The sequence below is a fragment of the Pseudomonas sp. 5.2 genome, from assembly GCF_059025405.1.
Genome location: NZ_JBYBHH010000027.1, coordinates 1 through 48,546 on the forward strand (window position 1 = coordinate 1; position 48,546 = coordinate 48,546).

Below are 48,546 nucleotides of genomic sequence, written 5' to 3' on the forward strand. Positions count from 1 at the left end.
GCCACTGGCCTCTTCGCAGCGCAAGGCTGCTCCTACCCGAATCGTGCAGGGCGCGAGTGGTGTGGACTACAGTGACGGACAGCTCCCTTTGCCGAGGTGTCCGTCATGCGTCGATCGCTGTGCCTGCTGTCCCTGTGCCTGGCCCTGCCGCTGCAAGCCCAGGAGAAGGTCGTCAACCTCTACAGCTGGGCCGACTATGTCGCCCCGCAAACCCTCCAGCGCTTCGAGCGCGAAACGGGCTACAAGGTACGCTACGACACCTTTGACACCACCGAGGTGCTGGAGACCAAGCTGCTGACCGGTGGCAGCGGCTATGACGTGGTGGTGCCGTCATCCACCGTGCTGGCCCGGGCGCTCAAGGCCAAGGCCCTGCAGCCGCTCGATGCCCAGGCCATGCCCGGCTATGCCAACCTCGACAAGGACTTGCTGGCCAAACTGGCCGAGGCCGACCCCGGCAACCGCTACGCGGTGCCTTACACCTGGGGCACGCTGGGCCTGGGGGTGAATGTCGAGGCCGTGCGCCAGCGCCTGGGCGATGTGCCGCTGGACAGCCTCGACCTGTTGTTCAAACCGGAGTACGCCAGCCGCCTGAAGGATTGCGGCATCGCCATGCCCGACTCGCCGCAGGAAGTGATCGGCCTGACCTTGAACTACCTGGGCAAGGACCCTTACAGCCAGAACAAGGCCGACTTGGACGCCGCGCAGGCACTGCTGAACCAGCTGCAGCCCTCTGTGCGCTATGTTGCCAACGGCCGGCAGATCAGCGACCTGGCCAATGGCAGCGTGTGCCTGGCGCTCACCTACAACGGTGATGCGGCGATGGCCGCCGACCAGGCACGCCGTGCTGGCAAACCGTTCGAGCTGATCTACCGCATCCCCCAGGAAGGCACCTTGGTCTGGCAGGACAACCTGGTCATCCCCAAGGACGCGCCACACCCCGAGGCAGCCCGCGCGTTCATCGCCTTCATGCTCAAGCCGGACTCGATCGCCGCGCTGACCAACACGCTGTTCTTCGCCAATGCCAACCAAGCGGCCACCCCCTTGGTCGACGCTGCCGTGCGCAACGACCCGGACATCTACCCGCCAGCCCAGGTGCGTCAACGGTTGTACGCCGACCGCAGCATGGCGCTGTCCGACTTGCGCCAGCGTAACCGCCTGTGGATGGCCTTCCGCAGCGGCCAATGAGCCCGGCGGGGCTGCGCTGCAGCCCCTTGGGGTCCATACTGAAACATCAGGAATTATCTCCAGCCGCTTTCACACTTTTGCCGCGAACCCCTCGCGCCTTAGGCTATCCAACGCACAAGGCGCGGCATTTCGTACAGGAGGTGAAGCATGAACCTAGCACTGCCAATCCTGGCCATTGGCCTGGCGTTGTGCCTGCCCGCGCGCGCAGCGCCGGTTGCGCCCTTGCAACTCGCGGCCAGCAACAACAACCCCTACAACAGCCCGATCCAGCGCGCCAACCCCAATAGCCGCCAGGGCAGCATGCCGGCCACACCGCCCGTGCGTGGCCCGTCCACCGACCCCTACCAGCGCACGCCCTCGCTGGACAACCGCGGCATTGGCAACGGCGACAACCTGCGCCGCCAACAGCAAGCGCCTAATCTGGAACCCACCCGGCCGCCGCGCGATAACCCACGCGCGCCGTAAGCCCCGTCGAAAGGAATTCTGCATGACCCGAGCTACCTGGCTGACCACCTTGACCGCTGCCGCGCTGCTGCCCCTGTTGGCGCACGCGGCTTCCGAGCAGCAGTTCCCCAGCGAAGAAGGGCCAGTGACCGTCAGCACCGTCGCCGATGGCCTGCGCAACCCTTGGGCATTGGCTTTCTTGCCGGGCGGCAAGGACATGCTGGTGACCGAGCGCCCCGGCAACCTGCGGGTAGTCAACGCAGAAGGTAAGGTCGGCCCGCCCATCAGTGGCGTGCCTCAGGTCTGGGCCGAAGGGCAGGGCGGGTTGCTGGACGTGGTGTTGTCGCCGGAGTTCGGCAAGGACCGCACCGTTTACCTGTCCTATGCCGAAGCGGGCAATGATGGCAAGGCAGGGACGGCGGTCGGCCGCGGTCAGCTGTCCGAAGACCGCGCACGGCTAGAAAACTTCACCGTGATCTTCCGCCAGCAGCCCAAGCTCTCGGTAGGCAACCATTTCGGTTCGCGGCTGGTGTTCGACCGAGACGGTTACCTGTTCATTGCCCTGGGCGAGAACAACCAACGGCCGACTGCCCAAGACCTCGACAAGCTGCAAGGCAAGGTCGTGCGGATCTTGCCTGACGGCGAAGTGCCCAAAGACAACCCCTTCGTCGGCAAAGACAACGTGCGCTCCGAGATCTGGTCGTTCGGCCATCGCAATCAGCAGGGCGCAGCACTCAACCCTTGGACTGGCAAGCTCTGGACCCACGAACACGGCCCGCGGGGCGGCGACGAGATCAACATTCCCCAGCCCGGCAAGAACTACGGCTGGCCGGTTGCCACCCACGGCATCAATTACTCGCTGCTGCCGATCCCGGAGGCCAAGGGCAAGCACGTCGATGGCATGGTCGACCCGCACCATGTCTGGGAAAAGTCACCTGGCATCAGCGGCATGGCGTTCTACGACAGCCCGACGTTCAAAGCGTGGGACCACAACCTGTTCATTGGGGCGCTGGCTACTCAGCAATTGATCCGTCTGCAGCTCGAGGGCGACAAGGTGGTGCACGAAGAGCGTTTGCTGGGGGACCTCAAGGCGCGTATCCGTGATGTGCGGGTAGGCCCGGATGGGTATCTGTACGTGTTGACCGATGACAAGGACGGGGCACTGTTGAAAGTGGGGTTGGGCGAGGGCTGAAGCGCTGGCTTCTGCCATGCACGGTTCGTGTAGGAGCAGCCTTGCGCTGCGAAGAGGCCGGTGGTGACACTTTAGATAGTTGTGGCCTGCACTGGCCTCTTCGCAGCACAAGGCTGCTCCTACACAGGAGCGGGGCTGGCTTGCTGACGATGGGGCCAGTACCGATAATGCGGCATGACCGCCCAACCGCAGACCCTCTACCAACAAGCCCTGACCGACCACGGCTATGTCCATGACCCCGCCCAGGCCCACGCAGTCGATGCGTTGCAGGCCTGTTTCGAGGCGATCGAACAGGGCCGCCTGACCCAGGGTGTCTACCTCTGGGGCCCTGTCGGCCGGGGCAAGACCTGGCTGATGGACCAGTTTCACCGTTGCCTGCAACACCCCAGCCGGCGCCAGCACTTTCACCATTTCATGGCCTGGGTGCACCAGCGGTTGTTCCAGCTCAACGGCACCGCCGACCCGCTGCTGGCCCTGGCCCGTGAACTGGCCCGGGAGATTCGCGTACTGTGCTTCGACGAGTTGTTCGTCAATGACATCGGTGACGCGATTATCCTCGGCCGCCTGTTCCAGGTGTTGTTCGACCAGGGCGTGGTGATTGTCGCCACCTCTAACCAACCGCCCGACCAACTCTACCGCGATGGCTTTAACCGTGACCGCTTCCTGCCCGCGATTGCCGCCATTGAACGGCACATGCGGGTGTTGTCGGTGGCCGGGGAGCAGGACCATCGCCTGCATCCGGGCGCTGTGCGGCAACGTTACTGGGTCACTGAGGCCGGTGAGCGCGGCGTGCTGGGTGAAGTGTTCCGCCAACTCAGCCCGGCTGACCCCGGCAGCGAGCAGCCGCTGGCCATTGGCTCAAGGCAGATAAACGTCATCCGGCGCAGCGAGCAGGCCATCTGGTGCCGCTTCACCGACCTCTGCGAGCAGCCCTTGGCGGCGATGGAGTTCATGGCCCTGTGCGACCGTTTCCCGTCGATTCTGCTGGAAGGCGTGCCAGCGTTAGGTGGCGAGCAACGGGCCGGGCGGATTGCCCGCGGTACCGAGGATGGTGCGGCGCGGGTCGCGGCAGGGGACCGGGAGCTGCCGGCGCTGTCGCCCAAGGACGATGCGGTGCGCCGGTTCATTGCCCTGGTCGACGAATGCTACGACCGCCGGGTGGCGTTGTACCTGGAGGCGCAGGTGCCGCTTGACGCGCTTTATACCCAAGGGTACCTGGCGTTTCCGTATCAACGCACCTTGAGCCGCTTACGCGAGATGCAGTTGCAACGCTTCGGCTAGGCCCCTGTGGGAGCGGGCTTGCCCGCGAAGCAAGCGACGCGATGGATGGCACGGGCTGCGCCCGTGTTCGCGGGCAAGCCCGCACAGTGATCGCGCATAAGTTTAGATTTTGCCGAAGGCAGTTGCGCCCACTCAGTAGGTTGGGGGCCAGCCCCTCAGCGCCCCAACCACTCGATGAGCGTCCGGTTGAACCGCACCGGCTCTTCGATCTGCGGCGCGTGGCCCATACCCTCGAACGTCACCAGTTCACCCTGGGGGATCAGCTTGGCCACCTGTGGCCCCAGCACCTGGTATTTGCCCAAGCGTGCCTTGACCTCTGGCGGCGCGATGTCGCTGCCGATGGCCGTGGTGTCCTGGTCACCGATCAGCAACAGGGTCGGCATCTTCAGGTCCTTGAACTCGTGGTACACCGGCTGGGTGAAAATCATGTCGTAGATCAACGCCGAGTTCCACGCCACTGCTTCATGCCCCGGCCCTTGGTTGAGGCCCACCAGCATCTGTACCCAGCGCTCATACTCCGGCTTCCAGCGCCCGGCGTAATAGGTCTTGCGCTCATACTCACGCACCCCTGCGGCATCGAGCTTGAGCTCCCGTGCATACCACTGGTCCACCGTACGGTAGGGGACGCCCAGGGCCTTCCAGTCTTCCAGGCCAATCGGGTTGACCATCGCCAGGCGTTCGACTTGCTGCGGGTACATCAGCGCATAGCGGGTCGCGAGCATGCCGCCGGTGGAGTGGCCAAGCACAATGGCCTGCTTGACGCCCAGCTGGTCGAGCAAGGCGTGGGTGTTGTCCGCCAATTGCTGGAAGCTGTACTGGTAATACGCAGGTTTGTTTGAGGTGCAGAAGCCGACCTGGTCGGGGGCGATGACCCGGTAGCCGGCTTTGCTCAGGGCATTGATGGTGGTTTCCCAGGTCGCGGCGCAGAAGTTCTTGCCGTGCATCAGCACCACGCTGTGGCCATTGGCCTGGCCTTGGGCGGGTACGTCCATGTAGCCCATCTGCAGGGCTTGGCCCTGGGAGCTGAAGTCGAAATGCTTGAGCGGGTGAGGGTAGCTGAACCCTTCGAGTTGTTTGCCGTAGGTGGGCGACTCGGCAGCAAGGGCCGGGCCGCCGACAAGGCAGGCAAGGGCCAGGGCGGTTGCGCGCAGCATGGGGGCACTCCGTGTAGGGCCATGTAGGAATAGGCGACTGTATCAGTCAGTTGACCGCCTGAAGCGGCAAAGGTGTTACCAGGCGTGAAACCAGCCCAGGGTGATCATCGCCACCACGGCGTAACGGCCGGCCTTGGCCAGGGTCACCAGCAGCATAAAGCGCCAGAAGGGCTCACGCATGATCCCCGCGATCAGGGTCAGCGGGTCGCCGATCACTGGCATCCAGCTGAGCAGCAGCGACCACTGCCCCCAGCGCTGGTAGCGGTGTTGCGCGCGTTCGAGCTGGCGGGCGCTGAACGGGAACCACCGCTTGTCACGCAGGTGCTCGATGGCCCGGCCCAATACCCAGTTGACCACTGAACCGAGCACATTGCCCAAGGTGGCCACCAGCAACAAGGTCGGCCAAGCGTCGGGCTGGCGCAGCAGCAAACCAACCAGCACGGCCTCCGATTGCAGCGGCAGCAGGGTGGCGGCGCCGAAGGCGCTGAGGAACAGCGCCCACTCGCTGAGCATCAGTAGTTGGCGACCACGGTGTCCTGGCCATCCTGGGTCACACCGATGACCTGGTAGGCGTCTTTGTGGTCACCCATTTCCATCCCCGGCGAGCCCATGGGCATGCCGGGGACGGCCAGGCCCTTGAGGTCGTTGCGTTTGGCCAGCAGGCGGACCTGTTCGGCCGGCACATGGCCTTCGACGAACTTGCCGTCGATCACCCCGGTATGGCACGACGCCAGGCGCGGTGCCACGCCCAGGCGTTGCTTGACTGCGCTCATGTTCGGTTCGACGTGGTCGTTGACGGTGAAGCCGTTGTCGCGCAGGTGGCTGATCCAGGCCTTGCAGCAGCCGCAGTTGGGGTCGCGGTAGACATCGATGGCCTCGGCGGCCTGGGCCAGGCCAGTGATAGCCAGCAGCCCGAGGGTCAGCAGGTGTTTGTGCAGCATGGTGAAACACTCCTTTAGAAACGCAGGCGGATACCGGCCACCAGGCGGGTCTGGCCGGTGTCTTCGCCGTCTTCGCGGGCCTGGTCGGCGCGGTTGCCGTGCAAGCGATTGAAACTGACCCCGACGTACGGCGCGAAACCACGGCTGATTTCATAGCGCAGGCGCAGGCCGATTTCGCTGTCGGCCAGCCCCGTGGCTTGCTCGCGGCGCGCATCGTCGCGGCCAAAAACATTGGCTTCCAGGGTGGGTTCGAGTACCCAGCGGTTGGTCAGCAGCATAGCGTAAGCGGCTTCCAGGCGCAGCGCGGTCTGTTGCCGCTCGCCGACGTAGGCAGTGGCCTCCAGCTCAACGCCATACAGCGGCGTGCCCTGGATACCGAAGGCTCCCCAGGCCTGCCCGCTGGCGGGCTTGAAGTCTTGGCGCAGGCCGCCGACCAGTTCCCACCAAGGGCTGATGGCGTGGCCCCAGAGCGCCTGCAGTTCGGCCTTATGGGTCTTACCCTGCTCGCGTTCGCCCTCGCTGCGCAGCCACAGGCGGTCGATGTCGCCGCCGACCCAGGCGCCGGCGTTCCAGTTCAACGCGCCGCTGCTGTCGAAGTGCTGGTATTCAAGCTGGTCGACGATCACCGCCCCGTTCAGTGCCCGGTCATGCACCTGGTGCCCTGGCAGCGGCGGGAAGGCTGCGCGACGGTCGGCGTCACTGAGCACCGGCAGCGGCGTACGCGGCTGTTGCGCAGGCGGCGTTGCGTGGTTCATCTGGCTGTGGTCCATGGGCATGGCGCCGTGGCCCATGTGCTGCAGGCCGGCGGCCATGGCGCGTTCACTGGCGAGCAGCGCCACCAGGGCCACACCGGTGACGATGCGACGGTTATTGAGCTCATTCATCGACGCGTACCTCGCGGAACATGCCGGTCTCCATGTGGTAGAGCAAATGGCAGTGGTAGGCCCAGCGGCCGAGGGCGTCGGCAGTGACTCGGTAGCTGCGACGGCTGCCAGGCGGGATGTCGACGGTGTGCTTGCGCACCATAAAGCGCCCCTGTTCGTCTTCCAGGTCGCTCCACATGCCATGCAGGTGGATGGGGTGGGTCATCATGGTGTCGTTGACCAAGGTGATGCGCACCCGCTCGCCATAGGCCAGGCGCAACGGTGCGGCATCGCTGAACTTGACCCCGTCGAACGACCAGGCAAAGCGCTCCATGTGGCCGGTCAGGTGCAGCTCGATGTCGCGTGAGGGTTCGCGGCCATCCGGGTCGGGGTAAGGGCTGCGCAGGTCGGCGTAGGTCAGCACGCGCCTGCCGTTGCTGCGCAGGCCGATGCCTGGGTCGGCGAGGTTGGGCCGTGGGGCCATGGTTTGCATGTCTACCAGTGGGTTGCCGGTTTCGCTGGGTGGGTGTTGCTGCAGGGCGGCCATGCTGGAATGGTCCATGCCGGCCATGTTGCTGTGGTCCATGCCTGCCATGGCGCCGTGGCCCATGTCGGCCATGCTCAGTACGGGGCGCGGGTCGGGTTGCGGCACGGGTGCCTGCAGGCCGTTGGCGCGGGCCAGGGTGCCGCGCGCGTAGCCACTGCGGTCCATGCTCTGGGCATACAGCGTGTAGGCGGGCAGGTCGCCGACGGTCACCAGCACGTCGTAGGTTTCGGCCACGGCGATGCGCAGTTCGTCCACGCTCACGGGTGTCACCGGCAGGCCGTCGGCGGCGATCACGGTCAGTGTCAGGCCGGGGATGCGGAAGTCGAAATAGGTCATGGCCGAGGCGTTGATCAGCCGCAGGCGCACGGTTTCGCCCGGCTGAAACAAGCAGGTGAAGTTGCCATCCGGTGGTTGGCCATTGAGCAAGTAGGTGTAGGTGGCTGCGCTGACATCGGCCAGGTCCGTGGGGCTCATGCGCATGCGGGCCCAGCTCATGCGCTCGGCGACGGTGGTGCTCCAGCCATGGTCGGCCACGTCAGCGATGAAATCGCCGAGCGTGCGTTTGTGGTAGTTGAAGGCGTCGGACTGTTTTTTCAGGGTCGCCAACAGCTGTTCAGGGGGCTGGTCCGACCAGTCGCTGAACAGCAGCACATGGTCACGCTGGTACTGATGCGCCTCGGGTTCGCGGGGTTCGATAACGATCGCCCCATACACCCCGGCCTGCTCCTGCAACCCGGAATGGCTGTGGTACCAGTAGGTGCCGCTTTGGCGCAGGGTGAAGTGGTAGAGGTAGTCGCCGCCCGGCTCGATACCGGCAAAGCTCAGGCCTGGCACACCGTCCATGTTGGCCGGCAGGAGGATGCCATGCCAATGGATCGAGGTGCTCTGGTCGAGCCGGTTACGCACGCGCAGGCTGACGGTGTCACCTTCGCGCCAGCGCAGCAGCGGGCCGGGCAGGCTGTCGTTGACGGTCAGGGCGGTGCGTGGGCGGCCGGTGATGTTGACTGCGGTCTGGCCGACCAACAGCTCGAAGTGCTGACCGGCCAGGTCGCGGCCATTGGCGGCCTGGGCCAGCGGCCGCCACAGCCCCAGGCCCGCCAGCGTAGTGGCGGCGCCCAGGCCTTTGACGAAGGTACGGCGGGAGGGGTTGCGCAACATGGCGTGGCCTCATGCGAGAGAGCCTTGATGTTGGCCGTTGCTGGCTGTCAGCCAGCTGAGCTGCGCATTACAGCGTTGTCAGGCGGCGGCCTCGTCGTGGCGCAGGTCACGCATCAGCAGGCCGTACTCCAGCGGGACCTGCTCCGGAATCGGCAGGTACACCACATGGCCGTCACCCGGAGCTACCTCGATGGCCTGCTGCTGGCGGTCGCACAGGCGGTGCAGGTCGAAATGGTAGTTGCCGCGCGGGGTCATCAGCTCCAGGTGGTCGCCCACGGCGAAGCGGTTCTTGACCTTGACCTCAGCCAGGCCGTCCACACGCGCGCCGGTCAGTTCGCCGACGAACTGCTGGCGGTCAGACACCGAGTTGCCACGCTGGTAGTTCTGGTACTCATCGTGCACATGCCGGCGCAGGAAGCCTTCGGTGTAGCCGCGCTGCGCCAGGGATTCGAGGTTGCCCATCAGGGCGCGGTCGAAAGGCCGGCCTGCCACGGCGTCGTCGATGGCCTGGCGGTAGGACTGCACCGCGCGGGCGCAGTAGAAGTGCGACTTGGTGCGGCCTTCGATTTTCAGCGAGTGCACGCCCATGCTGGCCAGGCGTTCGACGTGCTGGATGGCGCGCAGGTCCTTGGCGTTCATGATGTAGGTGCCGTGTTCGTCCTCGAACGCCGGCATCGCTTCGTCCGGGCGGTTGCTTTCCTGCAGCAGGAAGACCTGATCGGTAGGGGCACCGAGCCCCAGGGTCGGTTGCACTTCGCGCACGATGTCGCCGGTGGCATCCTCGCTGGCCGGCGTGGCGTCGTATTTCCAGCGGCAGGCATTGGTGCAGGTGCCTTGGTTGGCGTCGCGCTTGTTGAGGTAACCCGAGAGCAGGCAGCGGCCGGAGTAGGCCATGCACAGGGCACCGTGGACGAACACTTCCAGTTCCATGTCCGGCACGTGTTGGCGGATGTCTTCGATTTCTTCAAGCGACAGCTCCCGCGACAGGATCACCCGGCTCAGCCCCAACTGCTGCCAGAACTGCACGCTGGCCCAGTTGACGGTGTTGGCCTGCACCGACAAATGCACCGGCATCTGTGGGTAGTGCTGGCGCACCAGCATGATCAGGCCGGGGTCGGACATGATCAGCGCATCCGGCGCCATCGCGATCACCGGTGCGAGGTCCTTGAGGAAGGTTTTCAACTTGGCATTGTGCGGGGCGATGTTGATCACCACGTAGAAACGCTTGCCCAGTGCATGAGCTTCCTGGATGCCCAGCGCCAGGTTGGCGTGGTCGAATTCGTTGTTGCGCACCCGCAGGCTGTAGCGTGGTTGGCCGGCATAGACGGCGTCGGCGCCATAGGCGAAGGCGTAGCGCATTGTCTTGAGGGTGCCAGCGGGGGCCAGCAGTTCGGGCTTGGCGGGAAGGGTCATGTGCGCACCGGGGCAAAAGGCCTGAATGCTATGGCTTGGCGGTTTTGCTGGCATTGACCTGAATCAACGGCGCGACGGCACTTTTACCCTTACGCCGCGCACTAACGTTCAGGACACTTGAGGATCCTTCATGAACGAAACCGCTTTGCAGAACAGAGCCTTGGCCGTGCTACTGGCACTGGTGACCATCGCCTTCGTGTGGATCTTGCTGCCTTACTACGGGGCCATCTTCTGGGCGGTGATTCTTGGCATCCTGTTCGCGCCGCTGCAGCGCAGCCTGCTGATACGGTTTGGCAGACGGCGCAACCTTGCCGCCGCCACGACGCTGTTGATTTGCCTGGTGGTGGCTGTATTGCCTGTGATCATCACCAGTGCCTTGTTGGTGCAAGAGGGGGCGACGTTGTACCAGCGCATCGAGAGCGGGCAATTGGACATTGCCGGCTACGTCGAGCATGGCATGAACATGCTGCCGGGGTTTGTGCAGCACGGCCTGGACAGCTTGGGCATCGGCAACCTGGAAGGGCTGCGCGAGAAGATCACCAAATGGGCCACCCAAGGCAGCCAGGCGTTGGCCAGCCAGGCCTACAGCTTTGGGCAGGGCACATTCGAGTTTCTGGTGAGCTTCGGCATCATGGTGTACCTGCTGTTCTTTTTCCTGCGCGAGGGCGCGGAAGTCGCGCGCCGCGTGCGGCTTGCGGTGCCGCTGCCCGAACACCAGAAGCGCCGCTTGCAGCTGAAGTTCAACCGCGTGGTGCGGGCAACGGTCAAGGGCAACGTGTTGGTTGCCATTACCCAGGGCGCGCTTGGCGGCTTCATATTCTGGGTGCTGGATATCCCCAGTGCGTTGGTGTGGGCGGTGATGATGGCGTTTCTGTCGCTGCTGCCAGCGGTGGGGGCGGGGATCGTGTGGGCGCCGGTGGCGGCGTATTTCCTGTTGAGCGGGGCGATTCTGCCGGGGGTGATCCTCACGGCGTTCGGGGTGCTGGTGATCGGCCTGGTGGACAACGTGCTGCGCCCGATTCTGGTGGGCAAGGACACGCGCATGCCGGATTACCTGATTCTGGTGTCCACATTGGGTGGGTTGGCGGTGTTCGGGCTCAACGGGTTTGTGATCGGGCCATTGATCGCCGCATTGTTCGTGTCGAGCTGGGCCATTTTTGTCGCCACCAAGCCGCAGGTGCAGTTGCCGCAGTAGGCTCAATACCTTGGCCGCATGCGAACGGTGTAGGAGCAGCCTTGTGCTGCGAAGAGGCCAGTGACCACACCCTCGATCTTCGCTGTGGTCACTGGCCTCTTCGCAGCACAAGGCTGCTCCTACCCGGTCAGGATGCCTGCGGCATCTCGCCCTTGGCCAGGCGCCGGTTGATGTCGGCAATCACTTCGGGCAGCTCATTGATGGTGTCGATCAGGTAGTGCGGGCGGGAGCTGGCGAACAGCGCGTGAATGCGCGTGCGCTCGCGCTCCAGTTTCTCGGCACTCAATGCCCGGTAGCCTTCCCAGGTCAGCCCCAGGGCGTTGCCGGAGCACACCAGTGCCACCGTCCACATGCCTGCACGGCGGCCTTCGAGGATGCCCGGTACGGTGTCATCGACCTTCACGCAGGCGGCCACGTCATCGATGCCCAGGGCAATCACGTTGGCCAGGGCCTGGGCCGGCCAGGGGCGGCCGTTCGGGGTTTCGTCGGTGGCCACCACATGGTCGGCGACATAGCCGTTTTGGGCGGCCAACTCCACCACTTTATCCATCACCACCTTCGGGTAGCCCGAGCACGAGCCAATCTTCAGGCCGTCCTGGCGCAGGCCGGTGAGGGTGTCCAGGGCGCCCGGGATAAGCGCCGAGTGCACGGCGATCTTCTCGATCTGCAGCGGCATGAAGCGGTTGTAGATGGCCGTGACGTCATCGTCGGTGGGCGTGCGGCCGAACACCTTGCGGTAGCGTTCGGCGATTTCCGGCACGTTGCACAGGGTGCGGATGTGGTCCCACTTGCCCATGCCCATCGGGCCTCGGGCTTCTTCGATGGACACCTGGACGTCGAACTCGGCGAAGGCTTCGACGAAGATCTGGGTGGGGGCGAACGAGCCGAAATCGACCACGGTGCCGGCCCAGTCGAGGATGGCGGCTTGCAGTTGGGTAGGGTTGCTGTAGTTCATGTGCGCTATTTCCTGAATTGGGGTGGGCAAAGGGTCAAATGTCCAGCACTTCCATTTCCCGCAGCACCTCGGCCACGGCGTTGACCGCAGCCTGCATGCCCTCCGGCCCGACCACGCCGATGCAGCCGACGCGGAAGGTCTCGACCTGGGTCAGCTTGCCGGGGTAGAGGATGAAGCCCTTGGCCTTGACCCGCTCGTAGAAGTCGTTGAACTGGTAGCGGGCATCGTTTGGGGCATGGAAGGTGACGATGATCGGCGCCTGGATCTCGGCCGGTAGGAAGCTGCGCAGGCCGAGGGCGGCCATGCCGTCGAGCAGGGTTTTGCAGTTGTCGGCGTAGCGCTGGTGGCGCGCAGGCAGGCCCCCTTCTTCGTTGTACTGCTGCAGCGCTTCATGCAGCGCCGCGACCACGTGGGTGGGCGGGGTGAAGCGCCACTGGCCGGTCTTGGCCATGTAGGCGTGCTGGTCATGCAGGTCCATGGCCAGCGAGTGGGCGTTGCCTTCGGCAGCGGCCAGGGCGGTTTTTTCGGCGAAGACGAAGCCCATCCCCGGCACGCCTTCCAGGCACTTGCCCGAGGCGGCGATCAGTGCGTCGAAGGGGACCTCGCGGGCATCGATCGGCAGCGCGCCGAACGAGCTCATGGCGTCGATGATCAGGCGCTTGCCGTGGCGTTTGATCACCTGGGCGATCTCGGCCAGCGGGTTGAGGATACCGGTGCTGGTTTCGCAGTGGATCAACGCCACGTGGGTGATGGCTGGGTCGGCGCCCAGCAGGCGGTCGACATCGGCGGCGGTGGTCGGTTGGTCTTCGGCGGTTTCGAAGGTGCTGTAGGTGCGGCCCAGCACCTTGCAGATTTTCGCCAGGCGTTGGCCATAGGCGCCGTTGATCAGCACCAGCACCTTGCCATTGCGGGGTACCAAGGTGCCGATGGCGGCTTCCACGGCGAAGGTGCCGCTGCCTTGCAGGGGGACGCAGTGGTGGCTGACGCTGCCGTCGATGATCGCCAGCAGTTGCTCGCAGACGCTGGCGGTGAGTTGGTTGAAGGCGTTGTCCCAGGAGCCCCAGTCCACCAGCATGGCTTGGCGGGTGCGCAGCGACGTGGTCAGGGGGCCGGGGGTCAGCAGGATGGGTGCGTTGCTCATTCCGTGGTTCCTCACAAGCGGCGGGTGGTCAGCCGAAAAATCTGGCGCTGAAACTACGGGGGCTAGGTTGCAATTGGCTAAGCTATCAATCAAATTGTTTGTTGTTATGCCAGCCATAAGTCAGGCCGATAAACATGAACCTGTTCCAGCTCCGCGCTTTCGATGCCGTCGCCCGTGAGGGCAGCTTCACCCGTGCCGCCGCGCGGCTGTTCATCAGCCAGCCGGCCGTGACTGGGCACGTCAAGGCGCTGGAGGAGCACTACCAGATCACCCTGCTCAGGCGCACGGCGCGGCGGGTGGAGCTGACCGAGGAGGGCACGCGGCTGGCGGCCATCACCCGGGCCATGTTCGGCCTGGCCGAAGAAGCCCAGGCGATGCTCGAAGCCAACCGACAGTTGCTGACGGGGCGCCTGGAGGTGGCGGCGGACGGCCCGCACCGCGTGATGCCGATGCTCGCCCAGTTGCGCGAGCGCTACCCGGGCATCACCGTCAACCTGCGCTTGGGCAATGCCCAGGAAACCTTGGCCGCGCTGTTGTCCGAGCACGCCGATGTCGCGGTGCTGACCGAAATCGAACCGCGCAAGGGTCTGTACCTGCAAAGCCTGTGCGAGTCGCGGCTGTGTGCGCTGCTACCGGCGGGCCATGCGTGGGCGAGCGGCGAGGGCGACTTGCCGTTGACCGCGCTGAATCAGCAGATCATGGTGCTGCGCGAGCCCAGTTCGACCACCCGCCGTACGTTCGACAAGGCCTGTGCCGCTGCCGGGGTGCAGCCCCGTGTGCTGCTGGAGCTCGACAGCCGTGAAGCGGTGACCGAGGCAGTGGCGTCGGAACTGGGGGTTGGCGTGGTGTCGTCGACCGAGGTGGCCCACGACCCGCGCGTGGTGGCGCGGCCGCTGGCGGGAGACGGCCTGGTTAACCAGCACATGATCGGCTGCCTGGAGCGGCGCCGCGAACTGCGGTTGATCCAGGCGTTTCTGGGTTTGGCGGCCAACCTGTGAGGCAACGCTGGCGTTTTTCCTGCCCCGGCCTAAGATGGCCGGCATAGACCCACCTGGATGGCCGATGAGCGATAAAGACACCATCTCCATGCAACTGGTGCGTGAAGCCCTGTTGCAAACCTGCCCGGCCGGGCAGCCCGATGTCAGCGTGCTGCAGCGTGCCGGCATCGACCCGGCGCAGCTCGAGTTGCCCCAGGCACGCGTCTCTGCCGATGCCTATGCGCGGCTGTGGCGGCTGCTGGCGCGTCGCTGCAACGACGAGTTTTTTGCCATGGACCCGCGCGGGCTGCCGGTGGGCAGCCTGGCCTTTCTGACGCGTGCGGCCATGGCGCAGCCTACTCTCGGGGCTGGCCTAGAAATTGCCATGGGCTTTCTGTCGTTGATGCTCGAAGACCTGCAGCCAAGCGTGGTGCGCCAGCAAAGCCTGGCCGAAATCGTCATCAACGAGCCGCGTGAGCAACCGCGCCGGGCCTTTACCTATTTCACCTTCTGGATGATCGTGCACGGCGTCGCTTGTTGGCTGGCGGGGCGACGCATTCCGATCCTGGCCATCGACCTGCGCTGCGCCGAGCCGCCGTTCTGTGACGATTACCGGGTGATGTTCTCGGAAAACCTGCAGTTTGAACGCCCGCGCTCGCGCATCATCATTGCGGCCGACTGCCTGGACCTGCCGCTCAAGCGCACGCCGCAGGAATTGCAGCGTTTTCTGGCCGAGGCGCCGGGCAACATCCTGGTCAAGTACCGCGACCCGGCCAGCCTGGCCCGGCGCATCCGTGGCCAACTGCTGGCTCTTGACCCGGCGCAGTGGCCGGATGCCGAAAGCCTTGCGCACGGCTTGTGCCTGTCTGGCGCGACCCTGCGGCGGCGCTTGGCCGACGAGGGCCAGACTTATCAGCGGCTCAAAGACAGCGCCCGCCGTGAGCTGGCCATCGCCTGGCTGGCGCAAACGGAGCCGGCCCTGGGCGAAATCGCTGAGCGGCTGGGGTTTGCCGACAGCAGTTCGTTCTACAAGGCTTTTCGCAAGTGGTTTGGTTGCAATCCGGGGCACTACCGGGCGCTGATCCAGGCAGAAGGCCTTGGCGAAGCGCGAGGCGATTGAAGCGTTTCCAGCTTATGGGTAGGGCATGCAGGCACAAGCATGTACGGCCCATCGCCTACCACTGGAACCGCCATGCCCACGCCAACTGCCACTCAGCAATCGCCTGCCGTGCAAGCGAAGCTGTCGACTGCAACGGATGACTTCATCAAGGGCCAGCTACCCGACTGGCTAAAGCGCGCCACGCGGGCGCAGATCAATGCGCTACGCAGCCGTTTCAGTGAGCACAAGAACAGCCAAGATCAACTGCATGAGGCAATAGGTGGCTTGCCTGCGCTGCGGCAATTTGCCGAAACACATTTTCAAACGTTGCTGCCGGACAACGTGCCCCACGACGTGCGCTTGGCTGATCTGTCCTGGATCAAAGTGGTCAACGTAGCCCAGCCGAATTTGAATAGGTTTGTCTACCCCCGCAAGTACACCTACGAACCTGCTCTGGCCCGCCTGATGCAGGGCCTGCAAGCCAGTGCTGATGTTGTACTGAGCAAGGGCCTGGGTTTTGAAGGGAGCACTTCCCTGCTGCTGGAAGCCGATGATGCGTTTCTCGAACGCTATCGACAACTGGACGTAGGCAGGCGCTACCAGGATGAACTAGACCAGGTCTACAACCCACAGAACCTGAACTTGCTTGGCGCAGATAAACGCAGCGGCTTCAGTCTGGCCACTGAGCTTGCGGCGCTCAAAGGGCACCTTAGCCCGTGGGAGCATGCCGCCCTGCGCGAGATTGCGGCGTTTTCCCCGAATACCTATGGGCAGCCCAAACCTCACAGTGTCAGCACGCTCGAGATGCTCGGGCAGACACTTTCCAATACTTTGTTAATAGAGCTGCGTACACCCGCCAACGTCAGCCAGAGCGTGCTGCTGTACCTGCCTGGCGATTCGCATTACGCCTTGCGCCGCTATGGCTCGATGACCGAGATGCAGCAGAAGCTTGCCGTCGAGTTGCAGCAAGCGGGCTTTCGACAGGCGTTGGCGCAGCAAGTGAGCCTGAAGCAGCGTCCTGGGTTTATGCAGACCCTCAGCTTGCGCTTGCAGGACACGCAGCCGGACCTGTCGCTGACACGGGGTGAAATGGTCGAGGACGCCTTCCTTACGCTAGCCCGGCTGCAAGTGCTACAAGCGAAAGCCGATGCCCGGTTGCTGCTCGTGCCTACTGCCGACGTCGACGAGGCTGCAGCCGAACACAGCCTGCAGATGTGGAAGACGCTGGGTGTCGGCGTGGTCAACCTGGCCGGGCTGTTCGTGCCAGCAGTGGGCGCGTTGCTGTTGGGGCAACTGGTGGTACAGACCTTGTCCGAGGTGTTCGAGGGCGTCAGGGATTGGTCGCGGGGCCATCAGCATGAGGCGCTGCAGCATTTTCTCAGCGTCGCCGAGGTGGTGGCGCTCACCGGCGCCACGGTCGCCGGGGTGGCGGTGGTGCGCAGTGTGTTCGTCGACAAGCTCGAACCCGTCGCGCTGGGCACGCAGCAGGTGCGGCTCTGGAACAACGACTTGGCCCCATATGAAACAACCCCTGAAGACCGAAGCCTGCAGCCTGATGGCCTGTATGGCGCGGGCAAGCGCCGCTGGATGCGGTTGCAGGCCCGTTATTACGAAGTGCATCGCCCTGTGGCCAACGGTTCTTGGTGCTTGCGCCATCCGCTGGACGACAGTGCTTATGGGCCGGCGCTGGTGCATAACGGCGAGCGCGGCTGGCGCTTGCAGCTCGACCAGCCACTGGCGTGGGACGACAGCGCCCGCATGCTCGATTGCCTGTGGCCACAGGATTCGCCCGTCGACAGGGAGAGGGCCGAGCAGATCCTGAAGGTGGCCGGTATCGACCAGGATGAGCTGCGCGGTGTGCTGGTGGAGAACCGTCCGGCACCCATCACCCTCGCCGATACACTGCGCCGTTTTGCTGCGGACGCACGTATCGAGGCCTTCGCTCGCCATTTGAACAACGAAACGCGTCTGCCCCGTGATGAAGAGTTGCTGACCTGGCTAAGCGCGCAGCGTGAAGTGGCAGGCCCCCAAGCCGGCCTGCGCGACAGGCTGCTGCAACAGCTGCCGGCCATGCGTTGGCGTGCGTTCGAACATTTGGCCTATGCCCCGCGCTCTGCCGCATCGGTGGCCGGCCTGGTGTTGCGCGAGTTCCCAGGCTTGCCGAAGGGTTACATTCCTGAGGTATTGAAAGACTGCAGTGCAGTCGAATATGCCATTGCCCGTCGCGAGCAGCGCTTACCACTGCCACTGGCCAGCAAAGCGCGAGCGCTGCTGCGCGCCGCACGCCTGACCCGGGCCATCGAAGGTTTTTACCTGGCCAGTGCCAGTTGCAGCGAAACCGATGAGCTTGCCGTCGCCTTGCTGCGCAAGCTGCCAGCGTGGCCCGCCGGGGTTGCGCTAGAGGTGCGCGAGGCGACACCGCAGGGCCGACTGGTGGCCAGTTTTGTTCCAGAGGGCCAGGAAACGGCGCGTGTTCAGTTGGTTCGCATCAATCGGTATTTCCAGCTGTACGATGCGCAAGGGCAAGCCCTGCCACAGCCCCACCCGGTGCCTGCCACGGTTTTCGAAGCCCTGGTCGCGGCGTTGTCGCCCGCCCAATTGCAAGCACTCGGCCTTGAAGGGAATGACCCGGCCCTGGCCTTGCGAGAAAAGCTGCGAGCACAGTTGCCAGCCTCACACCAGGATTGTGTGGCACTGCTTGGGTGGACGCCGCAACAGCGCTGGTTCAACCCGGGCCAGCGCCTGGCCGATGGTCGCGTGGGCTATCTGCTCAGCGGCCGTGGTGCGGTGGTACAGACACCGCGGCAAACCTTGCTCACCGGCTTGCGCCGGCTTTTCCCGGGCTTGGACGACAACCAGCTGAGCCAGGAACTGGAGCACCTGCTGCAGGGCGAGGACATGCCGTTTGCACGGCTGGCAGGTTTGCAGGATGACCATGAGCAATTGAATCGGGCGGTCAACCGTTGGGTATCCGCAGAGTTCAGCAACAGCAGGCGGGCCAGTCGGCAGTTGATCGCCGATCGGGTGCTCCGTGCCTGGCGTGGACAAGGGGAGCGCTTGTCACTGGGCTTCGGCGAACAGGCCAGCCTGCCGGCACTGCCGGGGCATGTGCAATTTCGCTTCGTGACGTCGCTGGTCATTAACGACACCGCCATCAGTAGTGTGCCGAGTGACTTTCTGCACAGCTTCACCCAGGTGAACTACCTGAACCTCAGTGGTAACCGGTTGTTGAGTATTCCGCCCGGGCTCAGCTACCTGCCCCAGTTACGCACACTGCGGCTGGCGCGCAATTTGATCCGCCTGAATGCATCGGCTGTCGAGACACTTGCCGGGCTGTCCGAACTGTCACGGCTGGACCTGAGCTACAACCCGCTGGGGGCGCTGCACTTGCGCTTCAATCGGCTGCAGCAACTGATGCACTTGAACCTGCGACATTGCCGGCTCGGCATCTGGCCGCAGTACATCGAGCTGTGCCAGAACCTGCAAGTGGTCGACCTGCGTGACAACCAGCTCAGCGCGGTGGCTGATGAAACGCTGCAGATGCCGCAAGCCTTCCGGCAGGTGTTTCTGGTGGAGCGCAACCGCTTGAGCAACCGCCAAGTCATGGCACTTTACGCGCCAGAGGTGATACCGGAAGTCCCGGAGGCCGCAGTGGACCCCGCCTACGTGCGCGGCCTGTGGTTTCAGGCCTCGCCTGAGTCACTGCAGGCCGAGCGGGGCTTGGCATGGGCAGCAATGGCCACGCATCGCAACAGCGACGCTTTCGTTCAATTGTTGGGGCAATTGGAGCATGCCTCGGATTACGAGCAGGCACGCCCGCATATCGCCGGGCAGGTATGGTCACTGCTGGAGCAGATGCAACGCGATGACACGCTGCGCGATGCCGTATTCGAGCAAGCTGGCGATACGCCCGCGGACGAGAGACGAGCAGTGGATGTGTTCAGCCGGATGCAACTGCATAGCTTGCAGGCACGCGCTGCGGCAAATGCCCACCGGCTCGAGCGCATCAACGAGCATATCGGCTTGGGGCTCAGCCTGTTTCGTTTGGACTTCCTGGCAGTGATTGCACGGGAGACGGCCGCACAGGTGAATGAGCAGCGGGAAATCGCCCGGCTGGATGACCCCGCGTTGATGGGCTTGGCGGATGTCGATGTCCGGGACATCGACTTGCTCTTTCGTGTCAGGCTGAGGGAGGCCCTGAACCTGCCTGGCCAACCCCACACGTTGCGTGACGCCGAGGCGCTGGGTGTCAGTGAGGCATCGATAGACGATGCCAGGCAACGTATCGAACGGGTGGGCGATATCGAGACGTTCGCCGAAGATTTGAGCCAACGTGCGTTCTGGCAGCGCTACTTGCGTAGCCAACACGCGGAAGACTTTCTCGCCTTGGAGCGTGCTCATGGCGAGCGTGTCCGCCGGTTCCATGCCGAGCAGCCAGACGCACCTGCGCCAGTGCGTGCGCAGGCCTTGGAGAACCTGGAAATCGAGCACGAGTCAGCCCTGCACCGTCACAGCGTGGCACTGACGCGCTTCGAGCTGAGGACCAACCTGGCCCGCCAGGGCTGACATTAGCTGCGCCATCAGCCCTTGAACGTGCCTGCAGGGGCGGTTTTCCGGGTTCAGGCAGCGGGTGGTGAGCCGCAGAGTTAGCGGCTCATCCACCACTGTGATCACCACCATGACCGAACCGACCCCAGACCTCCCGCGCCAACAGGCAACCGATGCGTTCATCGCGCAAACGCTGCCTGATTGGCTGAAAAACGCTGATCACGATCAGTTGCTGGCTCTGCGCAGCAGCTTCGACGCGCACATCCAGAGCCAACAGAAGATTCAGCAGACGTTTGCCCAACTGCAGCCGATCGACACGTTCGCCACGGCGTTGCTGCAAGAGCGGTTGCGCGTCGCCATGGCACTGAACATCACGCTGGCGAAGGCGCAATGGCGAGAGGAGCGCTTCAAGAAAGTTGACGAGGCGCCTGCCAGGCAGTTCGAATCCTACTTCCTGCGCCAGCCGGCATTGCAAAGACTCATGCAGAACTTCAGGGCAGGAGATTCGTTCTATCCAGATACTGGCCTGGTGTACCCGCACGATCCAGTAACGGGCGATGCGGAGGAGGTGTTGACCACCTCGGCTGACACGCTGGTCGAGACCTGCCGGGCGCTGGATATTGGCAAGCAGTACCAGCAGCACCTCGACACGCTGCTCGATGCCGACTGCATGGCCCTGATTACCGAAGACAAGCGCTTGCAGCTGGCCTTGGCAATCGAAATCGCGGCGTTGAAAGAGCAGCTACCGGACGATGACCTTGCGATGTTGCGGCGGATTTTGCAAGGCAAGCCACCGACGCACGCCCGCAGCAACCGCGCCTATGTAGGGGCGTTGACCGTGCTCGGCTGTCGGGTAGAGGGTGCCATCGCATTCGAGCGAATGGATGTTGCCCCCTTGTTCGGCTCTGGGTCTTCAAGCGTAGTGACCGGTGTCATCCTGTATCTGCCAGGCGATCCTGAACAGTCGCTACGTGCCTATGGCACTTGGCGCGAGGCCAGCCTGGACCTTGGCAGGCGTTTGCGCGAGCCCGGCTATCAGCGGGCATTTAGCCAGCGCATCGCGTTAGCCGACCGCCCTGAGTACCTGACCACCTTGAGTAAGCGCCTGGGCGATGCGCAGACCGATGCTCAGTGTGCTTGCGAAGAGATCCATGAGGCGTTGTTCGCGACCTTGGCAGCCCAGCAGTTGCAGCGGATTCGCGACAACGCGGGGTTTATCGCGGTGCCCACCGCGCAGGTCGATGCCCGGGTCAGCGCCCAACGCCTGAAAACGCTGGAAGCGATAGGGATGGGCCTGCTCAACCTGGCCGGCCTGTTCGTGCCTGTAATCGGTGAGGTGCTGGCGGCCGACATGATCGGCCAGACGCTGAAGGAGGTGTGCGAGGGGGTCGAGGACTGGCATCAGGGGCATCGCCATGAAGCCATCGAGCACCTGCTGGGCGTCGCTGAAACGCTGGCGGTCGGCGCTGCCTTGGCTGGCGGTACAGCCGTGGTCGCCCGAGGCTTCACCCGCAGCGCGCAGGTCGATCAATTGTTGCCGGTCCTCAACGATGGCGGAGCGCCGCGGCTGTGGAACGGGGATATCAGCCATTTCGAGGACAAGGCGCCGCCCACCGACCTGCTGGCCCTGGACAACGGCTTGCTCGCCAAGGGGGAGGGGCGCTGGTGGCGCAACGGCGATACCTACTACCAGGTCAGGCCGGTGCCTGGGCGCAGTGCCTGGCAGCTGTGCCACCCGCAACGTGAGGCAAGCTTCGGCCCACTACTGGAATTCAACGGCGAGCGCAGCTGGCGCTTGCCGACCGAGCGACCACTGGCGTGGCAAGGGGAGGGGCTGCTGTTGAGTCGCCTTTGGCCGCCGGCGACAGCGCTGAGCGAGCAACGTATCGAGCAGATCCTCAAAGTGGCCGATATCGACGAGGAGCACCTGCGCGGGCTGTTGGTGGAGGCGCGGCCGTTACCGGTGGCGTTGCGTGACACGGTCGAACGGTTTGCCGTTGAGGCGCGAATCGAGGCGTTCTTTACGCAATTGGCCGAAGGCCAGCCGGCAGACGCCCCGCTGTGGCAGTGGTGCATGGACAGCTTGCGGATCGAGGCAATGTCGTTGGAGGAGCAACGCCTGGAGCTGTTGGATGACGCTGCAGAACTGCGGGAGCAGCTGCTGGAACATTTCTCGTGCCAATACCTGGCAACCGACCCATTGTTGCAGTTGATCCAGAGGGACTTCAAAGGCCTGCCTGACGCCTACGCGCTCGATGTGCTCAAGTCGGCAACCGACACCGAGCGCCAGTGGATGCTGAGGGAGGACCGCATCCCCTTACCGGTTGCCGAAAAGGCCCGTGAGCATTTGCAACTGTCGCGGCTGACGCGCATGCGTGAAGGCCTGTACCTCAAGGGCAGCTATCACCCCGATACGGTCAAACTGGTGTTTGCGCTGTTGCGCCAGCAGGCCAACCTGACCGGGGCGGTCGACTTGCAATTGCGCGAAGGCTCAGATGTCGGCCGGTTATTGGCGCAGTTGCAGCCAGACAAGGGCTCGGAATATGTCACCACGGTGTTGGTGAAGTGCCCTGGCGGGTTCAAGTGCTATGACGCGCAGGGGCGTGAAGTGGATATCGACTGGCGCGACCCCGTCGATATCGCCGACGTGTTGGCCAGGCACCTGGCCCCTGGTGATCGTGCTCGCCTGACCTGGGATGGCAGCCAGGCCCCCGCGCAAATCCGCAATGCGCTGCGCAGCTGGCTACCTCGCGAGCGTCAGGCGCAAGCCGACCTCATCGGGTTGCGCGAGATCAAGCCTACGCGCAGCCCTTTGCGAAGGCTTGCCGATGGGCGAGTCGGTTACCTGCTCAACGGGCGTGATGAACTGCCTGATTCGCACCGGCAAGACCTGGCCGGTGCGGTGGGGGATTTGTTCCCATCCTTCCGCACACTGGAAGTGGACCGCTACGTGTCGGTATTGCTCGAATCGCCGGAGACCGCGTATGCCGCGATGATCCGGCTGTACAGGGAATATATGGGAATGGACCGGGCTCTGCATGCCTGGATGTTGGACGTGCCGCCCGGCAACTTGCGTGGCGCGCGTCATCATGTGGCCAGCATGTTGCGCCGCAGTTGGCGCCTGGAAGGGCTGCGCATCGATGCCCAAGGCGCGAGTCGGGAGTATCGGCGCTTGAGCCTGGTCGGGATTGAGGTCGGGAGCTTGCCCACATTGCCTGTCGGCACGCAGTTCGGTCATGTCACCGACCTGGGCTTGATCGGCCTGCGCCTGCAGACGTTGCCACAAGGTTTTCTGCGCTGCTTCACGGGGCTGCGATTACTCAATCTCAGCAATAATGCCCTGACTACGCTGCCAGCGGAGATCGCCGAGCTGAATCTGCTGAGCAGCCTGCGTGTGTCACACAACCGCATCCGCATGACCGAGGCGTTAGCGACCAGCCTGAGCGGGTTGTCGCAACTGGACACGCTGGACCTGAGCTTCAACCGCTTGGGCGGCGTCAGCCTGCAATTGGGTGAGTTGGCACACCTCAGGGTGCTGAACATGCGGCGGACCAACCTGCAGACCGTACCCGTCGGGCTTGAGCGTTGTGTACAGCTGGAGTCGGCCAACCTGCGTGACAACCACATCGCCCACGTGCGGCAAAGCATGTTCGCCATGCCCTTGCAGCGTCGTCGCGCGGTACTGCTGGAGAACAACCCGCTGGCACTGGCCGAGCGTGAACGTTTTCATGCCGTCAACCCACTGCCGGCCCTACCGCCTGAGCCTGCCGAGAACTTTGCGCAAGCCCGGGCGCAATGGCTGGAGCAATTGGATGAGCCCGCCAGGGCTGGCCGCGAGCTGCAGTGGAATGCATTGCAGGCCCTCGATGAAAGTTCTGAGTTTTTCAGCTTGCTGAGGGCGTTGACCCTGACCAGCGACTTCCGGCGCGAACCCCAGGACCTGGCGCGCCGGGTATGGACGGTGATCGCGGCGGCCAGCGAGGATGCTGCTTTGCGTGATGAGCTGTTTGAAACGGCCTCTTCACGTGGCTGTGTGGACAGCGTGATCTCGTGTTTCAGTGCGCAGGAGGTGGGCGTCATGGTGGCGCAGGCGATGCGCGCCGAAGGGGCTCCGGCGCAGCAAGGCGCCTTGCTTGAACTGGCTTCAGGCCTGTTCCGGCTGGAGCAAGTCGAGGCCCAGGCACGTTTGGATATCGAGCGACGCGTGGCGCTGGAGGAGGACAGGTTGCGCAACGCCGGGTTGGCCGAGGCTGATGCGGCACAGCGCGCCCGTGACAGCGTGGATGAGATTGAGGTCAGCTTGGCTTACCGAATTGGCCTGGCACGTGTGTTGAACCTGCCGGGTCAGCCAAAAACCATGCAGTTCGAGGCACTGGGTGGCGTCAACCAGCAGCAGCTCGACAATGCTGCGGCTTCAGTGCGCTGGGCGGAAAGTACCGATGCACTGGTGAATTACATCAGTGATCGGGATTTCTGGGTCAGATACCTGCGGGCACGCCATGACGATGAATTCGTCCAGATCAGGCAACCGTTCGATGAGCAAATGGAGGCAGAAAGCCCGCTTGATGAGGCACGTGGGATGCAGATCCAGCATGCCTACCTTGAGGCTGAACGCCGGCTGATCCTGCGCTCGACGCGCAAGGCCCTGAGCGAACAGGCCTCAGGCCAAACCGCTCATCACGATTGAGCAATTAGGCCATTGCCGAGCGGCAGGTGTAGCGACACCATCGTCAGATAACGGGTGCACTCCAACAATAAAAAGCCAGGAGTCTGATGATGCGTAACTACGCCGAGGCCGCTCGTGCCTTCGACCATGCCCAGGCCGCCGCTGATGCCCTGCAGGGCGATCTGTCTGCGCTCAACGCCTGCGTCGAATGCTGCGACCGCCATGTGGGCCGCGATAAGCTCGCGCTGCTGTGGGTGAACCGTGACGGCGAAAGCCAGCCGTTCACATTCGATACGCTGTGCGAGCAGGCCGCGCGCTTTGCCAACGTGCTCAAGGCCCAGGGTGTAAAAGCGGGGGACCGCGTTGCCGGCCTGATGCCGCGCACCCCGCAGTTGCTGGTGACCATCCTTGCCACGTGGCGCCTGGGTGCTGTCTATCAGCCGCTGTTTACTGCGTTCGGGCCTAAGGCCATCGAGCATCGCCTGGAGCAGTCCGGGGCCAAGGTGGTGGTCACCGACAGCCAGAACCGCGCCAAGCTGGATGAGGTGCACGGTTGCCCAACAATCATCAGCGTGCTGGCTCGCGTCGGCGAGCTGGACTTCCAGCAGAGCCTGGACAGCGCCGCCGAGCACTGCCCGCCGGTCATGCGCTCGGGCGATGACCCTTTCCTGTTGATGTTCACTTCCGGCACTACAGGCCCGGCCAAACCCCTCGAAGTGCCGCTGCGCGCGATCGTTGCCTTCCAGGGTTACATGCGCGACGCCATCGACCTCCGGCCGGAAGACAACTTCTGGAACCTGGCCGACCCGGGCTGGGCCTATGGGCTTTACTACGCGGTCACCGGCCCGCTGGCGCTGGGCCATGCCACCACCTTCTACGATGGCCCGTTCAGCGTTGAAAGCTGCGCGCGGATCATCGACCGGTTTGGCATCACCAACCTGGCCGGCTCGCCGACCGCGTACCGCCTGTTGATCGCGGCAGGCAGCGAATTTTCCGCACCGATCAAAGGCCGCCTGCGGGTGGTCAGCAGCGCCGGCGAGCCGCTCAACCCAGAGGTGATCCGCTGGTTTGCCGACGAGCTAGGGGTAACCATCCACGACCATTATGGGCAGACCGAACTGGGCATGGTGTTGTGCAACCACCATGGCCTGGAGCACCCGGTGCACCTGGGGTCTGCCGGCTTCGCCATCCCCGGGCACCGCATCGTGGTGCTGGACGAGCAGGGCGCGGAGCTGCAGCCTGGCCAGCCCGGCATCCTCGCCGTGGACCGCGAGCAGTCGCCGTTGTGCTGGTTTGGTGGTTACCACGGCGTGCCGACCAAAGCCTTCGTCGGCAAGTATTACCTCAGCGGCGATACGGTCGAACTGAATGCCGATGGCAGCATCAGCTTCGTGGGCCGCAGCGACGACGTGATCACCACCTCCGGCTACCGGGTTGGCCCCTTCGACGTGGAGAGCGCGCTGATCGAGCACCCGGCAGTGGTCGAGGCGGCGGTGGTCGGCAAGCCCGACCCTGAACGTACCGAGCTGATCAAAGCGTTCGTCGTACTGGCCAAAGGCGTCGAGGGCACCCCCGAGCTGGAAGAAACCCTGCGCCAGCACGTGCGCAAGCGGCTGTACGCCCACGCCTACCCCCGCGAAATCGAATTCGTCAGCGAGCTGCCCAAGACCCCGAGCGGCAAGCTGCAACGCTTCATCCTGCGCAACCAGGAAATCGCCAAACAACAGGCCCAACTGGCCGCTCACGCCAGTGCCTAAAGGAACGACACCATGCAAATAGCCAACAAACACTTTATCGTCAGTGGCGCCGCATCCGGGCTGGGTGCCGCCACCGCACAGATGCTGATCGAGGCCGGTGCCAAGGTCATGCTGGTCGACCTCAATGCCCAGGCGGTTGAAGCCAAGGCGCGTGAGCTGGGCGACAACGCCCGCTTCGCGGTCGCCGACATCAGCGACGAGCAGGCCGCCACGGCTGCGGTCGACGCCGCCGTCAGCGCGTTTGGCAGCCTGCATGGGCTGGTCAACTGCGCCGGTATCGTCGGCGCCGAGAAAGTCCTGGGCAAACAAGGCCCGCATGGCCTGGCCAGTTTCGCCAAGGTCATCAACGTCAACCTGATCGGCAGCTTCAACCTGTTGCGCCTGACGGCGGCAGCGATGGCCGAGGGGCCGGCGGATGAGAGTGGCGAGCGCGGGGTGATCATCAATACCGCCTCTATCGCTGCCTATGACGGGCAGATCGGCCAGGCCGCCTACGCGGCCTCCAAGGGCGCCATCGCCAGCCTCACGCTGCCAACGGCCCGTGAGCTGGCGCGTTTCGGTATCCGCGTGATGACCATCGCCCCGGGCATTTTCGAAACCCCGATGATGGCCGGCATGACCCAGGAAGTGCGTGACTCGCTGGCCGCTGGGGTGCCGTTCCCGCCGCGCCTGGGCCGCCCTCAGGAATACGCCGCACTGGCCCGCCACATCATCGAGAACAGCATGCTCAACGGCGAGGTGATCCGCCTCGACGGCGCGCTGCGCATGGCTGCCAAGTAAGGAGTAATGAACATGACCCTCGCCAACGACCCAATTGTCATCGTCAGCGCCGTGCGCACGCCTATGGGCGGCCTGCAGGGCGACCTCAAGAGCCTCACCGCACCGCAGCTGGGTGCCGCAGCGATTCGCGCTGCGGTCGAGCGCGCCGGCATCGAAGCCACCAGCGTCGAACAGGTACTGTTCGGTTGCGTGCTGCCGGCAGGCCTGGGCCAGGCCCCCGCGCGCCAGGCAGCGCTGGGCGCCGGCTTGGACAAACACACCACCTGCACCACCTTGAACAAGATGTGTGGTTCTGGCATGCAGGCCGCGATCATGGCCCATGACCTGCTGCTGGCCGGCAGCGCCGATGTGGTGGTGGCGGGCGGCATGGAGAGCATGACCAACGCGCCCTACCTGCTGGACAAGGCCCGGGGTGGCTACCGCATGGGCCATGGCAAGATCATCGACCATATGTTCATGGATGGCCTCGAAGACGCCTACGACAAAGGCCGTTTGATGGGCACCTTCGCCGAGGATTGCGCCCAGGCTGGCGCTTTCAGCCGCGAAGCCCAGGATGCCTTTGCCATCAGCTCGCTGACCCGTGCTCAGGACGCGATCAAGCAGGGCCGTTTTAGCGCCGAGATCGTTCCAGTGGAAGTCACTGAGGGCAAGGAAAAACGCGTCATCAAGGATGACGAGCAGCCGCCCAAGGCGCGCCTGGACAAGATCCCGCAGCTTAAACCGGCCTTCCGTGAAGGCGGTACGGTGACGGCCGCCAACGCCAGCTCAATTTCCGACGGCGCTGCTGCGCTGGTGCTGATGCGCCGCAGCGAAGCCGAAAAGCGCGGCTTGAAACCTTTGGCCGTGATCCATGGCCACGCCGCTTTTGCCGATGCGCCCGCGCTGTTCCCCACCGCACCGATCGGGGCCATCGACAAACTGATGAAGCGCACCGGCTGGAACCTGGCCGAGGTGGACCTGTTCGAGATCAACGAAGCGTTTGCCGTGGTGACCCTGGCGGCCATGAAACACCTCGACCTGCCACACGACAAGGTCAATATCCATGGCGGTGCCTGCGCCTTGGGCCACCCGATCGGCGCCTCAGGCGCGCGCATTCTGGTGACCTTGCTGTCGGCCCTGCGCCAAAACAACCTGCGCCGCGGCGTGGCGGCCATCTGCATCGGCGGTGGCGAGGCCACGGCCATGGCCGTCGAATGCCTGTATTGAGGTGAACCATGTTGGTAACTGACGAGCAACAACAGATCGCCGACGCCGTGCGTGACTTTGCCCAGGAGCGCCTGCGCCCGTTCGCTGAGCAATGGGACAAGGCCCACCGCTTCCCGCGGGAAGCCATTGACGAGATGGCCGCCCTTGGCCTGTTCGGCATGCTGGTGCCGGAGCAGTACGGCGGCAGTGACACAGGCTATGTGGCGTACGCCATGGCCCTTGAAGAAATTGCCGCAGGCGATGGTGCCTGTTCGACCATCATGAGCGTGCACAACTCGGTGGGCTGCGTGCCCATCCTGAAATTCGGCACCGAGCAGCAGAAGCAGCAGTTTCTGGCCCCGCTGGCCAGCGGCGCGATGATCGGCGCCTTCGCCCTCACCGAGCCCCAAGCCGGCTCCGATGCCAGCAGCCTGAAGACCCGCGCACGCCTGGACGGCGACCACTACGTGCTCAACGGCAGCAAGCAGTTCATCACCTCCGGCCAGAATGCTGGCGTGGTCATCGTCTTCGCGGTCACTGACCCGGAGGCGGGCAAGCGTGGCATCACGGCGTTCATCGTGCCGACCGATTCGCCGGGCTACCAGGTTGCCAGGGTCGAAGACAAACTCGGCCAGCATGCCTCGGACACCTGCCAGATTGTCTTCGACAATGTGCGAGTGCCGGTCGCCAATCGCCTGGGCGAAGAGGGGCAGGGTTACAAGATTGCCCTGGCCAACCTTGAAGGGGGCCGTATTGGCATTGCGTCGCAGTCGGTCGGCATGGCCCGGGCGGCCTTCGAGGTGGCCCGCGACTATGCCAAGGAGCGGCAGAGCTTCGGCAAGCCGCTGATCGAGCACCAGGCCGTGGCCTTCCGCCTGGCCGACATGGCCACGCGCATTGCCGTGGCCCGGCAGATGGTGCTGCACGCCGCGGCCTTGCGTGATGCCGGGCGGCCGGCCTTGACGGAGGCGTCGATGGCCAAGCTGTTTGCCTCGGAAATGGCCGAAAAGGTCTGTTCGGACGCCTTGCAGACCCTGGGCGGTTATGGCTATCTGAGTGACTTCCCGCTGGAGCGGATCTACCGCGACGTTCGGGTCTGCCAGATTTACGAAGGCACCAGCGACATTCAGCGCATGGTCATTGCGCGCAATCTTTGAAGGAGCAGTCTGCATGGCATTCGAAACCATCCTGTTGGACATCCACGGCAAGGTCGGCCTGATCACCCTCAACCGGCCGCAGGCGCTCAATGCGCTCAATGCGCAGATCGTCGGCGAGATCAACCAGGCCCTGGACCAGCTCGAGCGTGACCCGAACATCGGCTGCGTGGTGCTGACCGGCTCGGCCAAGGCCTTTGCCGCAGGTGCCGATATCAAGGAAATGGCCGACCTCCAGTACCCTCAGATCTACGTCGACGACCTGTTCAGTGACGCAGACCGGATTGCCAATCGGCGCAAACCGATCATTGCGGCGGTGTCGGGTTTTGCCCTGGGCGGGGGGTGTGAGCTGGCGATGATGTGCGACTTCATTCTGGCAGCGGACAATGCCCGGTTTGGCCAGCCTGAGATCAACCTTGGGGTGTTGCCGGGCATGGGCGGCACCCAGCGGCTGACCCGCGCGGTGGGCAAAGCCAAGGCCATGGAACTGTGCCTGACAGGGCGCTTGATGGGCGCCGAGGAGGCCGAACGTGCCGGGCTGGTGGCGCGTGTGGTACCGCAGGCCGAGCTGGTCGAAGAAGCGCTGAAGGTGGCGGCGACCATCGCCAGCAAGTCGATCCCGGTGAGCATGATGGTCAAGGAAAGTGTCAACCGGGCCTTTGAAGTGACCCTGAGTGAGGGGGTGCGTTTCGAGCGTCGGGTGTTCCATGCGGCCTTTGCCACTGAAGACCAGAAGGAAGGCATGAGCGCTTTTATCGCCAAGCGCGAGGCACAGTTCAAGGATCGTTGATCCCGCCTGTAGGGTATGGCGTGAGGTGGGTGGCGTCTGGGAGATCGAGCGCCGCCCGCGCGGCGCATCGCGAGCAACGCTCGCTCCTACGTTTGTTTCGGGCCAATTATTTCTGGGGCATTGGCGCGCGTCCCCTTGGTGCACGCCTCAACACTGAGCCGTACAAACAAGGCGGTCGCGCGCGCTGGCACAGGCGTCACTGGCCCTAAACAAACGTAGGAGCGAGCGTTGCTCGCGATGCGCCGCGCGGGCGGCGCTCGATCTCATGGGCTATGCATAACCCAAGGCAGGCGCCCATCAGCCCAGACGCGCCCGCAACCCCTGCCACCCGAGCACCGACCAGCGGATTCTGCTCAATCGAATCAAATTCGCCTCCGATTGCAGTTGCTCCACGCGACGTGGCGCCTTAGACTGCCGCCCCCTGTAAAAGAGTGCCGGTTGGCGCTTGAAGAATTCCGCTGCCGATGCACTGGCGTCGGCGGCACCCGAATCGCCCAAATGCACATTTTTCATAGAGAAATCGATGACCAAGGAACAGTTGCTGGCCATGTCGGCCGATGACTACATGAACGCTGATCAGCTCGCCTTCTTCACTGGCCTGCTGCAGTCGATGAAAGTCGAAACCCATGAGCGCATCGAGTTGAGCCGTGCCACCATCGAGGGCCTGGACACTCCGTCGGACCCTGCTGACGTGGCTTCGGTAGAAGAAGAGCGTAGCTGGTTGGTCAATGCCATCGACCGCGACCAGCGTTTGCTGCCACAGCTTGAAATGGCGTTGGACCGTATCGCTGACGAGAGCTTCGGCTGGTGCGATGACAGTGGTGAGCCGATTGGCCTGAAGCGTTTGCTGATCAGCCCGACCACCAAGTACTGCATCGAAGCCCAGGAACGCCACGAGCAGCTCGACCGCCACCAGCGCCAGGTCTGATCGCGCGCAGTGCGTGAAGCCCCACGGAGCAATCCCTGGGGCTTTTTGCGTTTGTGCGTGATATGCCCAGATTTGTTGCCTGTGGCGTAACACTGCTGTACCGAGATGCGCTGTTTACTACGTGCAGGCAGGCGTATCATGGCTTTATCGTTAGGGTGCTAATTAAATTCCGGAGGGGATGATGAATAGCCGTGTCGATGTAGCCGTGATGATTGGCTCGGGGGTACCTGCCACTCTGCAGGCGTTGGGTAAGCGTATTTGTTGGGTGGTGCTGGTCAATGGCGAGCGCCGTGGCACGGCGTTCGCCACCCGTGACGAGGCGCTGGAGTGCCAGGCGGCCTGGATGCAGCAACTCAGAAAAGGCCTGGCCGCCTGACGGCCGTCATTGCTCCAGATGGCGGGCCAGCTCACACGCGTCCTGATGCCGGCAGCGAAACCCTTTGACCCGGCCCGTGGCGCTTTCGGTGACATGAAAGAAGCGGATACCTGCCGGTATGACAACGTAACGTGGCGTTGCATGAGTGCTGGCGATGTAAGAAATGTACTTTGCCTCTCGACGGATTTCGGTGTTTTCGTGCATATTCCTTCCCCAGTAATGCGCTGATGGATTTCAGAGCCCGTTCTGTCGAGCGCTCTGCAACTACCTATCGCATCTTTTCTGGCGGGTTTGTTGTCAGGCATTACGCTTCCCGCGTTGGGAATTTGCCGAAAACCTGCACTTAGGCCATATCTGGCAAGCCAGAGTAAAGATTCCTGCAGGCTGCAGTGCCAGCGGATACAGACATCAGCGCATCGCTTTATTACTCTTTTCGCCTATCGATATGTAATGGCCGTGCCTCACCGAGCGTGTGTGGGGGCGGGATGTAACCGATTGAGGATCACTTCATTGGCAGTCAGCACACTTGATACCCACGCCTTGTTCGCCTTGGGCGATTTGCGCGGTAAATTGGCCCAGCTGTTCCAGGGCCGCTTTGTTTATGTCACCGAACAAAGTCCTGAAGGCCTGTACATGGCCGAGATCGACACCGAAAGCGCATTGGTGGTCGATGACAAACAGCGTCTGGAACTGAAGGTTGGCGATCACTTCCGCGCTGCGGTATTGCCCAGCCGCGAGGGTGGCAAGCTGGAAATGCGCTTTCGAGACATCAAGTTCAACGTCTACGGTGTTGGCGACTACGCCTTTGTTTCCGTGCCTGAAGGCGAGGGTGTCGTGTTGCGCGAAGGCAATGGCGTGATGCTGGTCTTTGCCGCGCAACAGCAAGTGCAGGAAGGGTTGGGTAAGCTGCTCAAGGCAGTGACTGGCAAAGTCGCGAAGTGGCGCAAGGGTGAGCTGACCACGTTCAAGGCCAGTGAATGACCGAGCGCGACAACACGCCTGTGTCGCGTGCCGAGTTCCATCACCAGCACCAGGCGGATGCGCTGGCGCAAGCCGAACGGCTGTTGGCCCAACGTGAAGCGCTGCAAGGCGCTTGGCTGAGCTGGGTGGCAGGCGAGCTCTATCGACTCAGCCCGCCACCGTATGCCGCCATGGTGCGACGTGAGCTGCAGCGCCTCAGCCAGGGCTGAGGCTGCAACCGGTCAATGGCCGCGGTCGCTGCCGCTACTGACTTCTTCAGGTACCGCCTCTTTGGACATCCGCTTGCGAAACAGCGCAGCCCTGGCCAGCAAGAGTGTGGTGACCGGCACCGTGATCGACAACAGGATCGGGATCAGCCAGGCGTGCAGAACGGGCCCTTCTTTAAGCCACGAAAAGTAGATGATCGAGGCCAGGGCAACACACCATGCGCCAATGGTGGAGGCCAGCGCGGGTGGGTGCATGCGCTGAAAGTAATCCTTCAGGCGCACCAGGCCCACGGCACCGATCAGGGCGAACAGGCTGCCGATCAGCAGCAGCGCAGCGGTGACCAGTTCAAGCCAGAAGGGCAGTTGTAGCGCTTCGGTCATTCGATCACCTCACCACGTAGCAGGAACTTGGCCAGGGCGAACGAGCCGACAAAGCCGAACAGTGCAATCAGCAGGGCACCTTCGAAGTAGGTGTCGCTGGCATAACGGATCCCCAGTACCAGCATCGTCAGCATGGCCAGGATGTACAGGTAGTCCAGTGCCAGCACTCGGTCCTGGGCGGACGGGCCGCGGAACAGCCTGATCAGTGCCAGGGCCATGGCCAGGGCGAAGATGAACAGGCTGGCAAGTACAGCGTTGGCGAGCAGGCCTGTCATTGGAAAATCTCCATCAGCGGGCGTTCGTAGGTGTGCTTGAAATGCTCAATGAAGGCGGCTTCATCCTCAAGGTCGAACACATGCAGCAACAGCACGCTGCGGTCCAGCGCCAGTTCGGACCAAACCGTGCCAGGTACCACCGTGGTGATCATCGACAGGGCAGCCAAGCCATGGGCATCGCGCAAGGCCAGCGGAATGTGCACGAATGCCGAGCGCGGCGGCTGCTTGCCCGCACGCAGAACGCCACGGGCCACCAGCAGGTTGGACACGATCACATCCAGGCCGACCCGGCCAATCAACTTGGCAATCACCCAAGGCCGCTGCACATGGGCGTGCTGAGGGCGTAGGGGGGCCATTAGCAGAGGTGCAAAAATGCCGAGGATGGCACCCAGCAGCAGGTTGCCGGCGCTGACCGACAGGTTCAGCAGCAACCACAGGCCGAACAGCGAGACCGACAGCAGTGGGGCGGGAAACAGGCGCTTCATGGCAGTACCTCCACGTCGAGGGAGGTCGGGCCGGGGATTGGCCGAGCGGCCATCACCGCTTTGATGTAGGTATCGGGTGCCTGCAGGCTGGCCGCCGTGTCCTGGGTGTAGCGCAGCAGCGGCTCGGCCTTGAGGCTGAGGATGATGCACAGGCCCAGCAGGATGACGATTGGCAGGCATTCATAACGACGCAGCAGCGGCGAGGGGCGCTCTTCGGGCTTCCAGAAACGCTGGATGCCCACGCGGCCGAAGGCGATCAACGACGCCATGCCGGACAGCACCAGCAGTGCCACCAGGCCCCAACCTGCCGCTGTCAGCGGTTGCTCCGGCGCGATACCCAGCCCCAGCGGGTTGAACAGCGCGTTGATCAGGTTGAGTTTGCCGACGAAGCCCGACAGCGGCGGCATGCCGATGATCAGCAGCGCGCAGGCGATGAAGCTCAGGCCGAGGAAGGCCATGGTCCAGGGGATGATCTGGCCGATCACCACCTTTTGTTCATCATCGAGGTTGATGCCCTTGGGTGGGTGCAGCGATTCCAGGGGAGAAGGCATGGCATCTTCTTCGTCATCCAGCGGCGCTTCATTGGCTGAGCGCGAGCGCTCGACCAGCTCGGCGAGCAGGAACAACGCGCACAACGCCAGGGTCGAGTTGACCAGGTAGAACAAGGCCGCACCCGTTAACGCCGGCTGGGCAAAGCCGACGGCCGCGAGCAGGGTGCCGGCGGACACCAGGATGCTCAGTGCAGCCATGCGTTCCAGGCGCTGTGCGGCCAGTATCGAGACCGCGGCCACGGCCAGTGTGACCAGCCCCCCGTACACCAGCCACTCGCCGCCAAACTGCGCCGAGGCGCCGGCCTGCCCGGAGAACAGCAGCGTCCACAGGCGCAGCACGGCATACAGGCCGACTTTGGTCATGATCGCGAACAGCGCGGCAACCGGTGCGCTGGCCGAGGCGTAGGCCGGCACCAGCCAGAAATTCAGCGGCCAGATACCGGCCTTGGCCAGAAACGCCATGGCGAGGATGGCGGCGCCCGCATGCAGCAGGCCTCGGTCGGCCTCTGGCACCAGCGGGATCTTCAGCGCAAGGTCGGCCATGTTCAGGGTGCCTGTCACGCCATAGAGCATCGCCGCGCCCACCAGGAACAACGACGAAGCGAACAGGTTGATGGCGATATAGTGCAGGCCCGCCTTGACCCTGGCACGCCCCGAGCCATGCAGCAGCAAACCGTAGGACGCGGCCAGCAGCACCTCGAAGAACACGAACAAGTTGAACAGGTCGGCGGTCAGGAAGGCACCGTACAGCCCCATCAGCTGGATTTGGAACAGCGCGTGGAAGCTGGCGCCGGCACTGTCCCAACGGGCCCGGGCAAACAGCAGGGCGCTGAAGCCGATGATGCCGGTCAGGGTCAGCAGCAAGGCAGACAGGTGGTCCACCACCAGCACGATGCCAAACGGTGCAGGCCAGTTGCCCGGCAGGTAGACACCGATCGATTCGGCTTGGCCTTGGGTGCGGACCCACAGCAGCAGGCTGACCGCGATGGCCAGGCCAGCGAAGGTGGACAGCAGGTTAAGCCGCGCCTTGATCCGCCGGTGTTTCTCGCCCAGCAACAGCATGATTGCCGCCGTGATGAGGGGCAGCAGGATGGGCGCGACGATCAGTTGACTCATACCACTCATTCGTCACGCTCCCGGCCATCGACGTGGTCGGTACCGGTCAAGCCGCGCGAGGCCAGCAGCACGACCAGAAACAGCGCGGTCATGGCGAAGCTGATGACGATGGCGGTGAGCACCAAGGCTTGCGGGAGCGGGTCGGTGTAGTGCAGCAAGTCTTGGGTGACGCCGTCCTTGATGATCGGTTCCTTGCCGATGAACAGGCTGCCCATGCTGAAGATGAACAGGTTGACCCCGTACGACAACAGGCACAGGCCCATGATCACCTGGTAGGTCCGTGGGCGCAGGATCAACCACACCCCGGAGGCGGCCAGTACACCGATGGCGACTGCAATGACTTCTTCCATCAGGCGGCTCCTGCTTGGCTGGATTTCGACGGGTTGCCCGGGCGGTAGGCGCGCACCGATTGGTGCGCCAAGGCAGTGAGGATCAGCAGGGTCGAGCCGACCACCACGGTGTACACGCCGACGTCGAAGAACAGCGCGCTGGCCACATGCACATCACCCAGCACGGGCAGGTGCAAGTGGGCGGTGTGCGTGGTCAGGAAGGGGTAGCCGAGCAGCATGGCGCCTACCCCGGTCAGGGTCGCGCAGAGGAGGCCGGTGCCCATCCAGCGCAGCGGGCGCAGGCTCATCTGCGCTTCGACCCACTGGGTACCGGCGACCATGTACTGCAGGATGAACGCCACCGACATCACCAGGCCTGCGACAAAGCCGCCGCCCGGCTGGTTGTGGCCGCGCATGAACAGGTACATCGATACCAGCAGGGCGATCGGCAGCAACAGCCGCACCAGCACCGCAGGCACCATCATGAAGCCTAGCGCGGTGTCCGTAGCGTGGCGCGGGTTGATCAGGTCGGTGACCACGTCGGGCGCCAGCTGGCGTTGCTGGGCGGGCAGTTGCATGCTCTCTTTGGGTGGGCGGAAGCGTCGCAGCAGGGCGAATACGGTCAGGGCCACGGCGACCAGCACGGTGATTTCACCGAGGGTGTCGAAGCCACGGAAATCGACCAGCATCACATTGACCACATTGGTGCCGCCGCCCTGGGGCAGGGCGCGGCTCAGGTAGAACGAAGAAATGTCGTTGGGGGTCGGCCGGGTCAGCATGGCATAGGACAGAATCGCCATGCCGCCGCCCACCAGCACGGCCAGCAACAGGTCGCGCAGGCGACGCATGCGGGCGCGCTCCAGGCTGCCGGGCAGCGGCGACACGCCCTCGATACGGCGCGGCAGCCAGCGCAGGCCGAGCAGGATCAGCACGGTGGTGACCACTTCCACTACCAGTTGAGTCAGGGCCAGGTCGGGCGCCGAGAACCAGACGAAGGTGATGCAGGTCATCAGGCCGCAGACACTGACCATGATCAAGGCGGCCAGGCGGTGATACTTGGCTTGGTAGGCGGCGCCGATGGCGCAAGCGATGGCGATCAGCCAGAGTGCGACAAATACACCGGAGCCCGGAATTTTCGGGCGCTCGCCCCAGGTCAGGCCGCTGTAGAGCATGGGCGTGAGGCCGGCCAGAAACGCCGCCAGCACCAGCATGAACAACTGCGCTTGCAGGCGGCGCGTGGTCAGCAGGTTTTCGATTCGCCGGGCCAGCAGCATCAGGTGGACCTGGCCATGCTCGAACAGGCGCTTGCCATTGAAGCGCTCGATCAGCGGCGGATAAGGGAAGCGCCCCAGGCGCAACTGCTTGCGCAGCAGCAGGTACAGCACGATCCCGCCGCTCATGGCGATCAGGCTCATGATCAAGGGTGCATTCCAGCCGTGCCAGATGGCCAGGCTGTATTCCGGTAACGTACCGCCCACCACCGGCAGGGCTGCCGCCGCCAGCAGCGGGCCTACCGACTGCGCGGGGAAAATACCGACCACCAGGCAGGTGAGCACCAGCAACTCGACCGGCGCACGCATCCAGCGCGGCGGTTCGTGGGGAGTATGGGGCAGGTCCTGGGCGGGTGGCCCGAAGAACACATCGACCGTGAAGCGCAGGGCGTAGGCCACGCTGAATGTACCGGCCAGGGTGGCGATTACCGGCAGGGCGGTTTCGACCCAGGCGGTGGAGCTGATGAATACCGTTTCGGCGAAGAACATCTCTTTGGACAGGAAGCCGTTCATCAGCGGCACGCCGGCCATCGAAGCGCTGGCTACCATGGCCAGGGTCGCGGTGTAGGGCACCAGGCGGATCAGGCCGCTAAGCCGTCGGATATCGCGTGTGCCGCTCTCGTGGTCGATGATGCCGGCGGCCATGAACAGCGAGGCCTTGAAGGTGGCATGGTTGAGAATATGAAACACCGCGGCGACCGCTGCCAGTGGGCTGTTGAGGCCCAGCAGCAGGGTGATCAGGCCCAGATGGCTGATGGTGGAGTAGGCCAGCAGTCCCTTGAGGTCGTTCTGGAACATCGCGGCGAAGGCGCCGAGCAGCAGTGTGATGGCGCCGGCGCCGCCGACGATCCAGAACCACTCCTCGCTGCCTGACAGCACAGGCCAAAGCCGCGCCAGCAGGAACACCCCGGCCTTGACCATGGTTGCCGAATGCAGATAGGCCGAGACCGGCGTGGGTGCTGCCATCGCGTGGGGCAGCCAGAACTGGAAGGGGAACTGCGCACTCTTGCTCAAGGCGCCAATCAGGATCAAAGGCAGCAGCACCGGATACAGCGCGTGCTGGCGGATGAGGTCGCCGGCAGCCAGGACCTTGTCCAGGTCGTAGCTGCCGACCACATGGCCCAGTAGTAGCGCCCCGACCAGCAAGCACAGGCCGCCGGCACCGGTGACCATCAGCGCCATGTAGGCGCCGCGTCGGGCATCGGCGCGGTGGTGCCAATAGCCGATCAGCAGGAACGAGAACAGGCTGGTCAGCTCCCAGAAGAACACCAGCTGGATCAGGTTACCGGAGATCACCAGGCCCAGCATGGCGCCCATGAACGCGAGGAAGAAGGCGAAGAAGCGCGGTACCGGATCCTGCGGCGACATGTAGTAGCGGGCGTACAGCGACACCAGTGTGCCGATGCCCAGTACCAGCAGCGAGAACAGCCAGGCGAAGCCGTCCATGCGCAATACAAGGTTCAACCCCAGGCTGGGCAGCCAGAGGAATTCCTCGCGAATCACGCCACCGTTGGCAACTTGGGGGTACAGCAGTGCTACCTGGACCGTACCGACCAAGGCGACAAGCCCGGCGAGTATGGACTCGGCGTTTCGTGCGTTGTGCGGCAGCACGGCTGCCAGGCAACTGCCCACGAACGGCAGAAGCAATAGCACTATCAAGGACATAGCGTTCTATTCTGGAGAGGTTTGCCAAGGATCATACGTGCCGAGCAGTTGATCACCAACACGCAAGCTGTCGCAGAATCGTACAAATACGGTGTTACAAGGTATTTTTTTATAACAGTTTTTTACAAAGCATAGCTGGAGTTGGCCGGTTTACAGGCCTGTTTGGTGCTCGGCTTCATCCTGCGCTTCGCGCGTTGTGGCGCTTTCGCGGGGGCGGCGCACCTTCAATTCGCTGACCACCACGGCGATCACGATCAGCAGCCCGCCAATCAACGCCACACCGGGCAGACGCTCGCCGGCGATGCGCCCGACGATCCCGGCCCACACAGGCTCGCCCGCATAGATCAGCGTGGCGCGGGTGGGTGAAACCGACTTTTGTGCCCAGTTCATGGCCAGCTGGATCACTGCGCTCATGGCGCCGAGCCCTACCGCACTCATCACCAACAGCCAGGAGAAGTCGGGGAGGCGCTCCTGGGTCGGCACGATCATCAGGAATGACAGCAACGACGCGGTGGCCAGCTGCACCACGGTCACGCGGCGCACATCGACCTGGCCGGCATAGCGGCTGATCAGGATGATCTCGCCGGCGATGGCGATGGCGCTGACCAGGGTCACCATCTCGCCTTCGCTGAAGTGCAAGCTGCCGCCTTCCGGCCCTGCCAGCAACATCAGGCCAAGGAATGCCAGGCAGATGCCGAGGCTGGGCATCAGGCCGGGGCGGCGGCCAAGCACCAGCCATTGCAACAACGGCACGAAGGGTACATACAGCGCGGTGATGAACGCGGACTGGCTGCTGCTGATGGTTTGCAGGCCCATGGTCTGCAAGCCGTAGCCGAGCATGATCGAGACGCCGATCAGTACGCCCGCCTTGAGTTCGGTAAAGGTCAGCCCCGACAGCGCGCGTGCCGAGATCGCGCCAACGAACAACGCCGCCGCAGCAAAACGCAGGCCGACGAAGAACATCGGGCCGCTGACCGTCATCACGTTATGCACCAGCAAGAAGGTGCCACCCCACAGCATGGTGATGAACACCAGCATCAGTTCGGCTTTGCTCAGGCGCAAAGAAACGCGTGTATTGGGCTTGCAGGTGGGTTGGCTCATGGTCTTGCGCACTCGGAGGGGGCGGCGCACAATCTGCGCAAAGTGGGCAGTATACTGCGCAGTCACGATCAGCGAGCAATACAGTGCACAAAAATTCCACGCACCGGGCATCGGTGTTACAGCATGTTAGCCTCAACGTACGCAGCCTGCGTCACGCAGCGGGTATGAGCCAGTCTGCCTTGGCCGAGCGTTCTGGCGTCAGCCGACGCATGTTGGTGGCGATCGAGGCGGGTGAGAAGAATGTCAGCCTTACCACGCTCGATTTGATCGCCGAGGCCTTGGGGGTGGCGTTCAGTACGTTGATCCAGGCGCCCGAGCGGCGCGACCCCAGCCGCATCGACGAACTGGCCTGGGCCGGTGAGCATCCGCAAAGCAAGGCAGTGCTGCTGGGTAGCAGCACCGCCCGGCGTGAGGTCGAACTCTGGGAGTGGACCCTGGCACCGGGCGAGTGCTATGTCAGCGAGGCCGATGCCGATGGCTGGAGCGAGCAGATCTATGTGGCCGAAGGGCAGCTCACATTAGTCATCGAGCAGGCCGAGTATTGCCTGCAGGTTGGCCAGTTTCATGTCTTCCCCAGTAACTGCCGCTACGCCTACCGCAACGATGGCGCCGTGGCGGTGCGCTTTGTGCGCAATGTGGTGATCTGACAACTCGCCTTAAAGGCGGGGCGCGATCATTTGCCGAGCAGCTCATCGGTCTTCACCACCTTGGCGTAGGCAAACGCCAGCGCCGCCATTGCCGAGTCGTGTACATGGGCCGCCGGTACCTGTTTGCCATCGAACGCCAGCGGCAAGGTCGCGCAGGCGTCGTGAGCCACAGTCACGTCGTAGCCATAATCGGCGGCGGCGCGGGTCGCTGCATCGATGCACATGTGGCTCATGCTGCCGACGATGGTCAGTGCCTCGACCCCTTGCTGGTCCAGCGTGTGTTTGAGGTCGGTACCGAGAAACGCATTGACCTTGTGCTTGAGCACCACCGGCTCACCGGCCTTGGGTTGCACCTTGGCGTGGATGGCCGCGCCGGGGGAGCCCGGTGCGAAGAACGGCGCATCGGCACTTTCGAACTCATGCCGCACATGCACCACCAGGTCGCCCCGCTCACGCGCGGCCGCCAACAGCCGGGCGGCGTTGTTGGCTGCCTGGTCTGCGCCGTCGAGGGTCCATTTGCCACCGGGGAAATAGTCGTTCTGGATGTCGATGATGATCAGCGCTTGCTTGCTCATGTTGCCTCCTGCGGCAGTGGTCGTTGAATGACGATAGTTATAGGCTGTGCGCTTCGACCTGAGGATTGGCACGACCGACACAATGAGGGCAAAAACTGACAACCCTGCGCGCCTGGACATCGGCCTGCTGCTTTACCCAGGGGCGCAGCGTGCGGCCGTGCATGGCCTGACCGACCTGTTCACGGTGGCCAACCGGGTTGCCGCCGAGTTGGGCGCTGTCGAGCTGCCGCAGATCCGCGTCAGCCACTGGCAGGTCGATGAAGCGGGGTTGTTGCAGTGGGTTGAGGATAGCGGCTCTGAGGCGGCCACGGCGCTGAGGGTGATGATCATTCCGCCAAGCCTGGACTCGGCGCCACACGCTGAGCTGCTTGCGCGCCATCGCCTGCCCTTGAATCAGCTCCACGGGCGCGGCACGGTGCTGGCGTCGGTGTGCATCGGCGTGTTTTTTATCGCGGCCAGTGGGCTGCTCGACGGGCGCCCGGCATGTACCCATTGGAACTACGTGCAAGCGCTTGCACAGCGTTTTCCCCTGGTGCGGGTGGAGGCGAACCAGCCGCTGCTGGACGACGGTGACATCATGACGTCGGCCGGGCTGATGGCCTGGACCGAGCTGGGCTTGCGCCTGCTGGAGCGGTTTATGGGGGCGACGGTGGCGCGCGAGACGGCTCGCTACCTGGCTGTCGAACCCGTGGCGGCGCCGTTGCCGGGGGCATTGTTCAACCCCCGCCTGGACCATGGCGATGAGGCGGTGCTCAAAGTGCAGCACTGGTTACAGGGCAATGGTGGGCAGGATGCCGACCTGGCCGCCATGGCCGCTTGTGCAGGCCTTGAGGAGCGGACCTTTCTACGGCGCTTTCGGGCTGCCACCGGTTTACGCCCGACCGAGTATTGCCAGCAAGTACGGGTAGGGCGCGCCTGTCGGTTGCTGGAATTTACCCAGCGCAATGTCGAACAGATCGCCTGGGGTGTGGGTTATCAGGACCCGGGCGCTTTCCGCAAAGTGTTTCAGCGCATCACCGGTTTGACGCCCAGTGAATATCGACGACGCTTTGCAGTTTCAGGTTGAGCCAGCGACCGCTCGTGCGGCAGCAAAAAACACTTGACCTTGACTTAACTTGAGGTTTTACCCTGCTCACCATCACGCCATTGGCGTCCGGAGCAAGGAGACTTTTCATGACGGCAACGCCTCATTCTCTGTGGTTTACCCTGATGATCGAATACGAAGTGCCTGCGCTGCAGCAAGTGGCGCTGGCCCAGGCCCTGGTGGTACGCAGCGAAGCATTGGCCGCAGGTTGTGAGGGCTTGCAGGGCGTGAGCATCCAGGCCAGTGATGATGGCAGCCGGGTCCTCCAGTACCTGCAATGGCAATCGCGCCAGGCCTGGGCGGCGGCCGCAGACCGTTTCGTTGAAGAACCCTTTCTCGACCTGTTGTGCCAGCACCAGGCGCGGGGCGTCAACTTCGCGGCCTACCAGACACTGCGCAGCCTGGTCCGCAATGCTGACGGTGGCCTGCATTGCCAGGTCGGTGAGCCTTAGGCATACCAGGGCGCGTAGTGTGGGTAGCGGTCCAGGCGTGCGCCAATGACCATCTCGCTGATCCATGACGCGAGAATCGAGCTGTAGGCTTTCTGGCTTTCTTCGCTGGACAAGGCGTGGTCGGCACCGTCGACGATGCGGTGGGTCAGCGAATGGGCGCTGATGAATGCCGAGCGGTAGCTCATCAGTGTGCTGTGGGGTACATAGTCATCATGTTCGGACTCCACCAGTAACACATCGCCGCCGAATTCGGCGCACGCGGCCAGTGCGCGGTTATCCGCCGGGCCAAGCTGGCGCTGGCGGTAGGCGTTTAGCCGCTGCCGATCAAGGGTTTGCTTGGGGGTTTCCCACTCATCGTCCCAGTACAGGGCAGGTACCCGCATTGCCAACCACCGTACTGGCCGCAACCGCGTCAACAAGGTGGCCAGGTAACCGCCATAGCTGCTGCCAATGATGGCAATGGAATTGCTGTCCACGCTGGGGTGACTGACCAGGCGGTCGTAGGCTGCCAGCAGGTCGTTGAGGTTCTGTTCGCGGGAGACGGTCAGGCGTTGGCTTTCGGTCTTTTCATGCCCGCGCAAGTCGAAGGTCATGCACACGCACCCCAGCCCGGTAATGTGCCGGGCGCGGGCCAGGTCGCGTTGCTGGCTACCGCCCCAGCCGTGGACGAAGAGTATGCCGGGCATCTTGCTGCCAGGGCTGACCAGGGTGCCGACGATGCTGTCGTTCTCGACGTGCAGCTCAATGGTCTCACTCTGAATGCTCATGTTCGCGAATCCGCGCAAATTTGCTGAGTTGTCCGAGTTCACTGTCGATTCCTTGGTAGAAGAGGGTGGCGTCAGTGGGCAGGTCGGGCGTGCCGAACACTTCATGGGTCGAAGCACGCACCCGCTGCAGTGTCGGCTCAGCGGCGAAGGCCTGCAGGGCCAGCAGTTCTGCACTGCTGGCACCGCCCAGACGCCAGGATTGTTCAAGCACGCCGCTGCGTACATGGCCTTGGGCGGTGGTGCCGCGGGCAATGTCGTAGTTACGTCTTGACGCCACGAAGCCTGGGAAGTGCTGCTCTGCGGCACGTTCGTAGACCATGGCTTGGTTGATCGCCAGGCGCAGGTGGTCTTCCAACGGCAGTTGCAGCAACGCCTGGTAATCACCGCGCACTACGACCAGATCGGAGCCGCCATAGACCTCTGTGCCCTGGTGGTCGTGCGTCAGTTGCTGAGTGCCGTGGTAGCTACAGGTCAGGCCGGCGACACGCACTTGGCCAACACTGAAGGTCTGCACCTCGCTCAGGTCTTCTTCGAGCACCAACCCCCAGACGGCAAGGTCTTGGTCGTCCATGTCGGCCAGTAACGGCTCCAGCGCATCCAGTGTGTCGATGACCTGCTGCCCCCGCCCGGCACAGGCCAGCACCGGCTTGATCCGTAGAGGGCCATCAAGCAGGAGCAAGCGTGCGGCATTGCGAGCGTCGGCCTTGCTGAATACGGTATAGCCACGCAACAGCGCATCACTGGCCTGAAGGGCGAAGGCGTCGGTCCAGCCTGGGGGGAAGCTGGCGGCGGCCGGCAGCGGGTGGGAAATCGCCTTGGTCGCCATATAAGGAAAAGCGACCAGCCCGCCGAACAGGTCCTGTTCGGTGCGGATACCCAAGGCTGCATGGCGCTGCGGTTCGATCAGTGTTTCGGTCGGCAGGTAGTAGTAGCGGTCGCTGGGCGTGGGGGGCGGGTCGAGATACACGTGTGCGCAACCCAGCAGTTGCGCCAGCCCATCGGCAAGCTTGAGGTGTACAGCATGTTCATGGTCAGGCGTGTGCTGGCGGGTGTCGAGCAGCACAACGGCGGTTTTCGCGTCACCGGCAGCGGGCATAGGGGGTGGCCTGTCTGCAATGAATGTACTTGGTGTGAAGCCGGGGTTTTTGGGAAGTTCAGCAGGATGTGATCGGTGGTCCTGGTTCTGATGTAGGAAATGTCCTGATTGCAGAGGGCGTGATGGGCAATGCATGCCGCAGGCCGGTCGCCGTGATTGCAGGGCAGGGGTGGCTGTACCATTATCGATAGTCTGAAATCAGTAGAGATGTTTTCGCAGGAGTGCGCATGAACGTTCAGACCACGATTGAGCAAACTGTGCCGGAGCGCCTGGCGCGGGTGCGTCAGGCCATGGGCGCAGAGGGGGTCGATGCGCTGCTGGTGCCCTCGGCCGACCCTCATCTTTCCGAGTACCTGCCTGGTTTCTGGCAGGGGCGCCAATGGCTGTCCGGCTTCCAAGGGTCGGTCGGCACGCTGGTGGTCACGGCGGGGTTTGCCGGGCTCTGGGTTGACAGCCGCTATTGGGAGCAGGCCGAGCATGAGCTGGCAGGCAGTGGCATCGAGCTGATGAAGCTGCTGCCAGGCAAGCCGGGCGCGCTGGAATGGCTGGGTGAGCATGTCGAGCCACAGGGTGTCGTGGCAGTGGACGGTGCTGTCATGGCCTTGGCGTCGGCGCGTTTGCTGGGTGAGCGTCTGAAGGCCCGGGATGTGCGGCTGGTGACGGACAAGGACGTGCTTGGCAAGGTTTGGGAGGGGCGCCCGCGGCTGCCGAGCAACCCGGTCTACCAACACTTGCCGCCGCATGCCACGCAGAACCGGGCAGACAAACTCGCCCAGTTGCGTGAGACCTTGAAGGCCAAGGGCGCTGACTGGCATTTCATAGCCACCCTGGATGACATCGCCTGGCTCTTCAATCTGCGTGGCAGCGATGTGTCCTACAACCCAGTCTTTGTTTCCTTTGCCCTGATCAGTCAGCAGCAGGCGACGGTGTTCGTGGGCCAGGACAAGGTCGATGAGCATCTGCGCCAAGTGTTGGCGGTTGATGGCATTGAGGTGCGTGACTATGCCGAAATCGGTCAGGCCCTGGGCGCCGTGCCTTCAGGCAGTCGCCTGTTGGTCGACCCGGCGCGGGTCACCTGCGGTTTGCTGGAAAACCTGCCCTCAGGCGTTGAGCTGGTCGAGGGGGTTAACCCCACCACGCTGAGCAAGTCGTGCAAGGGTGAGGATGATCTTGTGCATATTCGCCGGGCCATGGAGCAGGACGGCGCCGCCTTGTGCGAATTTTTCGCCTGGTTCGAGGGGGCTCTGGGCCATGAGGTCATTACCGAGCTGACGGTCGATGAGCGATTGAGCGCCGCCCGTGCCCGCCGTCCAGACTTCGTGTCGTTGAGTTTCTCGACCATTGCCGCCTTTAATGGCAATGGCGCGATGCCTCATTACCGCGCCACCGAGCAATCGCATGCGGTCATCGAAGGTGACGGTTTACTGCTGATCGATTCCGGGGGGCAGTACCTGGGGGGGACTACCGACATTACCCGGATGGTGCCGGTGGGTAACCCTACGCTTGAGCAGAAGCAGGATTGCACGCGTGTGCTCAAGGGCATGATTGCGTTATCGCGCGCTACCTTCCCCCGCGGGATCCTCTCGCCGCTGCTCGATGCCATTGCCCGGGCACCGATCTGGGCCGATCAGGTGGACTATGGCCACGGCACCGGCCATGGCGTGGGTTACTTCATGAACGTACACGAAGGGCCGCAGGTGATTGCCTATCAGGCGGCGCCCACGCCCCAAACGGCCATGCAGGCGGGCATGATCAGTTCGATCGAGCCGGGTACTTACCGGCCGCGTGAGTGGGGCGTGCGCATTGAGAACCTGGTGGTAAGCCGGGAAGCGGGCAAGAGTGTGTTCGGCGATTTCCTGAACTTCGAGACCTTGACGCTTTGCCCGATCGACACACGCTGCCTGTTGCCCGAGTTGCTTGCCAAGGAAGAGTTGGCGTGGCTGAACGGTTACCACGCGAGTGTGCATGAGCGTCTTGCGCCGCTGTTGAAGGGCGAGGCCCTGGCATGGCTACAGGCGCGTACCGCGCCGCTGTGATGACGAATAAAAAGGGCAGCGCTCGCGCTGCCCCTTTGAACTCAATGCCTGGTAGTCATCACTTGCAGATGACGATCATGCTGCGGCTGGTATAGCCAGCTGGATTGATACCGAACAGGTAATCGCCTTGCTCTTCGTCGGTATCGCCGGAGCGAGCAATGACTTTGTAACCGCGGGTGCTGCAGGAGGTGGCGGCCTTGCTGTAGCAGTTATCCCACGATGAGGAGAGGCCGGAGCAATTGATATGCAGGCCTTTCTTCCCCTTTTTGACCTCAGTCTTGGCCGTGGCGGCACATCCAGCAATAGCCAAAATGGCCAGAATGAGCAAAATACGTTTCATTCCCTTCCTTAAATGCAGGGCGGATCATTTGTCGGGCCCTGTCGTTGTCACTGCTGTCTTCCTGAAAATCCCCAGCGTCCGTCTTCGGTCCACCAGATCGCGTAAAGTTATTGATTCTGTGTGACAGCTTAATCAGCGAGACGGGCCGCTACAATCACTAATCCCGTCTCAAATGAAAATAGTTCTCATATCAGTCTGCGGCGACGGGTGGGGTTGGCGTCTGGCGCATTGACAACGTGGTGCCTACCGACGCGACGATGATGGCGAGAATCGCGAGCCATTGGGTGGTGCTCAATACCTCGCCGAGGAACAGAAGGCCTGAAAGTGCGCCAAATGCCGGCTCGATGCTCATCAGGGTGCCGAAGGTGCGTGCAGGCATGCGGGTCAGGGCAACCATTTCCAGGCTATAGGGCAGGGCGGTGGACAGTATCGCGACACCCAGTGCCATCGGAATGACCGCTGGGGTGAGCAGTGCGCTGCCGGCATGAATCACCCCGATGGGGGCAACGAACAGCGCGGCGACCACGACGCCGAGTGCGGCGCTCTGGATGCCGTGTTCGGCACCGGCGCGCTGCCCGAACAGGATATAAAGCGCCCAGCACACCCCCGCACCCAAGGCATACGCAGCACCTACCGGGTCCAGAGCCTGGCCGCCATCGCCTGCTGGCAGCAACAGTAGCAGCCCGGCGATCGCCATCGCGATCCAGAGAAAGTCGATAGGGCGGCGCGAGGAGAAGATCGCCACCGCCAGTGGCCCTGTGAACTCCAGTGCCACGGCGATACCGATGGGTACTGTTTGTAGTGCCATATAGAAGAGGAAGTTCATGCCCCCAAGTGCCATGCCATAGATGATGACATTGCGCAGAGTGGTGGCGGTCATGCGGACGCGCCATGGGCGCAGTATGAGCAGCATGATGATACTGGCGAAGATCAGGCGCAGGGCTGTGGTGCCTTGGGCGCCGATGATGGGGAACATGCTTTTGGCCAGTGACGCACCGGACTGTATGGATGCCATGGCGATCAGCAGCAGGCCGATAGGGAAGAGGGTGGCGGCCAGGCTGCGGGGTTGGGTGTTCATCTCTGCGCGGCGATCCTTGGGCGGGTAGGGGTGTGCACTATAGTGCGCACTTACGTGGGCAGAGGGCAAGATGTCACGCTTTTGAAATTAAAGGTTGACGGGGTTTCGAATCCCCTTATAATGCGCCCCACTTCCAGCGTGATTGGAACGAGAAACTCCTTGAGTATCAACGAGTTAATCGATTCAGGTAGTGTTGAAAGGGCTTCGATCGAAAGATCGTCAGCGGTTGAAATGGTGGTTGACAGCGCTTCTAAACGCTGTATGATTCGCCTCCCGCTACGAGAGATCGCAGCGAGTCAAGTGTTTGAAGCCAAACGAGTTTCTCGCGAAAAACTTCAAAATAAACGCTTGACAGGCTCTGAGGAAAGCGTAGAATGCGCG

44 protein-coding genes are annotated in these 48,546 nt (G+C 63.4%); 23 read left to right on the forward strand and 21 right to left on the reverse strand.

From position 1 onward, the window contains the following. Positions 1 to 105 precede the first annotated feature (105 nt). The 4 genes from AC5PZ0_RS26940 to zapE all read left to right on the forward strand — a co-directional run bounded on the left by AC5PZ0_RS26940 (position 106) and on the right by zapE (position 4,102). Positions 106 to 1,185: an extracellular solute-binding protein gene (locus AC5PZ0_RS26940; protein ID WP_265969127.1), complete on the forward strand. Its 1,080-nt coding sequence runs from the start codon at positions 106 to 108 to the stop codon at positions 1,183 to 1,185. Positions 1,186 to 1,332: 147 nt separating this feature from the next. Next, positions 1,333 to 1,650: a hypothetical protein gene (locus AC5PZ0_RS26945; RefSeq protein WP_027596572.1), complete on the forward strand. Its 318-nt coding sequence runs from the start codon at positions 1,333 to 1,335 to the stop codon at positions 1,648 to 1,650. A gap of 22 nt (positions 1,651 to 1,672) precedes the next feature. Beyond that, positions 1,673 to 2,821, forward strand: coding sequence for a PQQ-dependent sugar dehydrogenase (locus AC5PZ0_RS26950; protein ID WP_099429988.1), 1,149 nt, complete (start codon positions 1,673 to 1,675; stop codon positions 2,819 to 2,821). Between the two features lie 174 nt (positions 2,822 to 2,995). Further along, positions 2,996 to 4,102, forward strand: a complete 1,107-nt coding sequence (zapE, locus tag AC5PZ0_RS26955; RefSeq protein WP_493856098.1) for a cell division protein ZapE — start codon at positions 2,996 to 2,998, stop codon at positions 4,100 to 4,102. Positions 4,103 to 4,257: 155 nt separating this feature from the next. On the opposite strand, the gene AC5PZ0_RS26960 is transcribed toward zapE, so the two are convergent. The 6 genes from AC5PZ0_RS26960 to trhP form a co-directional block, all read right to left on the reverse strand. Further along, on the reverse strand, positions 4,258 to 5,256 hold the full coding sequence (locus AC5PZ0_RS26960; protein WP_493856099.1) for an alpha/beta fold hydrolase: 999 nt from the start codon (positions 5,254 to 5,256) through the stop codon (positions 4,258 to 4,260). Between the two features lie 75 nt (positions 5,257 to 5,331). Further along, positions 5,332 to 5,769 carry a YqaA family protein gene (locus AC5PZ0_RS26965; protein ID WP_027596568.1) on the reverse strand — a complete coding sequence of 146 codons (438 nt, stop codon included), beginning with the start codon at positions 5,767 to 5,769 and terminating at the stop codon, positions 5,332 to 5,334. Next, positions 5,769 to 6,197: a DUF411 domain-containing protein gene (locus AC5PZ0_RS26970; RefSeq protein ID WP_027596567.1), complete on the reverse strand. Its 429-nt coding sequence runs from the start codon at positions 6,195 to 6,197 to the stop codon at positions 5,769 to 5,771. The genes AC5PZ0_RS26965 and AC5PZ0_RS26970 overlap by 1 nt, the downstream gene beginning before the upstream one ends. 14 nt (positions 6,198 to 6,211) lie before the next feature. Continuing rightward, complete coding sequence (locus tag AC5PZ0_RS26975; protein ID WP_493856100.1) at positions 6,212 to 7,081, reverse strand: copper resistance protein B; 870 nt, start codon at positions 7,079 to 7,081, stop codon at positions 6,212 to 6,214. Then, complete coding sequence (locus AC5PZ0_RS26980) at positions 7,074 to 8,765, reverse strand: copper resistance system multicopper oxidase (RefSeq protein ID WP_493856101.1); 1,692 nt, start codon at positions 8,763 to 8,765, stop codon at positions 7,074 to 7,076. Before AC5PZ0_RS26980 ends, AC5PZ0_RS26975 begins: the two co-directional genes overlap by 8 nt. Positions 8,766 to 8,843: 78 nt before the next feature. Beyond that, positions 8,844 to 10,178, reverse strand: coding sequence for a prephenate-dependent tRNA uridine(34) hydroxylase TrhP (trhP, locus tag AC5PZ0_RS26985; RefSeq protein ID WP_493856102.1), 1,335 nt, complete (start codon positions 10,176 to 10,178; stop codon positions 8,844 to 8,846). Between the two features lie 130 nt (positions 10,179 to 10,308). Here trhP and AC5PZ0_RS26990 point away from each other — a divergent pair, with 130 nt between their 5' ends. After that, entirely contained in the window at positions 10,309 to 11,373 is a 1,065-nt protein-coding gene (locus tag AC5PZ0_RS26990; protein ID WP_027596563.1) for an AI-2E family transporter, read from the forward strand. A 127-nt stretch (positions 11,374 to 11,500) separates the two neighbouring features. Here the strand turns inward: AC5PZ0_RS26990 and phnX are convergent, their stop codons facing one another. Together phnX and AC5PZ0_RS27000 are read right to left on the reverse strand one after the other, a co-directional pair. Further along, positions 11,501 to 12,328, reverse strand: coding sequence for a phosphonoacetaldehyde hydrolase (gene phnX, locus AC5PZ0_RS26995; RefSeq protein ID WP_027596561.1), 828 nt, complete (start codon positions 12,326 to 12,328; stop codon positions 11,501 to 11,503). Between the two features lie 34 nt (positions 12,329 to 12,362). Further along, positions 12,363 to 13,469, reverse strand: a complete 1,107-nt coding sequence (locus tag AC5PZ0_RS27000; RefSeq protein ID WP_493856103.1) for a 2-aminoethylphosphonate--pyruvate transaminase — start codon at positions 13,467 to 13,469, stop codon at positions 12,363 to 12,365. Between the two features lie 134 nt (positions 13,470 to 13,603). Between AC5PZ0_RS27000 and AC5PZ0_RS27005 the strand changes: the two genes are divergently transcribed. The 11 genes from AC5PZ0_RS27005 (at position 13,604) to AC5PZ0_RS27055 (ending at position 31,729) form a co-directional block, all read left to right on the forward strand. Beyond that, entirely contained in the window at positions 13,604 to 14,467 is an 864-nt protein-coding gene (locus AC5PZ0_RS27005) for a LysR substrate-binding domain-containing protein (RefSeq protein ID WP_493856104.1), read from the forward strand. A gap of 64 nt (positions 14,468 to 14,531) precedes the next feature. Then, positions 14,532 to 15,566, forward strand: coding sequence for an AraC family transcriptional regulator (locus AC5PZ0_RS27010; protein ID WP_454242224.1), 1,035 nt, complete (start codon positions 14,532 to 14,534; stop codon positions 15,564 to 15,566). A 72-nt stretch (positions 15,567 to 15,638) separates the two neighbouring features. Next, on the forward strand, positions 15,639 to 20,111 hold the full coding sequence (locus AC5PZ0_RS27015; RefSeq protein WP_493856105.1) for an NEL-type E3 ubiquitin ligase domain-containing protein: 4,473 nt from the start codon (positions 15,639 to 15,641) through the stop codon (positions 20,109 to 20,111). A 67-nt stretch (positions 20,112 to 20,178) separates the two neighbouring features. Beyond that, positions 20,179 to 24,780, forward strand: a complete 4,602-nt coding sequence (locus AC5PZ0_RS27020) for an NEL-type E3 ubiquitin ligase domain-containing protein (protein ID WP_493856106.1) — start codon at positions 20,179 to 20,181, stop codon at positions 24,778 to 24,780. Positions 24,781 to 24,869: 89 nt separating this feature from the next. Beyond that, a complete protein-coding gene (locus AC5PZ0_RS27025; RefSeq protein WP_493856107.1) occupies positions 24,870 to 26,516 on the forward strand; it encodes an acyl-CoA synthetase in 1,647 nt (548 codons plus the stop codon). A gap of 12 nt (positions 26,517 to 26,528) precedes the next feature. Continuing rightward, positions 26,529 to 27,296: an SDR family NAD(P)-dependent oxidoreductase gene (locus tag AC5PZ0_RS27030; protein WP_275750109.1), complete on the forward strand. Its 768-nt coding sequence runs from the start codon at positions 26,529 to 26,531 to the stop codon at positions 27,294 to 27,296. Positions 27,297 to 27,308: 12 nt separating this feature from the next. Then, complete coding sequence (locus AC5PZ0_RS27035; protein WP_238216230.1) at positions 27,309 to 28,502, forward strand: acetyl-CoA C-acyltransferase; 1,194 nt, start codon at positions 27,309 to 27,311, stop codon at positions 28,500 to 28,502. An 8-nt stretch (positions 28,503 to 28,510) separates the two neighbouring features. Next, positions 28,511 to 29,638, forward strand: coding sequence for an acyl-CoA dehydrogenase (locus tag AC5PZ0_RS27040; RefSeq protein ID WP_027596554.1), 1,128 nt, complete (start codon positions 28,511 to 28,513; stop codon positions 29,636 to 29,638). Positions 29,639 to 29,651: 13 nt separating this feature from the next. Beyond that, positions 29,652 to 30,425, forward strand: coding sequence for an enoyl-CoA hydratase (locus AC5PZ0_RS27045; RefSeq protein WP_099429973.1), 774 nt, complete (start codon positions 29,652 to 29,654; stop codon positions 30,423 to 30,425). A gap of 523 nt (positions 30,426 to 30,948) precedes the next feature. Further along, a complete protein-coding gene (locus tag AC5PZ0_RS27050) occupies positions 30,949 to 31,353 on the forward strand; it encodes a TraR/DksA family transcriptional regulator (RefSeq protein ID WP_027596552.1) in 405 nt (134 codons plus the stop codon). 181 nt (positions 31,354 to 31,534) lie between these two features. After that, complete coding sequence (locus tag AC5PZ0_RS27055) at positions 31,535 to 31,729, forward strand: hypothetical protein (RefSeq protein ID WP_027596551.1); 195 nt, start codon at positions 31,535 to 31,537, stop codon at positions 31,727 to 31,729. A gap of 6 nt (positions 31,730 to 31,735) precedes the next feature. Here AC5PZ0_RS27055 and AC5PZ0_RS27060 read toward each other — a convergent pair whose 3' ends face one another. Continuing rightward, positions 31,736 to 31,933: a hypothetical protein gene (locus tag AC5PZ0_RS27060; protein WP_493856108.1), complete on the reverse strand. Its 198-nt coding sequence runs from the start codon at positions 31,931 to 31,933 to the stop codon at positions 31,736 to 31,738. Positions 31,934 to 32,239: 306 nt separating this feature from the next. Here AC5PZ0_RS27060 and AC5PZ0_RS27065 point away from each other — a divergent pair, with 306 nt between their 5' ends. Together AC5PZ0_RS27065 and AC5PZ0_RS27070 are read left to right on the forward strand one after the other, a co-directional pair. Next, the gene (locus tag AC5PZ0_RS27065; RefSeq protein WP_027596550.1) at positions 32,240 to 32,710 is read left to right on the forward strand and encodes a hypothetical protein; all 471 of its coding nucleotides are present in this window, start codon (positions 32,240 to 32,242) and stop codon (positions 32,708 to 32,710) included. Beyond that, positions 32,707 to 32,919, forward strand: a complete 213-nt coding sequence (locus AC5PZ0_RS27070) for a hypothetical protein (protein WP_493856109.1) — start codon at positions 32,707 to 32,709, stop codon at positions 32,917 to 32,919. The genes AC5PZ0_RS27065 and AC5PZ0_RS27070 overlap by 4 nt, the downstream gene beginning before the upstream one ends. A gap of 12 nt (positions 32,920 to 32,931) precedes the next feature. On the opposite strand, the gene AC5PZ0_RS27075 is transcribed toward AC5PZ0_RS27070, so the two are convergent. The 7 genes from AC5PZ0_RS27075 to AC5PZ0_RS27105 form a co-directional block, all read right to left on the reverse strand. Further along, on the reverse strand, positions 32,932 to 33,297 hold the full coding sequence (locus AC5PZ0_RS27075) for a Na+/H+ antiporter subunit G (RefSeq protein ID WP_027596548.1): 366 nt from the start codon (positions 33,295 to 33,297) through the stop codon (positions 32,932 to 32,934). Then, the gene (locus tag AC5PZ0_RS27080) at positions 33,294 to 33,572 is read right to left on the reverse strand and encodes a K+/H+ antiporter subunit F (protein WP_003259015.1); all 279 of its coding nucleotides are present in this window, start codon (positions 33,570 to 33,572) and stop codon (positions 33,294 to 33,296) included. Before AC5PZ0_RS27080 ends, AC5PZ0_RS27075 begins: the two co-directional genes overlap by 4 nt. After that, positions 33,569 to 34,057, reverse strand: coding sequence for a Na+/H+ antiporter subunit E (locus AC5PZ0_RS27085; RefSeq protein ID WP_027596547.1), 489 nt, complete (start codon positions 34,055 to 34,057; stop codon positions 33,569 to 33,571). Before AC5PZ0_RS27085 ends, AC5PZ0_RS27080 begins: the two co-directional genes overlap by 4 nt. Then, complete coding sequence (locus AC5PZ0_RS27090; RefSeq protein WP_027596546.1) at positions 34,054 to 35,733, reverse strand: monovalent cation/H+ antiporter subunit D; 1,680 nt, start codon at positions 35,731 to 35,733, stop codon at positions 34,054 to 34,056. Before AC5PZ0_RS27090 ends, AC5PZ0_RS27085 begins: the two co-directional genes overlap by 4 nt. Then, positions 35,730 to 36,074, reverse strand: a complete 345-nt coding sequence (locus AC5PZ0_RS27095) for a Na+/H+ antiporter subunit C (protein ID WP_003250128.1) — start codon at positions 36,072 to 36,074, stop codon at positions 35,730 to 35,732. Before AC5PZ0_RS27095 ends, AC5PZ0_RS27090 begins: the two co-directional genes overlap by 4 nt. Continuing rightward, positions 36,074 to 38,989, reverse strand: coding sequence for a monovalent cation/H+ antiporter subunit A (locus AC5PZ0_RS27100; RefSeq protein WP_493856110.1), 2,916 nt, complete (start codon positions 38,987 to 38,989; stop codon positions 36,074 to 36,076). The genes AC5PZ0_RS27095 and AC5PZ0_RS27100 overlap by 1 nt, the downstream gene beginning before the upstream one ends. A 150-nt stretch (positions 38,990 to 39,139) precedes the next feature. After that, positions 39,140 to 40,090 (reverse strand): DMT family transporter, encoded by a 951-nt coding sequence (locus AC5PZ0_RS27105; protein WP_099430943.1) that lies wholly within the window; start codon positions 40,088 to 40,090, stop codon positions 39,140 to 39,142. 83 nt (positions 40,091 to 40,173) lie between these two features. Between AC5PZ0_RS27105 and AC5PZ0_RS27110 the strand changes: the two genes are divergently transcribed. Beyond that, positions 40,174 to 40,737 (forward strand): helix-turn-helix domain-containing protein, encoded by a 564-nt coding sequence (locus AC5PZ0_RS27110; protein ID WP_099429969.1) that lies wholly within the window; start codon positions 40,174 to 40,176, stop codon positions 40,735 to 40,737. A gap of 26 nt (positions 40,738 to 40,763) precedes the next feature. Here the strand turns inward: AC5PZ0_RS27110 and AC5PZ0_RS27115 are convergent, their stop codons facing one another. Beyond that, on the reverse strand, positions 40,764 to 41,312 hold the full coding sequence (locus tag AC5PZ0_RS27115; RefSeq protein ID WP_099429968.1) for a cysteine hydrolase family protein: 549 nt from the start codon (positions 41,310 to 41,312) through the stop codon (positions 40,764 to 40,766). Between the two features lie 82 nt (positions 41,313 to 41,394). On the opposite strand from AC5PZ0_RS27115, the gene AC5PZ0_RS27120 reads away from it, so the two are divergent. Beyond that, entirely contained in the window at positions 41,395 to 42,378 is a 984-nt protein-coding gene (locus tag AC5PZ0_RS27120; protein ID WP_493856111.1) for a GlxA family transcriptional regulator, read from the forward strand. Between the two features lie 107 nt (positions 42,379 to 42,485). Continuing rightward, on the forward strand, positions 42,486 to 42,848 hold the full coding sequence (locus tag AC5PZ0_RS27125; RefSeq protein ID WP_493856112.1) for an antibiotic biosynthesis monooxygenase: 363 nt from the start codon (positions 42,486 to 42,488) through the stop codon (positions 42,846 to 42,848). Here the strand turns inward: AC5PZ0_RS27125 and AC5PZ0_RS27130 are convergent. Together AC5PZ0_RS27130 and AC5PZ0_RS27135 are read right to left on the reverse strand one after the other, a co-directional pair. Continuing rightward, the gene (locus AC5PZ0_RS27130; protein WP_493856113.1) at positions 42,845 to 43,615 is read right to left on the reverse strand and encodes an alpha/beta hydrolase family protein; all 771 of its coding nucleotides are present in this window, start codon (positions 43,613 to 43,615) and stop codon (positions 42,845 to 42,847) included. The genes AC5PZ0_RS27125 and AC5PZ0_RS27130 overlap by 4 nt on opposite strands. Beyond that, positions 43,599 to 44,711, reverse strand: coding sequence for a DUF3182 family protein (locus AC5PZ0_RS27135; RefSeq protein ID WP_493856114.1), 1,113 nt, complete (start codon positions 44,709 to 44,711; stop codon positions 43,599 to 43,601). Before AC5PZ0_RS27135 ends, AC5PZ0_RS27130 begins: the two co-directional genes overlap by 17 nt. A gap of 227 nt (positions 44,712 to 44,938) precedes the next feature. Here AC5PZ0_RS27135 and AC5PZ0_RS27140 point away from each other — a divergent pair, with 227 nt between their 5' ends. Then, the gene (locus AC5PZ0_RS27140) at positions 44,939 to 46,747 is read left to right on the forward strand and encodes an aminopeptidase P family protein (protein ID WP_493856115.1); all 1,809 of its coding nucleotides are present in this window, start codon (positions 44,939 to 44,941) and stop codon (positions 46,745 to 46,747) included. 58 nt (positions 46,748 to 46,805) lie between these two features. On the opposite strand, the gene AC5PZ0_RS27145 is transcribed toward AC5PZ0_RS27140, so the two are convergent. Continuing rightward, positions 46,806 to 47,087: a hypothetical protein gene (locus AC5PZ0_RS27145; RefSeq protein ID WP_027596536.1), complete on the reverse strand. Its 282-nt coding sequence runs from the start codon at positions 47,085 to 47,087 to the stop codon at positions 46,806 to 46,808. Positions 47,088 to 47,277: 190 nt separating this feature from the next. Beyond that, on the reverse strand, positions 47,278 to 48,165 hold the full coding sequence (rhtA, locus tag AC5PZ0_RS27150) for a threonine/homoserine exporter RhtA (protein WP_027596535.1): 888 nt from the start codon (positions 48,163 to 48,165) through the stop codon (positions 47,278 to 47,280). Between the two features lie 159 nt (positions 48,166 to 48,324). On the opposite strand from rhtA, the gene AC5PZ0_RS27155 reads away from it, so the two are divergent. Continuing rightward, positions 48,325 to 48,546 (forward strand): hypothetical protein (locus AC5PZ0_RS27155; protein WP_493856116.1); only part of this gene is annotated, 222 nt, incomplete at its 3' end.

Bases quoted from the DNA above. Each gene is read 5' to 3' on its own strand.
- AC5PZ0_RS26940 (WP_265969127.1), top strand. From the start codon at position 106: ATGCGTCGATCGCTGTGCCTGCTGTCCCTGTGCCTGGCCCTGCCGCTG.
- AC5PZ0_RS26945 (WP_027596572.1), top strand. From the start codon at position 1,333: ATGAACCTAGCACTGCCAATCCTGGCCATTGGCCTGGCGTTGTGCCTG.
- AC5PZ0_RS26950 (WP_099429988.1), top strand. From the start codon at position 1,673: ATGACCCGAGCTACCTGGCTGACCACCTTGACCGCTGCCGCGCTGCTG.
- zapE (WP_493856098.1), top strand. From the start codon at position 2,996: ATGACCGCCCAACCGCAGACCCTCTACCAACAAGCCCTGACCGACCAC.
- AC5PZ0_RS26960 (WP_493856099.1), bottom strand. From the start codon at position 5,256: ATGCTGCGCGCAACCGCCCTGGCCCTTGCCTGCCTTGTCGGCGGCCCG.
- AC5PZ0_RS26965 (WP_027596568.1), bottom strand. From the start codon at position 5,769: ATGCTCAGCGAGTGGGCGCTGTTCCTCAGCGCCTTCGGCGCCGCCACC.
- AC5PZ0_RS26970 (WP_027596567.1), bottom strand. From the start codon at position 6,197: ATGCTGCACAAACACCTGCTGACCCTCGGGCTGCTGGCTATCACTGGC.
- AC5PZ0_RS26975 (WP_493856100.1), bottom strand. From the start codon at position 7,081: ATGAATGAGCTCAATAACCGTCGCATCGTCACCGGTGTGGCCCTGGTG.
- AC5PZ0_RS26980 (WP_493856101.1), bottom strand. From the start codon at position 8,765: ATGTTGCGCAACCCCTCCCGCCGTACCTTCGTCAAAGGCCTGGGCGCC.
- trhP (WP_493856102.1), bottom strand. From the start codon at position 10,178: ATGACCCTTCCCGCCAAGCCCGAACTGCTGGCCCCCGCTGGCACCCTC.
- AC5PZ0_RS26990 (WP_027596563.1), top strand. From the start codon at position 10,309: ATGAACGAAACCGCTTTGCAGAACAGAGCCTTGGCCGTGCTACTGGCA.
- phnX (WP_027596561.1), bottom strand. From the start codon at position 12,328: ATGAACTACAGCAACCCTACCCAACTGCAAGCCGCCATCCTCGACTGG.
- AC5PZ0_RS27000 (WP_493856103.1), bottom strand. From the start codon at position 13,469: ATGAGCAACGCACCCATCCTGCTGACCCCCGGCCCCCTGACCACGTCG.
- AC5PZ0_RS27005 (WP_493856104.1), top strand. From the start codon at position 13,604: ATGAACCTGTTCCAGCTCCGCGCTTTCGATGCCGTCGCCCGTGAGGGC.
- AC5PZ0_RS27010 (WP_454242224.1), top strand. From the start codon at position 14,532: ATGAGCGATAAAGACACCATCTCCATGCAACTGGTGCGTGAAGCCCTG.
- AC5PZ0_RS27015 (WP_493856105.1), top strand. From the start codon at position 15,639: ATGCCCACGCCAACTGCCACTCAGCAATCGCCTGCCGTGCAAGCGAAG.
- AC5PZ0_RS27025 (WP_493856107.1), top strand. From the start codon at position 24,870: ATGCGTAACTACGCCGAGGCCGCTCGTGCCTTCGACCATGCCCAGGCC.
- AC5PZ0_RS27030 (WP_275750109.1), top strand. From the start codon at position 26,529: ATGCAAATAGCCAACAAACACTTTATCGTCAGTGGCGCCGCATCCGGG.
- AC5PZ0_RS27035 (WP_238216230.1), top strand. From the start codon at position 27,309: ATGACCCTCGCCAACGACCCAATTGTCATCGTCAGCGCCGTGCGCACG.
- AC5PZ0_RS27040 (WP_027596554.1), top strand. From the start codon at position 28,511: ATGTTGGTAACTGACGAGCAACAACAGATCGCCGACGCCGTGCGTGAC.
- AC5PZ0_RS27045 (WP_099429973.1), top strand. From the start codon at position 29,652: ATGGCATTCGAAACCATCCTGTTGGACATCCACGGCAAGGTCGGCCTG.
- AC5PZ0_RS27050 (WP_027596552.1), top strand. From the start codon at position 30,949: ATGACCAAGGAACAGTTGCTGGCCATGTCGGCCGATGACTACATGAAC.
- AC5PZ0_RS27055 (WP_027596551.1), top strand. From the start codon at position 31,535: ATGAATAGCCGTGTCGATGTAGCCGTGATGATTGGCTCGGGGGTACCT.
- AC5PZ0_RS27060 (WP_493856108.1), bottom strand. From the start codon at position 31,933: ATGCACGAAAACACCGAAATCCGTCGAGAGGCAAAGTACATTTCTTAC.
- AC5PZ0_RS27070 (WP_493856109.1), top strand. From the start codon at position 32,707: ATGACCGAGCGCGACAACACGCCTGTGTCGCGTGCCGAGTTCCATCAC.
- AC5PZ0_RS27075 (WP_027596548.1), bottom strand. From the start codon at position 33,297: ATGACCGAAGCGCTACAACTGCCCTTCTGGCTTGAACTGGTCACCGCT.
- AC5PZ0_RS27080 (WP_003259015.1), bottom strand. From the start codon at position 33,572: ATGACAGGCCTGCTCGCCAACGCTGTACTTGCCAGCCTGTTCATCTTC.
- AC5PZ0_RS27085 (WP_027596547.1), bottom strand. From the start codon at position 34,057: ATGAAGCGCCTGTTTCCCGCCCCACTGCTGTCGGTCTCGCTGTTCGGC.
- AC5PZ0_RS27090 (WP_027596546.1), bottom strand. From the start codon at position 35,733: ATGAGTGGTATGAGTCAACTGATCGTCGCGCCCATCCTGCTGCCCCTC.
- AC5PZ0_RS27095 (WP_003250128.1), bottom strand. From the start codon at position 36,074: ATGGAAGAAGTCATTGCAGTCGCCATCGGTGTACTGGCCGCCTCCGGG.
- AC5PZ0_RS27100 (WP_493856110.1), bottom strand. From the start codon at position 38,989: ATGTCCTTGATAGTGCTATTGCTTCTGCCGTTCGTGGGCAGTTGCCTG.
- AC5PZ0_RS27105 (WP_099430943.1), bottom strand. From the start codon at position 40,090: ATGAGCCAACCCACCTGCAAGCCCAATACACGCGTTTCTTTGCGCCTG.
- AC5PZ0_RS27115 (WP_099429968.1), bottom strand. From the start codon at position 41,312: ATGAGCAAGCAAGCGCTGATCATCATCGACATCCAGAACGACTATTTC.
- AC5PZ0_RS27120 (WP_493856111.1), top strand. From the start codon at position 41,395: ATGAGGGCAAAAACTGACAACCCTGCGCGCCTGGACATCGGCCTGCTG.
- AC5PZ0_RS27125 (WP_493856112.1), top strand. From the start codon at position 42,486: ATGACGGCAACGCCTCATTCTCTGTGGTTTACCCTGATGATCGAATAC.
- AC5PZ0_RS27130 (WP_493856113.1), bottom strand. From the start codon at position 43,615: ATGAGCATTCAGAGTGAGACCATTGAGCTGCACGTCGAGAACGACAGC.
- AC5PZ0_RS27135 (WP_493856114.1), bottom strand. From the start codon at position 44,711: ATGCCCGCTGCCGGTGACGCGAAAACCGCCGTTGTGCTGCTCGACACC.
- AC5PZ0_RS27140 (WP_493856115.1), top strand. From the start codon at position 44,939: ATGAACGTTCAGACCACGATTGAGCAAACTGTGCCGGAGCGCCTGGCG.
- AC5PZ0_RS27145 (WP_027596536.1), bottom strand. From the start codon at position 47,087: ATGAAACGTATTTTGCTCATTCTGGCCATTTTGGCTATTGCTGGATGT.
- rhtA (WP_027596535.1), bottom strand. From the start codon at position 48,165: ATGAACACCCAACCCCGCAGCCTGGCCGCCACCCTCTTCCCTATCGGC.